51 protein-coding genes (2 of these 51 cut by a window edge) are annotated in these 56,379 nt (G+C 66.3%); 19 read left to right on the top strand and 32 right to left on the bottom strand.

What is annotated here, in order from left to right; translation table 11 throughout:
• From BDW16_RS05100 to BDW16_RS05085, 4 genes are all read right to left on the bottom strand, one after another.
• Window positions 1-622 carry the 5' portion of an RluA family pseudouridine synthase gene (locus BDW16_RS05100; protein ID WP_066578454.1) on the bottom strand. Its footprint begins 524 nt before the window's first position, so 622 of the gene's 1,146 nt are visible here — the first part of the coding sequence; it begins with the start codon at window positions 620-622; its stop codon lies beyond the left edge, outside the window.
• Window positions 619-996, bottom strand: a complete 378-nt coding sequence (gene crcB / locus BDW16_RS05095) for a fluoride efflux transporter CrcB (protein WP_066578451.1) — start codon at window positions 994-996, stop codon at window positions 619-621. The genes BDW16_RS05100 and crcB overlap by 4 nt, the downstream gene beginning before the upstream one ends.
• A gap of 198 nt (window positions 997-1,194) precedes the next feature.
• On the bottom strand, window positions 1,195-1,929 hold the full coding sequence (locus BDW16_RS05090) for a hypothetical protein (RefSeq protein WP_066578442.1): 735 nt from the start codon (window positions 1,927-1,929) through the stop codon (window positions 1,195-1,197).
• Between the two features lie 205 nt (window positions 1,930-2,134).
• Complete coding sequence (locus BDW16_RS05085; protein ID WP_241230573.1) at window positions 2,135-3,916, bottom strand: DUF885 domain-containing protein; 1,782 nt, start codon at window positions 3,914-3,916, stop codon at window positions 2,135-2,137.
• Between the two features lie 240 nt (window positions 3,917-4,156).
• Here BDW16_RS05085 and BDW16_RS05080 point away from each other — a divergent pair, with 240 nt between their 5' ends.
• Both BDW16_RS05080 and BDW16_RS05075 read left to right on the top strand, forming a co-directional pair.
• A complete protein-coding gene (locus BDW16_RS05080) occupies window positions 4,157-5,476 on the top strand; it encodes an APC family permease (protein ID WP_066578439.1) in 1,320 nt (439 codons plus the stop codon).
• Window positions 5,473-6,048, top strand: coding sequence for an SAM-dependent methyltransferase (locus tag BDW16_RS05075; RefSeq protein ID WP_066578436.1), 576 nt, complete (start codon window positions 5,473-5,475; stop codon window positions 6,046-6,048). The genes BDW16_RS05080 and BDW16_RS05075 overlap by 4 nt, the downstream gene beginning before the upstream one ends.
• Here the strand turns inward: BDW16_RS05075 and BDW16_RS05070 are convergent.
• The 3 genes from BDW16_RS05070 to BDW16_RS05060 form a co-directional block, all read right to left on the bottom strand.
• Complete coding sequence (locus tag BDW16_RS05070; protein ID WP_066578432.1) at window positions 6,045-7,136, bottom strand: M23 family metallopeptidase; 1,092 nt, start codon at window positions 7,134-7,136, stop codon at window positions 6,045-6,047. The two genes, BDW16_RS05075 and BDW16_RS05070, sit on opposite strands and share 4 nt — an antisense overlap.
• The gene (recN, locus tag BDW16_RS05065) at window positions 7,133-8,794 is read right to left on the bottom strand and encodes a DNA repair protein RecN (protein WP_066578427.1); all 1,662 of its coding nucleotides are present in this window, start codon (window positions 8,792-8,794) and stop codon (window positions 7,133-7,135) included. Before recN ends, BDW16_RS05070 begins: the two co-directional genes overlap by 4 nt.
• A gap of 149 nt (window positions 8,795-8,943) precedes the next feature.
• Complete coding sequence (locus BDW16_RS05060) at window positions 8,944-9,804, bottom strand: outer membrane protein assembly factor BamD (protein ID WP_083954305.1); 861 nt, start codon at window positions 9,802-9,804, stop codon at window positions 8,944-8,946.
• Between the two features lie 160 nt (window positions 9,805-9,964).
• On the opposite strand from BDW16_RS05060, the gene BDW16_RS05055 reads away from it, so the two are divergent.
• Both BDW16_RS05055 and BDW16_RS05050 read left to right on the top strand, forming a co-directional pair.
• On the top strand, window positions 9,965-10,789 hold the full coding sequence (locus BDW16_RS05055) for a class I mannose-6-phosphate isomerase (RefSeq protein ID WP_066578425.1): 825 nt from the start codon (window positions 9,965-9,967) through the stop codon (window positions 10,787-10,789).
• A 108-nt stretch (window positions 10,790-10,897) separates the two neighbouring features.
• Window positions 10,898-11,464: a glycine zipper 2TM domain-containing protein gene (locus tag BDW16_RS05050; protein ID WP_066578423.1), complete on the top strand. Its 567-nt coding sequence runs from the start codon at window positions 10,898-10,900 to the stop codon at window positions 11,462-11,464.
• A gap of 48 nt (window positions 11,465-11,512) precedes the next feature.
• On the opposite strand, the gene BDW16_RS05045 is transcribed toward BDW16_RS05050, so the two are convergent.
• Window positions 11,513-11,734, bottom strand: a complete 222-nt coding sequence (locus tag BDW16_RS05045) for a hypothetical protein (protein ID WP_066578420.1) — start codon at window positions 11,732-11,734, stop codon at window positions 11,513-11,515.
• 223 nt (window positions 11,735-11,957) lie between these two features.
• Between BDW16_RS05045 and BDW16_RS05040 the strand changes: the two genes are divergently transcribed.
• Entirely contained in the window at window positions 11,958-12,293 is a 336-nt protein-coding gene (locus BDW16_RS05040; RefSeq protein WP_066578418.1) for a hypothetical protein, read from the top strand.
• Between the two features lie 66 nt (window positions 12,294-12,359).
• Here the strand turns inward: BDW16_RS05040 and BDW16_RS05035 are convergent, their stop codons facing one another.
• From BDW16_RS05035 to tgt, 4 genes are all read right to left on the bottom strand, one after another.
• The gene (locus BDW16_RS05035) at window positions 12,360-13,385 is read right to left on the bottom strand and encodes a cell wall hydrolase (protein ID WP_241910304.1); all 1,026 of its coding nucleotides are present in this window, start codon (window positions 13,383-13,385) and stop codon (window positions 12,360-12,362) included.
• 164 nt (window positions 13,386-13,549) lie between these two features.
• On the bottom strand, window positions 13,550-16,384 hold the full coding sequence (locus BDW16_RS05030) for a M16 family metallopeptidase (RefSeq protein ID WP_066578412.1): 2,835 nt from the start codon (window positions 16,382-16,384) through the stop codon (window positions 13,550-13,552).
• 27 nt (window positions 16,385-16,411) lie between these two features.
• Window positions 16,412-16,621 carry a hypothetical protein gene (locus BDW16_RS05025; RefSeq protein ID WP_066578408.1) on the bottom strand — a complete coding sequence of 70 codons (210 nt, stop codon included), beginning with the start codon at window positions 16,619-16,621 and terminating at the stop codon, window positions 16,412-16,414.
• A 50-nt stretch (window positions 16,622-16,671) separates the two neighbouring features.
• Window positions 16,672-17,799 carry a tRNA guanosine(34) transglycosylase Tgt gene (gene tgt, locus BDW16_RS05020; RefSeq protein ID WP_066578403.1) on the bottom strand — a complete coding sequence of 376 codons (1,128 nt, stop codon included), beginning with the start codon at window positions 17,797-17,799 and terminating at the stop codon, window positions 16,672-16,674.
• 45 nt (window positions 17,800-17,844) lie between these two features.
• On the opposite strand from tgt, the gene BDW16_RS05015 reads away from it, so the two are divergent.
• Window positions 17,845-18,168 (top strand): cupin domain-containing protein, encoded by a 324-nt coding sequence (locus tag BDW16_RS05015; protein WP_066578402.1) that lies wholly within the window; start codon window positions 17,845-17,847, stop codon window positions 18,166-18,168.
• Here BDW16_RS05015 and BDW16_RS05010 read toward each other — a convergent pair.
• Window positions 18,148-18,807 carry an HAD hydrolase-like protein gene (locus tag BDW16_RS05010; protein WP_066578401.1) on the bottom strand — a complete coding sequence of 220 codons (660 nt, stop codon included), beginning with the start codon at window positions 18,805-18,807 and terminating at the stop codon, window positions 18,148-18,150. The two genes, BDW16_RS05015 and BDW16_RS05010, sit on opposite strands and share 21 nt — an antisense overlap.
• On the bottom strand, window positions 18,800-19,789 hold the full coding sequence (locus BDW16_RS05005; protein ID WP_066578400.1) for a cation diffusion facilitator family transporter: 990 nt from the start codon (window positions 19,787-19,789) through the stop codon (window positions 18,800-18,802). Before BDW16_RS05005 ends, BDW16_RS05010 begins: the two co-directional genes overlap by 8 nt.
• Window positions 19,790-19,970: 181 nt before the next feature.
• Here BDW16_RS05005 and BDW16_RS05000 point away from each other — a divergent pair, with 181 nt between their 5' ends.
• The gene (locus tag BDW16_RS05000) at window positions 19,971-20,723 is read left to right on the top strand and encodes a MerR family transcriptional regulator (RefSeq protein ID WP_066578398.1); all 753 of its coding nucleotides are present in this window, start codon (window positions 19,971-19,973) and stop codon (window positions 20,721-20,723) included.
• Between the two features lie 121 nt (window positions 20,724-20,844).
• On the opposite strand, the gene BDW16_RS04995 is transcribed toward BDW16_RS05000, so the two are convergent.
• From BDW16_RS04995 to BDW16_RS04970, 6 genes are all read right to left on the bottom strand, one after another.
• Entirely contained in the window at window positions 20,845-21,336 is a 492-nt protein-coding gene (locus BDW16_RS04995; protein ID WP_075151445.1) for an EF-hand domain-containing protein, read from the bottom strand.
• On the bottom strand, window positions 21,333-22,370 hold the full coding sequence (gene queA / locus BDW16_RS04990; protein ID WP_066577462.1) for a tRNA preQ1(34) S-adenosylmethionine ribosyltransferase-isomerase QueA: 1,038 nt from the start codon (window positions 22,368-22,370) through the stop codon (window positions 21,333-21,335). Before queA ends, BDW16_RS04995 begins: the two co-directional genes overlap by 4 nt.
• Window positions 22,371-22,409: 39 nt before the next feature.
• Entirely contained in the window at window positions 22,410-23,060 is a 651-nt protein-coding gene (locus BDW16_RS04985) for a peptidylprolyl isomerase (protein ID WP_066577858.1), read from the bottom strand.
• A 100-nt stretch (window positions 23,061-23,160) separates the two neighbouring features.
• Complete coding sequence (gene coaD, locus BDW16_RS04980; RefSeq protein ID WP_066577465.1) at window positions 23,161-23,667, bottom strand: pantetheine-phosphate adenylyltransferase; 507 nt, start codon at window positions 23,665-23,667, stop codon at window positions 23,161-23,163.
• A gap of 19 nt (window positions 23,668-23,686) precedes the next feature.
• The gene (locus BDW16_RS04975) at window positions 23,687-24,586 is read right to left on the bottom strand and encodes a polyprenyl synthetase family protein (RefSeq protein WP_066577466.1); all 900 of its coding nucleotides are present in this window, start codon (window positions 24,584-24,586) and stop codon (window positions 23,687-23,689) included.
• A gap of 8 nt (window positions 24,587-24,594) precedes the next feature.
• Entirely contained in the window at window positions 24,595-24,840 is a 246-nt protein-coding gene (locus BDW16_RS04970; RefSeq protein ID WP_066577469.1) for an exodeoxyribonuclease VII small subunit, read from the bottom strand.
• A gap of 100 nt (window positions 24,841-24,940) precedes the next feature.
• Between BDW16_RS04970 and BDW16_RS04965 the strand changes: the two genes are divergently transcribed.
• Window positions 24,941-26,302, top strand: a complete 1,362-nt coding sequence (locus tag BDW16_RS04965; protein ID WP_066577867.1) for an NAD-dependent succinate-semialdehyde dehydrogenase — start codon at window positions 24,941-24,943, stop codon at window positions 26,300-26,302.
• Window positions 26,303-26,391: 89 nt separating this feature from the next.
• Here BDW16_RS04965 and BDW16_RS21915 read toward each other — a convergent pair whose 3' ends face one another.
• The 7 genes from BDW16_RS21915 to BDW16_RS04930 all read right to left on the bottom strand — a co-directional run bounded on the left by BDW16_RS21915 (window position 26,392) and on the right by BDW16_RS04930 (window position 34,100).
• On the bottom strand, window positions 26,392-26,688 hold the full coding sequence (locus BDW16_RS21915) for an immunity 53 family protein (protein WP_083954279.1): 297 nt from the start codon (window positions 26,686-26,688) through the stop codon (window positions 26,392-26,394).
• A 132-nt stretch (window positions 26,689-26,820) separates the two neighbouring features.
• On the bottom strand, window positions 26,821-27,228 hold the full coding sequence (locus BDW16_RS04955; RefSeq protein ID WP_066577472.1) for a hypothetical protein: 408 nt from the start codon (window positions 27,226-27,228) through the stop codon (window positions 26,821-26,823).
• A 242-nt stretch (window positions 27,229-27,470) separates the two neighbouring features.
• A complete protein-coding gene (locus BDW16_RS04950) occupies window positions 27,471-29,186 on the bottom strand; it encodes a long-chain-fatty-acid--CoA ligase (protein ID WP_066577476.1) in 1,716 nt (571 codons plus the stop codon).
• Window positions 29,187-29,232: 46 nt separating this feature from the next.
• Window positions 29,233-29,445, bottom strand: coding sequence for a hypothetical protein (locus BDW16_RS04945; RefSeq protein ID WP_066577479.1), 213 nt, complete (start codon window positions 29,443-29,445; stop codon window positions 29,233-29,235).
• Between the two features lie 81 nt (window positions 29,446-29,526).
• Window positions 29,527-31,221 (bottom strand): sensor domain-containing diguanylate cyclase, encoded by a 1,695-nt coding sequence (locus tag BDW16_RS04940; RefSeq protein WP_066577481.1) that lies wholly within the window; start codon window positions 31,219-31,221, stop codon window positions 29,527-29,529.
• Window positions 31,222-31,445: 224 nt separating this feature from the next.
• Window positions 31,446-33,770: an ATP-dependent Clp protease ATP-binding subunit ClpA gene (gene clpA, locus BDW16_RS04935; protein WP_066577484.1), complete on the bottom strand. Its 2,325-nt coding sequence runs from the start codon at window positions 33,768-33,770 to the stop codon at window positions 31,446-31,448.
• A gap of 135 nt (window positions 33,771-33,905) precedes the next feature.
• Complete coding sequence (locus BDW16_RS04930; protein ID WP_066577486.1) at window positions 33,906-34,100, bottom strand: DUF1192 domain-containing protein; 195 nt, start codon at window positions 34,098-34,100, stop codon at window positions 33,906-33,908.
• A gap of 132 nt (window positions 34,101-34,232) precedes the next feature.
• Here BDW16_RS04930 and BDW16_RS04925 point away from each other — a divergent pair, with 132 nt between their 5' ends.
• The gene (locus tag BDW16_RS04925; protein WP_174532051.1) at window positions 34,233-35,234 is read left to right on the top strand and encodes an NAD(P)H-quinone oxidoreductase; all 1,002 of its coding nucleotides are present in this window, start codon (window positions 34,233-34,235) and stop codon (window positions 35,232-35,234) included.
• Here the strand turns inward: BDW16_RS04925 and BDW16_RS04920 are convergent.
• A complete protein-coding gene (locus BDW16_RS04920) occupies window positions 35,231-37,249 on the bottom strand; it encodes an alpha/beta hydrolase (protein WP_083954280.1) in 2,019 nt (672 codons plus the stop codon). The genes BDW16_RS04925 and BDW16_RS04920 overlap by 4 nt on opposite strands.
• 203 nt (window positions 37,250-37,452) lie before the next feature.
• On the opposite strand from BDW16_RS04920, the gene BDW16_RS04915 reads away from it, so the two are divergent.
• The 7 genes from BDW16_RS04915 to metH all read left to right on the top strand — a co-directional run bounded on the left by BDW16_RS04915 (window position 37,453) and on the right by metH (window position 45,845).
• A complete protein-coding gene (locus tag BDW16_RS04915) occupies window positions 37,453-38,064 on the top strand; it encodes a glutathione S-transferase family protein (RefSeq protein ID WP_066577494.1) in 612 nt (203 codons plus the stop codon).
• Between the two features lie 84 nt (window positions 38,065-38,148).
• Complete coding sequence (locus BDW16_RS04910; RefSeq protein WP_066577502.1) at window positions 38,149-39,036, top strand: UDP-2,3-diacylglucosamine diphosphatase; 888 nt, start codon at window positions 38,149-38,151, stop codon at window positions 39,034-39,036.
• Between the two features lie 11 nt (window positions 39,037-39,047).
• The gene (locus BDW16_RS04905; RefSeq protein WP_066577504.1) at window positions 39,048-40,070 is read left to right on the top strand and encodes a glycosyltransferase family 4 protein; all 1,023 of its coding nucleotides are present in this window, start codon (window positions 39,048-39,050) and stop codon (window positions 40,068-40,070) included.
• Window positions 40,071-40,199: 129 nt separating this feature from the next.
• Complete coding sequence (locus BDW16_RS04900; protein ID WP_066577507.1) at window positions 40,200-41,159, top strand: ArsR/SmtB family transcription factor; 960 nt, start codon at window positions 40,200-40,202, stop codon at window positions 41,157-41,159.
• The gene (gene metF, locus BDW16_RS04895) at window positions 41,156-42,073 is read left to right on the top strand and encodes a methylenetetrahydrofolate reductase (RefSeq protein WP_066577510.1); all 918 of its coding nucleotides are present in this window, start codon (window positions 41,156-41,158) and stop codon (window positions 42,071-42,073) included. Before BDW16_RS04900 ends, metF begins: the two co-directional genes overlap by 4 nt.
• Window positions 42,070-43,116, top strand: a complete 1,047-nt coding sequence (locus BDW16_RS04890) for a homocysteine S-methyltransferase family protein (protein WP_066577516.1) — start codon at window positions 42,070-42,072, stop codon at window positions 43,114-43,116. The genes metF and BDW16_RS04890 overlap by 4 nt, the downstream gene beginning before the upstream one ends.
• A 131-nt stretch (window positions 43,117-43,247) precedes the next feature.
• The gene (gene metH / locus BDW16_RS04885; protein ID WP_066577521.1) at window positions 43,248-45,845 is read left to right on the top strand and encodes a methionine synthase; all 2,598 of its coding nucleotides are present in this window, start codon (window positions 43,248-43,250) and stop codon (window positions 45,843-45,845) included.
• Window positions 45,846-45,857: 12 nt separating this feature from the next.
• Here metH and BDW16_RS04880 read toward each other — a convergent pair whose 3' ends face one another.
• Complete coding sequence (locus BDW16_RS04880) at window positions 45,858-47,057, bottom strand: cation:proton antiporter (protein ID WP_083954291.1); 1,200 nt, start codon at window positions 47,055-47,057, stop codon at window positions 45,858-45,860.
• 107 nt (window positions 47,058-47,164) lie between these two features.
• Complete coding sequence (locus tag BDW16_RS04875; protein WP_066577525.1) at window positions 47,165-48,790, bottom strand: NAD(P)/FAD-dependent oxidoreductase; 1,626 nt, start codon at window positions 48,788-48,790, stop codon at window positions 47,165-47,167.
• 104 nt (window positions 48,791-48,894) lie between these two features.
• Between BDW16_RS04875 and BDW16_RS04870 the strand changes: the two genes are divergently transcribed.
• The 3 genes from BDW16_RS04870 (at window position 48,895) to BDW16_RS04860 (ending at window position 52,110) form a co-directional block, all read left to right on the top strand.
• Window positions 48,895-50,496, top strand: a complete 1,602-nt coding sequence (locus tag BDW16_RS04870) for an MFS transporter (RefSeq protein ID WP_066577527.1) — start codon at window positions 48,895-48,897, stop codon at window positions 50,494-50,496.
• 54 nt (window positions 50,497-50,550) lie between these two features.
• Entirely contained in the window at window positions 50,551-51,585 is a 1,035-nt protein-coding gene (alr, locus tag BDW16_RS04865; RefSeq protein ID WP_066577534.1) for an alanine racemase, read from the top strand.
• Between the two features lie 114 nt (window positions 51,586-51,699).
• Window positions 51,700-52,110: a hypothetical protein gene (locus tag BDW16_RS04860; protein WP_066577537.1), complete on the top strand. Its 411-nt coding sequence runs from the start codon at window positions 51,700-51,702 to the stop codon at window positions 52,108-52,110.
• 33 nt (window positions 52,111-52,143) lie between these two features.
• Here the strand turns inward: BDW16_RS04860 and BDW16_RS04855 are convergent, their stop codons facing one another.
• Together BDW16_RS04855 and BDW16_RS04850 are read right to left on the bottom strand one after the other, a co-directional pair.
• Window positions 52,144-53,118, bottom strand: coding sequence for a 2OG-Fe(II) oxygenase (locus BDW16_RS04855; protein ID WP_066577540.1), 975 nt, complete (start codon window positions 53,116-53,118; stop codon window positions 52,144-52,146).
• Window positions 53,119-53,201: 83 nt separating this feature from the next.
• On the bottom strand, window positions 53,202-56,379 hold the 3' portion of the coding sequence (locus tag BDW16_RS04850; protein ID WP_083954281.1) for a TonB-dependent receptor domain-containing protein. Its footprint extends 104 nt past the window's final position; 3,178 of the gene's 3,282 nt are visible here — the last part of the coding sequence; the start codon falls outside the window, past its right edge; the stop codon is at window positions 53,202-53,204.

Below are 56,379 nucleotides of genomic sequence, written 5' to 3'. Positions count from 1 at the left end.
CGGTGCCCGGCTGCTTGCCGAGCGGGAGGTCGATGAAGCCGTCCTCGATGCTCGGCACGCCCATGACGATCGCCCAATAGGTTTTCCGCGCGGTGCGCCCGGAAAAGTTCTTGGAGAAATAGGCGGCGGCACGAGCGGTGCGGGCGAGGACGAGCGCGCCCGACGTATCCTTGTCGAGCCGATGGACCAGCTTGGGCCGGGTATCGAGGTCGAAATAAAGGCCGTCGAGCAGCTGATCGACATGGTCGTGGGTCTTCGTGCCGCCCTGTGTCGCGAGGCCGGGTGGCTTGTTAATGACCATCGCCTGCGCGTCGCGATGGATGACCATCGATTCGGCGAACTCCATCTGTTCGGGCGTGAGCTGGGGGCGGGCCTTTTTCGGCTTTGCCGTGGCCGCCTGCACGGGTTCGGCCGGAGGTACGCGAATCACCTGTCCGGCCTGGATGCGGTCGCCGGGTGTGGCGCGCGCGCCATCGACGCGGAGCTGGCCGGTGCGCGCCCAGCGCGAGACGATGTTGAAGCTGGCATCGGGCAGGTGCCGCTTGAACCAGCGATCGAGCCGGATGCCGTCATCGTCGATGCCGACGGTGAACTGGCGGACGTTCTGCGAAGCGTCGCTCATGCGGCCACCCGTGCGATCTGGAGCCCGGCGAACAGCGCGAGGATCGAGCCGGCCACCGAGGCGAGGATGTAGAGCAGGGCAACGCCATGGTCGCCGCGCTGGAGCATGGTCGCGGTTTCGAGGGAGAAAGCGGAGAAGGTGGTGTAGCCGCCGAGCAGGCCGACGCCGAGCAGGTAGCGCAGCGCTTCGTCCCCGCTGGCGCGTGCGGCGAGCCAGCCGGCGAGCAGGCCCATGAGCATGCCGCCGAGAAGGTTCACGACCAGCGTGCCCCAGGGAAAGCCCTGTCCCCAAAGTGCGAGCGCGGCGCGGCCGGTGAGATGCCGTGCCCCGGCGCCGATCGCGCCGCCGAGCATGACGAGAAAGAGGTGGTTCATCCCGTGCCACTAGAGCATTTTCACATCGTGTGAAAATGCTCTCGCTTCTTGAGGTCGCATTTTCCGAGTCGTCGATCGCAGACGGTCAACTTGAAAATGCTTTGGTCGGGAAACGGGGGCGGGGACTAGGGCCTGAGCCCTGGGTCACCGCCCCCGTCGGGTGGAGGGGAGCGCTGGAACGCTCCCCTCCGGGAGAAACTAGTTACCGCCGTTAGCGATCAGGTCGAGATCGGTGCCGCCGTCGCTGCGCGCCGACATCATCACGACATAGGCCGAGCCGTCGCGGCCGCGGGTCCCCCCGAGGACGTGCTGGCCATCCTTGGCCTGATGCTCTGCGGTGAAACCGCCCTTGATCGCCTTCGTATAATACCAGTCGATCATCGTCTGGAGTGGCTGCGGAGTCGAGAAGCTTACCACCCGAAGTGAGCATTGGGCATCCTGCGCACCCGCTGCCTCGCTGACGCGGGCCTGCGGGTGGAGCGGCATGCCGGCGGGCATGCGCGCGGCCCACTGCGCCGAATAGGCGAGCTTGCCCGCGCAACCCGCGGTGCGCTTGTCCTTCTGCTTCGCCGCCAGGCTGCCGAGCGTGATCGCCGATTGCTGGGAGTCGCACGCCTCGCACTTCCCGCTGGGTGCCGGGGCCTTGAGCAGTTCGCCGTCCTTGGGCATCGCAGCCTTGCCGGCGGCGACCGTTTCCGAAGGCAGCGGCGCCGAATAGGGCTGGCTGGGCGGGCGGATCGCGTCCTTGTTTGACTGCGAGGCGAGCTGCGGATCGACCATGATCTGGTCCTGCAGCGCGCCCATCAGTGCGGGGTCGGCGGTGTTGCCGGTGATCTCGTTATCGAGCGCATCGACATTCTGGTTGTTCGCACCGCCGCCGCACGCGGCAAGCGCGAGCGGCAGAAGGACGACGGCACTGGCCAGGCGGATCATCAAGGAGCTCCCCATTTCGTTCAGCGTGATGCCAGATCAGGGTTAAGGAAGCGTTCGGGATACGGGCCGCGCGCCGTCTCAAGGGCGTCGTCATTCCCGCGAAGGCGGGAATCCATCGCCTCTGCCTCCTCGGCTCTACGCGACGGGCCAGCCAGAATGGATCCCCGTCTGCGCGGAGATGACGGACCAGGGAAAGTGAGAGCGCTCACCCCTTTGCCTTCTCCGCGGCGATCCAGGTCTCGATCTGTGCGTCGAGCACGTCGAGCGGCACGGCCCCCTGGGCGAGCACGGCGTCGTGGAAGCCCTTGAGGTCGAACTTTGCCCCCAGCGCTTTCTCCGCGCGGGCGCGCAGCTCGCGGATCTTGATCTCGCCGAGCTTGTAGCCGAGCGCCTGGGCCGGCCAGCTGATGTAGCGGTTGACCTCCGCGTCGATGTTCGCCGCCGACAGCGCGGTGTTGTCGAGCATGAACTGGACGGCCTGTTCCTTTGTCCAGCCCTTCGAATGGATGCCGGTGTCGACGACGAGGCGGCAGGCACGCCACATCTCGTAGCTGAGGCGGCCCATCTGCTTCTCTGGCGTGTCGTACAGCCCCATCTCGATCCCGATCCGCTCCGAATAGAGGCCCCAGCCCTCGGTGAAGGCGGTGAAGCTGGCGAGATGACGGCGGAACGGACTCGTCTCCATTTCCTGCTGGAGCGCGATCTGGTGGTGGTGGCCGGGGACGGCCTCGTGCGCGGTGAGCGCGGGCAGCTCGTAGAGCGGGCGCTGATCAAGCTTGGAGGTGTTGACGAAATAATTGCCGGCAAGGCCGAGCTGCGGGTTGCCCGGGCCGTAGTAGGCGGTGGTGGTGCCTTCGGCAGTCTCGGCGGGAATCTGCTTCAGGCCATAGGGCAGGCGGGCCATCTTGTAGAAGAAGCCGGGCATCTTGCCGTCGATCAGCTTGGCCTGGAAGGCCGCGGCCTCCATCAGCGCTTCGGGCGTCTTGGCGTAGTATTTGGGGTTGGTGCGCAACTCCTGCACGAACGCCTCGCGGCTGGGGTATCCGGCCTTCTTCGCGACCTCGGCCATTTCCGCGCGGATGCGTGCGACCTCGTCGAGGCCGATCTTGTGGATCTGCTCGGCGCTATAGTCGGTGGTGGTGAGCTGGCGGATGCGGAAGGCGTAGTATTTGGCGCCGCCGGGCTGGGCGGAGACGCCGACCGCCCTGGCGCATTTGGGCTCGTAGCTGGTGCGATAGAACTGCGCTGCCTTGGCATAGGAGGGGTTGATCGCCGTGGTAATCACCGACTTTGCCCGGGCCTGAAGCGCCGCCCATTCCGCATCGGTCGCGTCGGCGGGCTTGGGCCGGGCGAAGGGCGAATAGAAGCGCGATTTTACGGGGTCGTTCTGGATCACGCCGGTGATCGTTTTCTCGAAGCCTGCCAGGCTGACGCAGGGCTGGACGTAGCCGCCCTTCACTGCCTGCGCGGTGATGTCGATCAGCGTGTCGTTGGTCTTCGGGAACTGTTCGAGCCGGGTCAGATAATTGGCGTAGTCGGCCTTGCGGCGGAAGGACAGGCGGTCGGCCTGTCCGGCGGCGCCCTGCCAGGGGTTGGAATAGCTGGTGAACAGCATCGTGCGCTGGCCATAGCCGTTCGATTCGACGCTTTCGGCGAGCAGGCGGCGCAGGATCGCCTTGTCCGTGCGCTCGGCGGGCGAGAGGCCGGAATCGGCAATGGCGTCGAGGCGCTTCAGGAACGCTGCTTCGGCGGCGGCGCGGCGATCTTCCGCAGCGAGGCTGACGTCGCCGACTTCGGTCGCATATTCGGCATTGCCGATCGACAGCGCGAAACCGGGATTTTCCTTCTGTACCCAGGCGAAATGCTCCGCGAGCAAGGTGCGAAGATCATCGGACGGGGTTGCGGCGGCGGGGGCTGCAACCGCCAGCAGCGCTGCACCCAAGGCGATTCGCGCCGCGTTGCGACCACGGAAACTGTCAAAGCTCACACTAAGTACCCCCTGATGTCCTCCTTCCGGCGACGCCCGCGGATCGTGGCGGGTATGCGGAAGGGGGATTGGTTCTGCATGGCCGCGAGGCAAGCAGACCAATTCGAACATTGCAACCTTCGCACAGCACCTTTCGGCGCAGGCGGGGAGGGGTTACGAAACCGGAACGGGCGCGGCCGGTTGGCTGGATACCGCCCGACGTCTGCCGGTTGAGGGAGTTCATGCGGTGCCCAGACCCCGATGACAGAGGCTGCCGTTCCACGCCGTACGATCGGTGATGCCGATGTGTTCGCGTTGACCGTGGGCATTGTGGTGGGGGCGGGCATCTTCCGCACCCCGGCGATGGTCGCGGGGTTCGCGCCCGACGCGGCGACGATGATCGCGGCCTGGGTCGCGGGCGGGCTGCTCTCGATCGTGGGGGCGCTGTGCTATGCCGAGATGGCGGCCGCTTGGCCGCATATGGGCGGCGATTATCACTTCCTCGGCCGTGCTTATGGCGAGCGGCTGGCGTTCCTCTACGCCTGGGCGCGGCTGGCGGTGATCCAGACCGGATCGCTGGCGCTGCTGGCATTCATCGTCGGCGACTATCTTCAGGTGATTGTGCCGCTGGGCCCGGCGGGGCCGGCGATCTGGGCCGGAATCGCCGTGCTGGCGGTGAGCGCGGTCAACTGGCTCGGTATCCGCTGGGGTGCGGCCGCGCAGCGCTGGCTGACATTGGCGGAGGTGGGCGGGCTGGTCGCGATCATCGTCGCGGGGTTCATGGTGGCCCCCGCGGGTGCTGCGCCGGCACCGGCGAGCGATGGTGGCGCGATCGGGCTGATGATGGTGTTCGTCCTGCTCGCCTATGGCGGGTGGAGCGAGGCGGTCTACGTCTCCGCCGAGATGAAGGCGCCGCCGCGGCGGATCGCGCCGATCATGGCGGCGGCACTGGCGCTGGTGACGCTGCTCTATGTACTGATGAACCTTGCCGCATTGCATGCGCTGGGTTTTGCCGGGCTGGCGTCGTCCGAAGCGGTGGCGGCGGAGGTGATGCGCCGTGCGCTGGGGGATGGCGGCGCGGCGGCGATCAGTGCGGCGGTGGCCGTCGCAGCGCTGACCAGCGCCAATGCGACCGCGATCACCGGCGGACGCACCGCGGCGGCGCTGGGCCGTCGCTTCAATGCTCTGCGCTGGCTCGGGCGGTGGGACATGAGGCGCGACACCCCGGGCAATGCGTTGCTGGCACAGGGCGCGGTGGCATTGGCACTGGTCGTGGCCGGTGCCTTCGCCCGCGACGGGTTCCAACTGGCGGTGGAATATACCGCGCCGGTCTTCTGGTTCTTCCTGCTGCTGGTCGGGGTCGCGCTGTTCGTGCTGCGGCAGCGTTTCCCGGAGGTCGAGCGGCCGTTCCGCGCGCCGCTCTATCCCGTTCTTCCCGCCGTCTTCTGCGCGACGACGGCGTATCTGCTATGGTCCAGCCTGGCCTATACCGGCTGGGGCGCGTTTGCGGGGGTTGCCGTACTGGGAACAGGTGCAGTCCTGCTCCTGTTCCTGAAGCCTGACGAGGAGCCATGCCCATGAAGCTCATCTTCACCGCCGCCGCCATGCTGATGGCGGGCAGTGCGATCCAGCCGCCGCCCGGTCCGGCGCCGGCCGTCACCCAGGAAAGCCGTGCCCCGGACGTGATCTATGTGCCCACACCGCCCGAGGTGGTCGAAGCAATGCTCGATATGGCGCAGGTCAAAGACGGCGATGTGCTCTACGATCTGGGATCGGGCGACGGCCGAATCCCGATTGCGGCGGTCAAGCGCGCCAGGGTCAAGGCCACCGGGATCGATATCGATCCGCAGCGTATCGCCGAGGCAAATGCCAATGCAAAGGCGCAGGGCGTGGAGGGCAAGGTGACCTTCCGCCAGGCGGACCTGTTCGCGAGCGATTTCAGCGATGCGAGCGTGGTGACGCTCTATCTGCTCGATACGCTGAACGAGAAGCTGCGGCCCAAATTGCTCGCCGAATTGAAGCCCGGCACCCGCATCGTGAGCCATGCCTTCCGCATGGGCGCGTGGGAGCCCGACAAGACGCAGGATGTGAACGGGCGGACGATCTATTTCTGGACGGTGCCCAGGAAGGGCGAGAAGCCCAAAGGGCTCTAGGGAAAGCGGATCACCACGTTCGGCGACGGCATCGCGGCGGTGAAGCGGCGCGGCGCGACGGGCTGCCAGCGTTCGCCAGAAAAGGCCCGATCGATCGTCGCCCAGTTGCCGACCTGATCGAACGCATCGAGCGCGAACGGCAGACCTTCGGCGCCAAGCGGAGAGTTGGTGTCCGCGACGTGAAAGTGAAGATGCGTGCCGCCCACCTGGCCGGTGGCGCCGACGCGGCCGAGCAGCTGGCCGCGGCGCACGCGATCGCCTTTCCTGACGGCGATGCCCTGCTTCAAATGCTCGTAAAACACGATGCGCCCGTTCCCGATGTCGATCGCGATATAGTTGCCGGTGGCGTTTTCGGGATCGCTCGGCTCGTCGGGATTGCGCTGAACCGGATCGGCAAAATCGTCCCTCGCGGCGATGACCTGGCCGTCGGCGACTGCGATCACTTCGGCACCGAAACCCGGATCGGCGGCGTAGCGGGGTTCCTTCGGGTTGCGGTCGGCATGGAAGAAGTCGATCGCGAAGCGGCCGGGAACCCGCGGCGTGCCGTTCAGCGCGTAGACGTAGCGGCGGTGGCCGAACTCCATCTCCGGTTTGTAGACCGCCGACCAGGTGCCGCCGCGCAGCGGCGGGCCGAAGGGGCGGGGCGCCGCGGCGATGGCGCGCGGGGCGCTTTCGATCGTAACCGGCGGGCGTTCGGGGATCGCGTAGGTGATCCGGTGGCGGATCGCCGCGACCGGGCGTTCGACAGGCTGGTTGATGAAGAGCAGCGCGTGCGCGCCGGGCGCGACCAGCGTGCGATCGGCATCCTCGGCGACCCATTGGCCGCCGATCAGTGCCGCCAGCTGCTCGCCTTCGTAACGGCCGAGCGTGCGGCCTTCGCCATCGATGATCTCCAGCGTGTTCAGGCGAAGCGGCGATCGGTGGAAGCTCGAGACGCGGATCTCATAGGCGATCTGCATGCCGTCGGTGCGCGCGAGATGTACGGGCTGAGCGGGGACGGTGAGTTCGAGCGAGATGGGCGGGATTTTCTGTGCGCTGACCGGGGCGGCAATCGCGAGTGCGGCGTCGACGGGGAGCGTACGGATCATGCGGTCTCCAGCAGACGATCGGCCTGAGCGCGGGCCTCGTCGGTGATTTGAGCGCCGGAGAGCATGCGGGCAATTTCTTCTCGACGAGCGTCGTTATCCAGCGCACGAACGCCCGTGCGGGTGACGAGGCCGTCATGGCTCTTGGCGATGAGCAGATGGTGCCTGCCGCGCGCCGCGACCTGTGGACTGTGGGTGACCACGAGCAATTGCGCGTCCGCGGCCAGGCGGGCCAGACGTTCGCCGATCGCGCTGGCCACCGCGCCGCCGACGCCGCGGTCGATCTCGTCGAAGATCAGCGTGCGCGCGCCGCCCTCTTCGGCGAGCGCAACCTTGAGCGCGAGGATGAAGCGGGAAAGCTCACCGCCCGAGGCGATCTTGATCAGCGGGGCGAAGGGGGCGCCGGGATTGGTCGACACCTCGAACTCCACCCGGTCGCGGCCCGAAGCGGCCCATTGGTCGCGTGGGAGCGGGTCGACCACGGTGCGGAAGCGTGCGGCGTCGAGCTTGAGCGGGGCGAGCTCGGTCGCGACTGCGCTGTCAAGGCGCGCGGCCGCGGCAGTGCGGGCGGCGGACAGGGTTTCGGCGGCCTGGGTATAGGCTGCCTCGGCCTTGGCGAGCGCGGCTTCGAGGCGGTGGATCGTGTCCTCGCCGCCCTCGATTCGGGCGAGGCGCGCGGAGAGGGTCTCGGTCAGCTCGGCGAGGTCGTCGGGCTGGACGCGATGCTTGCGCGCAAGGCCGCGCAGTTCGAACAACCGGGCTTCGTCGGCTTCGAGTGCCTGCGGATCGAAGGCGAGCGCCTCGGCCGCCTCGTCCACCTTCTCATGCGTCGTGCCGCCTTCGATCAACGCGCGATCGAGCGCGGCGAGTGATTCGGCGAGGGCCGGGTGATCGTCGGCGATGCGCTCAAGGATGCGCGCGGCCTGACGAAGCCGGGTGAGCGCGCCGTCGCTGCCGTCGAGCAGATCGGCGATCGCCTGAAGTTCGCCCGCGATCTTCTCGCCGCGTTGCATCGATGCGCGGCGCTCGGCGAGCTGTTCTTCCTCGCCGGGCTCGGGGGCGAGTGCGGTGAGTTCGGCGACGGCGTGTTCGAGCCATTCGCGGTCGCGTGCGGCATTCTCCTGCTCCTCGCGTGCGGCTGCCAACTCCTCTTCTGCCGCGCGGAAGGCGCGATGCGCGTCGGCGACGGCACCGGTGTCGAGCTTGCCGAAAATATCGAGCAGGACGCGGTGGCCCCGCGGGTTGAGCAGGCCGCGGTCATCATGCTGGCCATGGATCTCGACAAGGAAGGCGCCGAGCTCGCGGAGCAGCGCGGCGGATGCGGGCGAATCGTTGACGAAGGCGCGGCTGCCGCCATCGGCCTTGACGATGCGGCGAATGAGCAGGGGCTCGCTCGGGTCGAAATCGATGCCGTTTTCGGCGAGCAGCGTCGCAACCGGGGCGGGGTCGGCCAACTCGAAGCTCGCGGTAACGACTGCCTGTGCAGCGCCCTGGCGAACGAGGCCGCTGTCGGCGCGCATGCCGAGCGCGAGGCCCAGCGAATCGAGCAGGATCGACTTGCCCGCGCCCGTCTCGCCGGTGAGCACGCCGAGGCCCGCGCGGAAATCGAGGTCGAGCGCCTCGATCAGCACCACATCGCGGATGTTGAGGCCGGTCAGCATCGGCCGCTGTTACCCCGTTTTGTTCCGCCTTGGGAGAGGGCTTCTCGTGATAAAGCCGCACCGCCCTCCGCAGCCATTCCATCGATGCTGCGCATCGCCGGAACCTTGGGCTGACGCCGCCTCGTGCGCTCGTGCACGAGCAACGCAGACTAATTGGTTTCGTCGTCGACGGGCTTGGGCTTGGGCACGTCGTCAAGCTTGGGCGCGGTTGCAGCGGCGGACGCGGGGACGGCCACCGCCTCGCCATGCTTGCCGATCAGCTCGTAGGCGCGCGCATACCATTGCGTGCCGGGATAGTTTGCGCCGAGCACCGCCGCGGCCTTCTTCGCCTCCTCCTTCACGCCGAGCGCGAGATAGGATTCGGTGAGGCGCATCAGCGCCTCGGGCGTGTGGGTGGTGGTCTGGTAGGTATCGACTACGGTGCGGAAGCGGATGATCGCGGCGAGCCATTGGCCGCGCACCTGATAGTAGCGGCCGACTTCCATCTCCTTGCCCGCGAGGTGATCGCGGACGAGATCGACCTTGAGGCGTGCATCGGCGGCGTAGCGGGTGTTGGGGTAACGGCGGTTGAGCTCGCCCAGCGCGTCGAGCGCCTGCTGGGTGATCTTCTGGTCGCGCGTCACGTCGCTGATCTGCTCGTAATAGCTGAGCGCGATCAGATAATAGGCATAGGGCGCGTCACGGTTGCCGGGGTGGACGGCGAGGAAGCGCTGCGACGACTGGATGGCTTGGGTGTAGTTGCGGTCGAGATAGTAGGCGAAGGCTCCCATCAGCTGCGCACGGCGTGCCCAGACCGAATAGGGATGTTGGCGTTCGACTTCATCGAACAGCGCCGCCGCAAGCTTGTACTGGCCCCGGTCGAGCCGGTCCTTGGCCGCTGTGTAGAGCGTGCCCACGTCGCGCGCGACATAGGGCAGGTCGGCGCGGGTGCCGCCACCGCGGGCGCAGCCGGCAAGCGCGAGCGCCGCAACGAGAACAAGGGCGGTGGTACGGATCGGAAGCATACGCATGGCGCGGTTCTTAAAGCGTGTTTGGAAATGCGCCAAGCGGGCATTTCGGCGATCCTCATCCGCCACGGCGGGATGTTTTGTGCGGACGGCGCGGGGGGCGGGGATCGAAGGCGCACGATGGCGCGTTGCCTGCGTGTCCCGAATCCCGCATGGAGACGCTATGTCCGCGACCCTTCTGGCCCCGCACCGGGTGGAGAAACCTTGGGGACGACACAGTCTGTGGCCGGGATTCGCAGATCCTGCGCCCGATGGCGAGCCGGTGGGCGAGATCTGGTTCCAGTCGCCGGGCGACAGCGCGCCCGAGCTGCTGATCAAATATCTCTTCACCAGCGAGAAGCTGTCCGTCCAGGTGCATCCTGACGATACGCAGGCGCGTGCGCGGGGGTTGCCGCGCGGCAAGGACGAGTGCTGGGTGATCCTGGCGGCCGAGCCGGGGGCGACGATCGCATTGGGCACGCATGAACCGGTCGATGACACGACCTTGCGCGCGGCGGCGCTGGATGGATCGATCGAAACGCTGCTCGACTGGAAGCCGGTCAAGGCCGGGGACTTCATCTACGCCCCGTCACGGACCATCCATGCGATCGGCGCGGGAATCACGCTGATCGAGATCCAGCAGAACAGCGAGACGACCTACCGTCTCTACGATTATGGCCGCCCGCGCGACCTGCATCTGGAGGACGGCGTTGCGGTGGCCGATGCGGTGCCGTTCGTCGATGCGCCGATGCCGGGCGAGGTCGAGCCGGGACGGACGATCCTGGTCGAAGGTCCCAAATTCGTGGTGGAGCGCTGGCCCGGCGGCGATCGCGCGCTGCGGATGCCCGACGGGGTCACCGGCTGGCTGGTGCCGGTGCGCGGAGACGGTGAAATCGACGGAGTCGCGTGGAAGGCCGGCGAGTGCCTGACCCTGACCGGAAACGCGGTGCTCACCGCATCCCCCGACAGCGACCTGCTATTTGCCTATCCAGGCAGGAAGCGCCTGTAAACGCAGCGTTAAAATCTGGCCGTAGGATGAACGCGAGGTCGTTTTGCGTTCATGCAACCTGCCCGCGCCCCGCCCGTTGAATGGGGGTTCAAAAGGCAGGAGAGTATCATGCGTACCCCCATGATCGCCGCCATGATGGTCTCGGTGGTCCTTACCCCGATCCCCGCCATGGCCCAGCAGACGCCGCGCGAAGCGGCACGCGAATATCGCAAGGAGGTTCGCGATGCGGAACGCGACTATCGCCGCGACGTACGTCGCGCCGACAGTCCGCGCGACGTGCGCGACGCCCAGCGCGAATATCGCCGCGAAGTGCGCGATGCGCGCCGCGACTATCGCGAGGACCGGCGCGATTGGCGCCGCTATCGCGATTATGACTGGAACCGCCCGGCGCGCGGCCAGCGTTACTATTATGCCGACGACTATTATCGCGACGGCCGCTACTATCGCGAACGCCGCCTGACGCGCGCGGACCGCATCTATCGCGGCCGTGACGGACGCTATTATTGCCGCCGCAGCGACGGCACGACCGGGCTTATCGTCGGTGGCATCGCCGGCGGCCTGATCGGCAACGCTCTGTCGAATGGCCGGTCGAGCACGCTCGCGACGCTGCTAGGCGCAGCGGGCGGGGCAGCGCTCGGCTCATCGATTGACCGCGGCAACGTGCGTTGCCGCTAAGCCATGATGGCCGCGGGGTCCGGCGTGCCGGACCCCGTTCTTGTCACGTCAAAGAATGAATCCGCCGAGCCACAGCCGGACGAAGCCGACCAGCAGCACGATCAGGTTGAGGTTGCGGCCAGTGTTCGAATCCGACAGCGCGCCCAATGCCGCGCCGAGCACCGCGAGCGGGATCACCAGATAGTTGAGCCAACCCAGCAGCGGAATGAGACCGAGCAGCATCACCGGAAGGGCGATAACGCCGACGACGATAGAGACCAGATTCAGCATGACTTGAAGATGGGTCCTTTCCCGGGGTCTGACAAGGTGTTTTGTTCAAATAACACACATTCGGGCCGCAATTAAGGGTGCAGGAAAGATGAACGAAGCCCGCGCGGCTGCGACAATCGGCGACACAAAAGCACGACTTTGGTGAAACCACTGCGACAGGCGGGGCGGATACCGATGTTCGACCGCAAAGGAGCGGTCCTGTTTTTGAGTGAGGAGAGCAGAGATGAAGAAGATCGCAATGCTGATCGCCGGTCTTGGTATCGCGGCGACCACCATTCCCGCCGCGTCGGCCCAGCAGGGCTGGTGGGGCATCAACCAGCGCCAGGCGCAGCTCGATCAGCGGATCGACCGCGGCGTGCGTTCCGGCCAGCTCAACCGGCGTGAGGCTGCGCGGCTGCGGGCTGAGTTCCGCGGGATCGCCAATCTCGAATATCGCTATCGCCGCTCGGCTCCGGGTCTGACGATGGCGGAGCGCCGCGACCTCGACCGCCGCTTCGACGCGCTGGCGCGCAAGATCCGCTGGGAACGCCGCGACTGGGACCGTGGCTATCGCCGCTGAGCCGTTGAACGGGTGACACGCATGACGGCCTCCGCCCTGACGGGCGGGGGCCGTTTTCGTTGCCCTTCAGCGCAGCGGCTGGCCGCTGTCCTTCCATTTGTCGAGCACCTGCGACTCGGGCGCTGCCGAATATTCAGGGCGCACGTCGCCGCTGCGGGCATATTCCTGCTGGACGGGCACAGGCACGGGCACGGGCTGCGGCTGGGCGGCCGAAGCAGTGGTGCCGGGCATCGCGGGCATCGGTACCGTCGCGGCTGCTGCGGCGGCCGCGACCTCGGCCGCGGTGACTGCGCGCGGATGCGGGCCGGGATAGGGCTCACCACCGAGATAAGCCTGTTTGAACGCGGCACCGGTGCCCCAATAGCCCTTCCACCGGTGAAAGAAATGCGCGCCGAACACCCCGGTCATCACCAGACTGCGGTTCCACGACGGGGTGACGGCATAGGTATGATAATGGGTCGCCATGCCAACTGGCGCGAACACTTCGCCCGCGAGCGCCGAGGCGGCGACGCGCGATGCGCGCAGCCAGGCGGCGCGCGACGGGCGGCGGGCCATGGCTCCGTCGCAGGCATAGCTGAACTGGCAACCGGCCTTTTCCGACCCCTGATAGATCACGCCGCACACGGTGGCGGGGAAGGTGGGATGGCGGACACGGTTGAGGATCACCTGCGCCACCGCGCGCTGGCCGTCGTCCGGCTCGTTCGCGGCTTCGTAATAGATGGCGGTGGTGAGGCATTCGAGCGCGCGTGCCTTGTCCTGCGGCGTGCCGCGCATGACGAAGGGGGCGGCAGGGCGGAGCGTCGGATCGGGCGCGTAGTCGGCGGGTTCCGGGCCCGCGGGCAGCGCGACGGTGCCGGTCACGCCGGCGGCGGGGGCAGCGGTCTCGTCGCTGGCGAGCTGATAGTATGCGGAGCCCGGGAAATGGTCGTCGGCCTCATAGCCGGTGGGGGCGGGGCCGGGGAGGGTGACGCGCTCGTCGCCCGCGCTCAACGCCGAGAAGCCGGCATGGGCCGAAAAGCCCGCGCCGACCAGCGACACCAGCAGCGCCGCCACGATTCCCCGAAGCTGTAGTCGCGTGAATTGCCGCAGCACGATGGGTTCCCATGCGAGGCAATGGCCTCGTCAGGCGGGTCCCATAGCGCAGAACGGGTGAATTTTCTGCCCCGGATTTCGGGCCGTCCCGGGGCGAGACGATTGGTGGTTAAGGTAAGCTTTGGAAGGTCAGGCCTCTCCCTCGGGGGGGAGAGGCCAAGGGTTTACTTCAGCATCGCGCTGTCGAGGTTGAGCGAGGTCGCAGGGATCACCTCGAGATTCGGGTGGGCCTTGCGCAGCTCGTCCACGAACAACTTGGCATCGCCGACCACGATGATGCTGGCGCGGGCCGGGTCGAGCACCTTCTTCGCCGCGGCCTGGACCCTGGCGGGGTCGACGCCCTGGATCGAGGGGATGTAGGTAGACAGCGTGTCGAGCGGCACGCCCTCGGCCACATAGTCGGCGAGCGCGCCGGCGATGCCGTCGGTCCGTTCGATCCGGCGGCCGAAGCTGCCGACCAGCACCGCCTTGCGCGAATCCAGTTCGGCGGCGGGGACGGGGGTCTCGCCGAGCTTCTTCATCTCCGCGGCGATCAGCGAGACCACTTCCGGTGCCGAGGGATTCTTGGTCTGCGTGGAGGCGGTGACGATGCCCGGCGCGCGGCGCGCATCGACGCTGCTGCCCGCGCCATAGGCGAGGCCGCGCTTGATGCGGATTTCCCGGTTGAGGCGCGAGGTGAAGCCGACGCCGAGCGTGGCGTTGGCGACCTGGGCCGCGTAGAAATCCTTGTCGGCACGCGCGATGCCGGGGCGGGCGATGACGACGCCCGCCTGACCTGCACCGGGCATATCGACGACGACGACGCGCGGGGCAGCGCGGGCGCTATCCCCGTCCGGAACGCCGTCGTGAACACCGGTCTTCCAGTCGCCGAACAGCTTCTGCGCGAGAGCGGTAGCGTCCTTCTGCGCAATGTCTCCGACCACCACCAGCGCTGCCTGAGACGGAATCCAGGCGTTGCGATAGGCACTGGTGATATCGTCGCGCGTGATTTTCGGGAGCGAGGTCACCGTGCCCGAGAGCATATTGCCATAGGCCTGCTCTCCGAACACGGTGCGGCTGGCGACGATGCCCGACAGCGCGCCCGGATCCTTGAGCTGCACTGCGACCCCGTCGAGCGCCTGCTTTCGCGCGCGGTCGATCTCCGCCTGCGCGAAAACGGGGTTGCGCGCGACATCGGCGAGGATGGCGAGCGCGGGATCGATCTGATCGGCCTTGACCGTGACGGTGGCGAAAGCGGCGTCCCAGTCCGCGCCCGCACCGATCGACCCGCCGAGCGATTCGACCTGCTGTGCGATCTGCTCGGCCGAGCGAGTGGCGGTACCCTTGGTCAGCAGGTCCGCGGCGAGCGCGGCGGTGCCGGCCTTGCCGTTCGGATCGCTTCCGCCGCCTGCGGGAGCGACGACCGTGGCGGTGACGATCGGCAGGTCGCGCTTCTCGACCACGATGACGCGCAGGCCGTTGGCGAGCCTGGTTTCGATCGCCTTGGGGATGACCGGCGAGACCGGGGCGCCGGGGTTCGGGACGGCGACGCGCTGGCCTTCGGGCGCCTGGGTGTGGATGACGACGTCACTCGGCACGACGAGCGGAGCGACCTTGACCGTCGAGGCGACGGCGATGGTGTCGCCTTTAGCGCCCTTGGCCATGGCGTCGGGCAGATAGATCAGCGCAGCCGACTGGTTATCTCCCAGATATTTGCGCGCGACGCGCTGGACGTCGGCGGCGGTGACGCGGGCGACGGCGGCGAGTTGCTGATCGGCCGCCTTGGGATTTCCGCCGACGATGATCGAATTGGCGAGGGTCGATGCCTTGCCCTCGGCGGTCTCGCGGCTCTTCAACGAGGCGGTGAGAATCTCGTTCTTTGCTTCGGCGAGCTCCGCCTCACTCACCGGCGTGTCGCGCAGATCGGCGATCTCGCGGCGCATCGCCTTCTCGCCATCTTCGGCCGATTTGCCGCCGGCGAGGATCGCGTACATTGCGTAGGAACCGGTCGACTGGCGCGTGTCGAGGAAGGTGTCGGCCTGCGCCGCCAACTGATCGCGATAGACGAGGTTGCGATAGAGCCGCGAATTCTCGCCCCCCGACAGGATGCCGTCAAGCACCGCGAGCGCGGGCGTATCGGGATCATTGTCAGGCGGAAGCTGGTAGCTCAGCAGCACCGCCGGGAGCGGCGTGTTCGCCTCATAGACCGTCTGGCGCGTTGCGGTTGTGCGCGGCGGCTCGGCGACGGTGACCCGCGGGATCGGGCGGTTGGGCCTGGCGATTCCGGCGAAGTATTTGTCTACCCATTTGTCCAGCTGAGCCGGGTCGAAATTCCCTGCGACCACCAGAACGGCATTGTCCGGCCGGTAATAGGTCGCGTGGAAGGCGCGGATGTCGCCGATCGTCGCGGCGTCGAGATCCTCGATGCTGCCGATACCGGGGCGGGCATAGGGGTGAGTCGAATAGGAGATGTTCGGGAAGTAGATGTAGAAGAGCTTGCCATAGGGGGAGGCGAGGACGCGGTTGCGCAGTTCCTCCTTCACCACGTCGCGCTCGCTCGCGAACACCTTCTCGCTGACCACCAGGCTCGCCATGCGATCGGCCTCGGCGAACAGCAGGCGTTCGAGGTGGTTGGCCGGAACCACTTCGAAGTAATTGGTGTAGTCCGAGTTGGTCGAGGCGTTGTTGTACCCGCCGACATCCTCGGTCAGCCGGTCCATCTGCTCGTCGACCAGGTTCTTCGTACCCTTGAACATCAGATGCTCGAACATGTGGGCGAAGCCCGACTTGCCCGCCGGGTCATCCTTGCTGCCGACATCGTACCAGACCTGGACCGAAACATTGGCGGTCGAGGTGTCGCGGATCGCGTACACCTTGAGCCCGTTGGGCAGGGTGCGCTCGGTATAGGCGAGCGGCGCGACCTTGATCTCCTTCGCGGGTGCCGGGGCGGCGTCCTGCGCATGTGCGGCGAAGGGAAGCAGGGCGGCGCTCAGGTACAGCGCGGTGCGGGTCAGGCGCATTCGGGTCTCCGGTCTGGAGGGAGGGGGTCAGTCTTTCTTGCGGTTGCGCGCGGCGTAGATCACCGCGGCGGCGAGAGCGGCGGAACCGATGCCGATACCGATCTTGCCGAGCGGCCACTTCTTGCCTTCGCCGGGCTTGCGCGTGCCTTCTGCGCGCTCGGCGGTCTCCCGCGCTGCGCGGGCGGCGGCGGTGATTTCGTTGGCGATTTCGTCCTGGTCGTCGCGTTGGTCGGTCACTGGATACTCCTCTGTTTCACAGGAGTAAGACTCCGGAGCCAGCGGCGCAATCAGCCTTTGCCATAATAGGTAGCACGGAAATCGTTCGCGAAGGCGGTGAGCCGGCCTTGCCCGATCGCGGCGCGCAGATCGGCCATCAGCGCCTGATAGAACCACAGATTATGCTCGGTCATCAGCATCGCGCCGAGGATCTCGCCCGCGCGGACGAGGTGGTGGACATAGGCGCGCGTGAAGGTGCCGCAGGTCGGGCAGGCACAGGCCGGGTCGAGCGGCCCCTGATCCTCGGCAAACTTCGCGTTGCGGATGTTGATCGGCCCTTGCCGGGTAAAGGCCTGCCCGGTGCGGCCCGAGCGGGTGGGGAGGACGCAGTCGAACATGTCGATCCCGCGCTCGACCGCGCCGACGATGTCGTCGGGCTTGCCGACGCCCATCAGATAGCGGGGCTTGGCGGGGTCGAGCTGGCCCGGCGCATAGTCGAGACAAGCGAACATCGCTTCCTGTCCCTCACCGACTGCAAGGCCGCCCACGGCATAGCCGTCGAAGCCGATGTCGAGCAGCGCGTCGGCGCTGGCCTTGCGCAACCCCTCGTCCAATGCGCCCTGCTGGATACCGAACAGCGCGTTGTTCTGCGCATGTGCACCGCCGGCGTCGAAGCCCTGGCGCGAACGCCTGGCCCAGCGCATCGAGCGCTCCATCGCTGCGGCCTGCACCTCGCGCGTCGAGGTGGTCGGAACCAGTTCGTCGAACGCCATGACGATGTTCGAGCCGAGCAGCCGCTGGATCTCCATCGACCGCTCGGGGCTGAGCATGTGGCGCGTGCCGTCGAGATGCGACTTGAAGACGATGCCTTCCTCGCTGCGCTTGGTCAGCTCGGACAGGCTCATCACCTGATAGCCGCCGCTGTCGGTGAGGATCGGACGGTCCCAGCCCATGAAGCCGTGCAGCCCGCCGAGCCGGTCGACGCGCTCGGCGCCGGGGCGGAGCATCAAATGATAGGTGTTGCCGAGCAGGATGTCGGCGCCCGAGGCGCGGACGTCCTGCGGCTTCATCGCCTTTACGGTGGCAGCGGTGCCGACGGGCATGAAGGCGGGGGTGCGGATCTCGCCGCGCTGCATCGCGATCGTGCCGGTGCGCGCCTTGCCGTCGGTAGCGTGGATGGTGAAGTCGAAACGGGGCATCCGCTGCCCTTTGACCTTCGCCGCGAAGGACGCAACACATTCCGCATGGACCAGCCCCGTATCGCCAACCTGTTCGCGCCATTGCCGTCCACCGTGGCGGGCGAGGTATTCACCGCACTGCTCGACCGGCCGGGGGTGCGGATCGAGCGGATCGTGTCGGGCGGGCAGGCGACGCCCGAGGACCGGCCCTTCGTGCAGGATGCGGATGAATGGGTGGTGGTGCTGGCCGGAAGCGCGGCGATCCGGCTGGAGGGAGGTGACGAAGTGGCGTTGGCGCCGGGCGATCATCTGCTGATCCCGGGCGGCACGCGGCACTGGGTGACGCGAACCGATACGCCGACCGTGTGGCTAGCCGTCCACCTTGGTTGAACCGAGATGGTCGATCACCGCCCGCGGACCGGCGAAGGCGATATCGGGATCGAGATGGACGAGCGCGTCGGGGCTGGCATAGCCCCATAGCGCTGCGCCCGCCCGGACGCCGGTATCACGCGCCGCGTCGATATCGCGCGTCTCGTCGCCGATCGACAGGGCCTGATGCGGCGGGATGCCGCTGGCCTTGAGCACCTTGCGGAACTTGGGCGCCTTGCCGAACAGCGATGCGCCGCAGGCCCACCAGCTGATGCGGGCGGCATTGTCCGGGCCGAGCACGGCGCGGGCATTGGCTTCGCTGTTCGAGGTGACGACGGCAATGCGGATGCCGGCGGCCTGGATCGCCGCGAGCATTTCCGGCACGCCATCGAACAGCTGGACCTGATGCGCGTGGCGGCCGAACAGACGGCGGACATAGCGGGCGATGAAGGGCAGTTTCCAGCGCGGCACGCCGATGTGGCGGATCACCGCCTGCGTCGGCATCCGGCGCAGCGATTCGACCTCGTGCGTGCCCACGCGCCGGAAGCCGTAGCGGTCCGCAAGATGGTCGAGGATCGACAGGAACCACCCCCCGCTGTCGGACAGGGTGCCGTCGAAGTCGAAGATCACGAGCCGCGGCGGCGGACCCGGTTCAGCCATGGCTGTGGCCGTCGTGATCGTGATCGTCATGCTGGTGATTGCCGTGCCCCTGTTTGTGCCCGTGCCCGTTGTGGAGCCGGCACGGATCGCCGTCGCCAACCTCGATCTGAAGCGTGGCGTGGCCGATCCCGAAATCATGCTCGAGCCGGTGCTGGACATCGTCTAGGAATGCGTCGCCCGGGTGGCCGCCGGGGATCAGCAGATGTGCGGTGAGCGCCGATTCGGTCGTGCTCATCGGCCAGATGTGGAGATCGTGGACGCGGGTGACGCCTGGAAGCGTCGCGAGCATGTCCTCGACCTTCTCCGGATCGATTCCGGCCGGAACGGCATGGAGCGCCATCGTCACCGAATCGCGCAGCAACCCCCAGGTGCTCCACAGGATCACCGCGACGATGACGAGGCTGATCGCCGGGTCGATCCAGGACGCGTTGGTGAGCAGGATCAGACCGCCGCCCAGCACCACGCCCGCCGATACCGCGGCGTCGGCGACCATGTGGAGATAGGCGCCGCGAATGTTGATATCGCCCGCACGCCCGCGCATGAACATGAAGGCGGTCGCGCCGTTGATGAGGATGCCGATCCCGGCGACGATCATCACGGTGAGGCCGGCGACGGGCGGCGGATCCTGGAAACGCTGCACCGCCTCGAGCGCGATCGCGCCGACCGCGAACAGCAGCAGCACGGCATTGGCGAGCGCGGCGAGGATCGTCGAACTGCTGAGGCCATAGGTGAAGCGGCGCGAGGCGGGGCGCTTGGCGAGTTCGGCGCCGCCCCATGCGATCAGCAGTCCGAGAACGTCGGAGAGATTGTGCCCGGCGTCGGCGAGCAGCGCCATCGATCCGGTGACGATGCCGGCCATCCCCTCGACCAGCACGAAGGCGAGGTTGAGTGCGGTGCCGATCGCGAAGGCGCGGCCGAAATCGGCCGGGGCGTGGCTGTGTCCCGCGTGCGAATGGCCGGAATGGTTGTGCGAACCGTGCATGGGCATGACCTTAACCGCTGGGTGCCATGTGATGCTAGGACACTGAAGATGCAAATCGCGGGCAGCCGAGCCAGGGTCAAACAAGGTGAATTCAGGCCAGGTCGTCATCCAGTCGCGCGGGGCTTGACCCTGACGCTGCGTCATCCCCGATAGGGCGATTCGCGTGAAGATGAGGAACGGCATGCGAACGGTAAGGCAGGTGGCGAAGGCGGCGCGTATCAGCGTGCGCACGCTCCATCACTATGATGCGATCGGCCTGCTCAAGCCGGCGCATGTCGGGGCCAATGGCTATCGCTATTACGGCCGGACGGAATTGCTGCGGCTGCAGCAGATCCTGTTCTATCGCGAACTGGGGATGGCGCTCGGCGAGATCGGTTCGATCCTCGACGATCCCCGCTTCGATCCGCTGACGGCCCTCAAGGGGCATCGCACCGCACTGGCGGCGCGGATCGACCAGTATCGCGACCTCATCCGCACGATCGACCGCACGATCGCATCGCTCGAAAAGGATGAGACAATGGCAGACAGCGACTATTATGCAGGCATCGCGCCCGAGACCCGCGAACGCTGGGAGCGGGAGGCGAAGCATTTCTGGGGCGAGGAGGCGGTGAACGCGGCGCAGGTCAAGGCGCGAAGCTTTTCCAAGGAGAAGGTCGCGGCGATCCAGGCCGAGATGGAGGCGATCCGCAGCGATTTCCAGCGGCTGTTCGCCGAGGGGGCGGAGCCGGGATCGGATGCCGCGCAGGCGGTGACCGCGCGCCATTATGCCTGGGTCTGCCATAGCTGGATCCCGGACGCGAAGGCGTTCGCGGGGCTGGGCCGTTTCTATGTCGAGAATCCCGAGTTCCGGGGAACCTATGACGATGGCGCATTGCCGGGCACGGCGGACTTCATCGCCGAGGCAATGGCGATCTACGCCGATCGTTCGCTGTAGGCGTTGAGTGGGATTCAGCTTCGCTGAATCGCGGCACCGGCCCGCTCCCCACCCGGCCACCCATCAAGATACACTGAAATGGGTGGCCGGGTGGGGAGCGGGCCGGTGCCGCCATTGAACCCTAACGACGCTTGCGGCGGTCGTCCTTCTCACCCGGGCGGCCGCCGGGTTGCGGCACCGGGCGCGTGGTGAGCAGCTCGCTGCGGGCGATCGAGCCGTTCTTGTCGCGATCGAAGCGCGTGAAGAACAGGGTGAAGCGCGCCTGAAGCTCGCCCAGGCTGATGCGGTTGTCGCCGTCCTGATCGACCTCGAACGGGCTGGGCAGCGCGTTGCGATTGCCCAGCCAACGCTCCGACCAGTCGCCGAACTGGATATAGCCGATCGAAGCTTGCCCCTTCGCCACCGCGTCGAAGCTCCTGCGCACGCCTGTGTCGAACTCCGCGCGGGCGACGATGCCGTCGCCGTCGGCATCGAAGGCGGCGATCGCCATCGCCACCGGCTCGGCGATCATCAGCGGGATCGGTTCGGCGCCGGGCTGCGGGGGCTGGAGCGGCACGCCGGGAGCGGCGGGCTGCTGTTGTGCTGCAAGCAGGGCGGCGGCGAAGAGGATCATGCGGGTTTTCCGGGCAAAAGCAGGCTGGCGTCGCCATAGCTATAGAAGCGGTAGCCCGCCGCAATAGCATGGGCATAGGCCGCCTGCATTCGCTCCAATCCCATCAATGCCGAGACCAGCATGAACAGGGTCGAGCGCGGCAAATGGAAGTTGGTGACGAGCCCGTCGATGCCGCGGAAACGATAGCCCGGTGTGATGAAGATCGCGGTGTCGCCCTCGAACGGGCGGATGACGCCGTCGTCTCCGGTGGCGCTTTCGATCAGCCGCAGGCTGGTGGTGCCGACCGCGATGACGCGCCCGCCGGCGGCGCGGACGGCATTGAGCCTGTCCGCCGTGGCCGGATCGATGCGGCCCCATTCGGCGTGCATCCGGTGATCGTCGGTGTCCTCGGCCTTGACCGGCAGGAAGGTGCCCGCGCCGACATGGAGGGTGAGGGTGGTGTGCCCGATCCCAGCCGCTTCGAGCGCGGACATGAGGCCGGGGGTGAAGTGCAGCGCGGCGGTGGGCGCGGCGACGGCGCCCGGTTCGTTCGCGAACATCGTCTGATAATCGTCGGCGTCGCGCGCATCGGTCGGGCGCTTGGCGGCGATATAGGGCGGGAGCGGCATCCGACCGGCGCGTTCGAGCAGCAGCTCGACCGGCTCGTCGCCGGGGAAGAACAAGGTGAAGCTGCCATCGTCGTGGCGCGCCTCGGCGACGGCGGTGACGGCGTTGCCGAAATCGATCGTCTCGCCGGTGCGCAGGCGCTTGGCGTTGCGGATGAAGGCGATCCAGTGGCGCGGCCCCTCGCGCTTGTGCAGCGTGGCGCCGATCTTCGCCTCTCCCCGCATGCCCTCGAGCTGGGCGGGGATGACGCGGGTGTCGTTGAAGACGAGCAGGTCGCCGGGCGCGAGCAGCGCGGGGAGATCGCCGACGCTGCGATCCCCGGTCAGCGCACCGTCGAGCAGCAGCAGCCGCGCCGAATCGCGCGGGCTCGCCGGGCGCAGCGCAATGCGCTCGGGCGGCAACTCGAAATCGAACAGATCGACGTTCATGCGGAACTCAAATCCCCCCCGTGCCGGGGAGGGTCAAGCTCACTTCTTGCCGGGGCCGGGCGGGAGCGCCGCGGGCTCTTGCACCGGCGCGGGCGGCGGCGGCGGGGCGTAGGCCGGGGGATTGTCGGCGGCGATATAGGCGTGGAGCACCTTGGCCGGTTCCGCGGGCGGTTCGCCGCGCGGGATCGCATCGACATACTGCATTCCGTCGAGCACGCGGCCGAACACCGTATATTTCTGATCGAGGCCGAGCCGCGGCGTGAACATGATGAAGAACTGGCTGTTGGCGCTGTCCTCGCTTTCGGCGCGGGCGGCCGAAACGGCGCCGCGGACGTGCGGAAGATAGTTGAATTCCTTGGGGAGGTCGGGTTGGTCGGAGCCGCCGGTGCCGTCGCCCTTGGGATCGCCGCCCTGCGCCATGAAGCCTTCGATCACGCGGTGGAAGGGCAGGCCGTCGTAGAATTTCCTGCGAGTGAGTTCCTTGACCCGCTGAACCATCTTCGGCGCGACGTCAGGACGCAGCCAGATCGTGACGCGGCCGCCGGTCGACAGGTCGAGCAGCCAGAGATTTTCCTTGTCGGTCGTGGCGGGCGGCGTGGGGCGGCCGGCGGGACCGGGCACATATTGCGCGCTTGCCGGAACGGCGAAGAGCGAGGCCGCGAAGGCGAGAATCAGGGCAACAGAACGCATCGACATCCTCACGGGACTAGGAGTTGCAGCGGCTTAGAGCAATTCGCACGCTGCGGCAAAATGATTGAGCCGGGTGGCGGAATTGCGGCGCGATGGGGTGCTACGATCCCTTGCGGCCGATCACCTCGACCCGCGCGGCGACTTCGTTGCGGACCGCGGGCGTGACGAACTTGGCGATCTCGCCGCCGAACATCGCGATCTCCTTGACCAGGCGGCTGGCGATCGGCTGGAGCGAGACGTCGGCCATCAGGAAGACGGTCTCGATCCGGCTGTTCAGCTGCTGGTTCATGCCGGCCATCTGATACTCGTATTCGAAGTCGGCGACGGCACGCAGGCCGCGGATGATGACGCTCGCCCCTTCGCGCTCGGCAAAGTCCATGAGCAGCGAATCGAAGCTGACGACATGGATCTCGCCCGCGATTCCCGCGACCTCGCGCTTCACCATCTCCATCCGCTCCTCGACGGTGAACATCGGGTTCTTCGACGGGTTGGTGGTGACGCCGATGACGAGCCGATCGACCAGCTTCGCGCCGCGGCGGATGATGTCCATATGGCCGAGCGTGATCGGATCGAAGGTGCCGGGGTAGACGCCGGTGCGGATGGTCATGGTCAGGCTCCCAGGAGAGTCAGCGGTCGCGCTCGAGCACGTAGCGGGCGATGTCGCGGAGCAGGTCGGCCTCGGCTCCGAAGGCGTGGAGATGCGCGATCGCCTGATCGACCAGCAGGCCCGCCTGCGCGCGTGCTCGCTCGGGGCCGAGCAGGGTGAGGAAGGTCTCCTTGCCGGCGTCGGCGTCCTTGCGCAGCTTCTTGCCTGCGGCCTCCTCGTCCCCCTCGGCATCGAGCAGGTCGTCGGCGATCTGGAAGGCGAGACCGATGTCGCGCGCATAGCCGCGAAGTCCGGTACGTCCTTCGGGCGGAACGCGCCCGAGAATCGCGCCCGCCTCGACCGCCCAGGAAATCAGCGCACCCGTCTTGAGCGCCTGGCAGCGGGTGACGGTGGCCAGGTCGAAGCTCGATTGCTCCGCTATCAGGTCCATCATCTGCCCGCCGGCCATGCCGACGGGGCCGGCGGCGCGAGCGAGCTCGGTGACCAGCTCGACGCGGACGAAGGGGTCGGCATGGGTGGCGGGATCGGCCAGCACCTCGAAGGCAAGCGCATGGAGACAGTCGCCGGCGAGGATCGCCGTGGCCTCGTCAAAGGCGCGGTGGACGGTCGGCTTGCCGCGGCGCAGATCGTCATTGTCCATCGCGGGCAGATCGTCATGGATCAGCGAATAGACATGGATGCACTCGACCGCGATCGCGGCGCGTGAAGCGCAGGCGGGATCGACCGCGAACAGGCTCGCGCTGGCGAAGGTGAGGAGCGGGCGGAGCCGCTTGCCGCCGCCGATCGCGGCATGGCGCATCGCCGCATAGAGGCGCGCGCGGGGATCGGCGGGGACGGGCAGCAGCAGATCGAACTGACGGTCGATCTCTTCCGCCACGTCGCGCATCGCCGATTCGAGCGCGAGGCTGCCCTGCGCCATGGCCTGTGTCATCCGGCCGCGAAGGGCGTGGTGCCGGCGACGCGGCCGTCGGCATCGGCCCGGATCGCCTCGATCCGGGCCTGCGCCGCATCGAGCCGGGCGGCGCATTGCCCGCGCAGCGCGTCGCCGCGTTCGTAAAGGGCGATCGCCTCGTCGAGCAGCGCGTCACCGCTTTCGAGACGGGAAACGATTCGTTCGAGTTCCTTCAGCGCATCCTCGAACGAAAGCGCGGCGATGTCGGTCTCCTCGGTCATGACGTCGCTATGCGCTGCGGGTCGAACCAATTCAACCTCCCGCAACGCGATCGGCGTCCCTACATTGCCCCGGCCTATCTTGCCCATGAAGGAGACGCGCATGTTCACCAGCATCAACCCGGCGACCGGCGAAGCAGGCGCGACCTTCGCGGCGCTGGACGACGACGCGATCGAGGCCGCTCTGACACGGGCGGAGGCGGCGTTCCGGTCGTGGCGGGCGAGCGATATCGCACAGCGGACCGCGCTGCTCACCGCGATCGCCGACCGGTTCGAGGCGAACAAGCGCCACCTCGCCGAGACCGCGACGAAGGAAATGGGCAAGACGCTCGCCTCCGCGATCGCCGAGGTGGAGAAATGCATCGCGGGCTTCCGCCACTATGCCGATAAGGGGCCGGGCTATCTGGCGCCGATCGAGACGAAGACGGCGAGCGGGCGTGCGGTGGGGCATTGGCTGCCGCTGGGCCCGATCCTCGCGGTGATGCCGTGGAACTTCCCCTATTGGCAGGTGGTGCGCTGGCTCGCGCCGACGATCCTGGCGGGCAATGTCGGGCTGCTCAAGCACGCCTCGCTGACCCAGGGCTGCGCGGCGCTGATCCAGCAGATGGTCAGCGCCGCGGGCGCGCCCGACGGACTGTTCCAGAACCTTCCGATCAAGTCGGACAAGGTCTCGCGCATCATCGCGGACACGCGCGTCGCCGCGGTGACGCTGACCGGGAGCGAGGGCGCGGGTGCCAAGGTCGCGGAAGCCGCGGGCCGAGCGCTCAAGAAGGTTGTGCTCGAACTGGGCGGATCGGACCCGTTCATCGTCATGCCGTCGGCCGATCTCGACAAGGCGGTGGCGACGGCGGTGAAGGCTCGGGTGCAGAATGCGGGGCAAAGCTGCATCTGCGCCAAGCGGATGATCGTGCACGCCGATGTCTATGACGCGTTCCTCGACAAGTTCACCGCCGCGATGCTGGCGGTGAAGATCGGCGATCCGATGGAGGACGGCGTCGAGATGGGCCCGCTGTCGAGCGTCGAGCAGCGCGATACGGTGCTTGAGCAGGTCGAGCGTGCGGTGGCGGACGGCGCGACGCTGGCGGGCGGCGCGAAGATCGAGCGCGACGGGGCTTGGATGGAGGCGGGCGTGCTCACTCATGTCCATCCCGACGCCGATTTCGCGCAGGAAGAGATTTTCGGGCCGGTGGCGATGGTGTTCCGCGCGGACGATATCGACGCGGCGATCGCGCTGGCCAACGACGTGCCGTTCGGGCTCGGGTCGAGCGTGTGGACCAGCGATCAGGCGGAGATCGATCGCTTCGTCCGCGACATCGAAAGCGGGATGACCGCGGTGAACCAGCTGCTCGCCTCGACGCCCGAAGCGCCGTTCGGCGGGGTCAAGCTGTCGGGCCATGGCCGAGAGCTCGGGCCATGGGGGCTGCATGAGTTCATGAATTTGAAGGCCGTGATGCTGGCGGATTAGGGTAAGCGGGTGGGGTGCGGTTTTGAGAGTCGTGTTACCGCCGATTTCCGGCATCTTCGCTTTGAAGCCGACATTCCCGATCCGACCCCTTAGCAGACGTTAGTTGCCCATCCTCGGAAAGCCTCCAAAAGGGATCGAAGGTGAAGAGGGCCGCCGGCGCCGTGGAACACGTTGCCTTCTGTCCAGCATGTCCACCAGTCGGTTTCGTGCTTATAGTTATGCGTTGTTCGTTCGAGGACGCGACCATCGCAATCTGTGCCTGCTAGGTCGATTTTGATTGACCATCCCGGATTGTCGATCGTGCTGATCGCAGGACCGAAGCCGTGCTCCCAATCCCCGTCGCATTGCGCTTCGTACCAATGAGCCAGCCAATCTAGAACGTCCATCAGGCAACGGTATCGAACAAGCGGACGCATTGGAAGAATGGCCGTTCTCGACCCCAAGGCAGTCGTTCAGCAGTGGCCGGGAATTGTCTGAAAGCTGTCATCTATTCAGCGCCGTTGCCGGTCATTTCCAGCTCAATGTGCGATCGATACGAGGAAGTGTTTCGAAAAGATCCAGCCAAGCCCAAACACTAGGCAAGCGATCATTGTCTTATAAACCCGCGGCAACCTCCTCTTCGCCCGATATAGCACGTGTTTCTTGATTTCGTTGAGGTGAAGCGAGGCCAGGGTGAATGCATCATCATGGTCGGAAGGTTCCACCCCAATCGACCGCAGAACCTCCATGAGAGGCGCGGACCGAAATTGTTCATCAAGCTTGGGATATTCCGCCACTGAGAGCGATACGCTATATTCCGCCTCGCCCTTGATGCAGAAAAAACTAAGTCGCACCCCAGCCTTTTCGATCTGAGCCTCTGCGACATAAGCTCCAATTCGCGACGATGTAACGAGAGACCACTGGGCGTCCTCGACCAGATCAGCCATTCTCGGCGATATGTCTCGCAAAGGCTGCGGAACCAACTCCATCTGCAATCAACCGAGTAAGGGGAAGGGAAGTTCGAGATGCGCTTCTCGCGGGTTTAGCCTTCTGAACAGTGAACGGCAGCTATCATGCCTTGGGCTCCCAGTAGCTGCCCGACCGCTGACCACCCCGTTCCGGTCATTCGTTAACCCGCCGGCGATGCCCGAAAGCCGAGGCGTCGCGGGATAACCATCAGCGGCGGCGCCTAGACGCTGGCTTCCGCCGCGATCTCGATCAGCAAATCCTTGCGGCTGAGCTTGCCGATCATCGTCTTGGGCAGCTTGTCGCGGATGACCACCGCATCGACCCGCTCATGCTTGCCGAGCTGGGGGTTGAGCCAGTCGCGCAACGCGTTGCCCGTCACCGGATCGGCATCGTCGTTGAGCGCGACATAGGCGCGCGGGGTCTCGCCGCGATAGGAATCGGGCATGCCGACCACGAGCGCCTCCTTCACCGCGGGATGGCGGTAGAGCACGTCCTCGATATGCTTGGGGAAGACCTTGAACCCGCCGACGGCGATCATATCCTTGAGGCGATCGACGATCTTGATGAACCCGTCTTCGTCGATCTGGCCGACATCGCCGGTGCGCAGCCATTTCTGGCCGGTAGCGTCGGTGCAGAAGGTGCTGTCGTCGGTCTCGGGCCGGTCCCAATAGCCGCCCATGATCTGCGGTCCGGCGACGACGATCTCGCCCGGCTCGCCCTCGGGCGCCGGCTTCGACGGATCCTCCTTGTCCACCAGCCGGACGCGCGTGGCGATGATCGGCTGGCCGATCGTGCCCGACTTGCCCTCGGCGACATAGGGATTGGCGGAGACCACGCCCGAGCTTTCGGACAGGCCATAGCCTTCGATCAGCTTGGCGCCGGTCGCGGCCTCGAACCGGGTCTTGAGCTCGGCCGGAAGCGGCGCACCGCCCGAGATGCAGTATTTGAGGCTCGACCAGTCGGTCGAGGCCGAATTGGGGTGATCGAGCAGCGCCTGGAACATCGTCGGCACGCCGGGCAGCGCGAGCGGGCGGGTGCGGGTGATCGCGGCGAGCGCCTGCGCCGCGTCGAAGCGCGGGAGCATCACGATCTCGCCGCCGGTGATGACGGTGCGGTTAAGGACGCAGGTGTTGGCGAAGACGTGGAAGAAGGGCAGCACGCCCAGCACCTTGTCCTTGGTCGTGCCGAGTTCCGGATCGAGCCTCGCCACCTGCCGCGCATTGGCGGTTAGGTTCTGGTGGGTGAGCATCGCGCCCTTGGGCACGCCGGTGGTGCCGCCGGTATATTGGATCAGCGCGAGATGCGTTTCGGGGTCGATCGCCGCGGTCGTGCACGCGCCGTCATTGGCGATCAGCTTCGAGAAGGCGATGATGCGGGGATCGTCGGGCTTTTCCGCGACCTCCTTCGCCTTGAACCAGCGGTAGAGCAGCGACTTGGCGGCGGGCAGCGCGCCCGCGACCGAACCGACGACGAGCCGTTCGAGGCTGCTCGCCTCCAGAACCTTGAGCGCGGTGGGGAGCAGTGCGGTGGCGCTGATCGTGAACAGCAGGCGCGTGCCCGAATCCGCGACCTGGGCCTCCAGCTCCTCGACCGAATAGAGCGGCGAGAAATTGACCACCGTCGCGCCGAGCTTGAGGATGCCGTAATAGGCCGCGACATAATGGGGGACGTTGGGCAGGAACAGGCCGATCCGGTCGCCCGGTCCGTAGCCCAGCGCCCTGAGGCCGCAGGCGACGCGGTTGGCGCCGTCGAGCGTCTCGGCATAGCTGTAATGCCGGCCCATGAAATCGAGCAGCGGGGCATTGCCCATGCGCTGCGCCGAATCGTCGAACGCGGCGGCCATCGACAGCGGCGGCAAGGGCTGATCCCAGGGACCGGGGTGACGATAGGCGGTACGCCAGACCTGCTCGGGCCAAACCTGCTCTGGAACGCTCATTTACAGGAATGTAAGCAACTCGCAGGGCGAGTCAACGCGGCAGAATTCAGCGGCTCGCGCGCCTTGCCGTCCAGGTATAGAGCACCGAAACGGCCATGACGCCGAAATCGACCGCTGCCTGGAATCTGCGCGGCGCGGTGTCGGTCACGTCGTGTGTGATGATGCGGATATTTGCCGTTTGCGGAGACATTGCGGTCAGCGCCAGCAATGCCGCGCCGCCGCCGGCGAGTGCGATCCTGCGCTTGCTGAAACTGTCCATCGTCCGCGGCCTCCCTACGCCGCGGGTCATTACGCACGCGACGGCTGAACGGCAACTGAATTGGGGTAGGATCGCGCCCGCTCAGGCCGCCTTGCTTGCGGAGCGGGCGCGATCGCGGCCGGCAGACTTGGCTGCGAACAAGGCGGTGTCCGCGGCGCGATAGAGCGCCTTCCAGTCCGGCTCGGCATTCAGCGGGCCGGTCGCGCTGCCGATGCTGGCGGTGACGCGCAGGTCGAACGGCATCCGCGTGGCGCGCAGGCGGGCGAGGATGACATTGGGATCGATCGGCTCGGCCATCTCGGTGACGAGCGCGAATTCCTCGCCACCGAAGCGGGCGATCAGCGCGTTGGCCGGGGCAACGGTGCGCAGGGTGCGCGCGACCACGCGCAGCACCTCGTCCCCGCCGTCATGGCCGAGCGTGTCGTTGACCTGCTTGAAATGGTCGAGGTCGAGGATCAGCAGCGTCTGCGCGCCGGGGCGGCCGATCGCCTGCGACAGGAACGAACGGCGGTTGAGCAGACCGGTGAGCGGATCGGTATCGGCAAGGCGGCGCGCGACCGTTTCGGCGGCAACCGCGGCGTCGCGCTCGCGGCTGAGCAGGCGGATGCGATAGGCGATCGCGACCGAGGAGATCAGCGCCTCCGCCGCCATCGACAGGATCGTCGAATTGTCGAGCCAGAAGTTCCAGCGGATCAGCCCGAGATTGGCGAGGGTGCGCAGGCTGGCGGCGAAGATCGGCAGCGCCCAGGCGAGCGCGAACACCCAGAGGAAATTGGATCGGCCGCGCCACGCGCTCCACAGCGTCGCGGAGACACAGATCAGCACGCCGAGAAAGACCCAGCTGTAGACCCGATCGACGAACTGGATACCGAGGGGGGCGAACAGTACGAAGAGGAAGCCGGTGCCGGTCAGCACCGCGACGGTGATCCGGATCGTCAGCCGCAATCGCGGGCCGAACACATGCTCCTCGAAGAAGGCACGCGCGAACAGCAGCGCGGAGGAGCAGGCGAGGGTGAGCAGCAGATAGTTGAGACGCAGCCGGTCGTTATTGGCGATATCGGGCACCAGCCAGGCCATCGCGCCGGACGAGGTGAAGGCATAGGCCATCAGCGCCGCAACCATCAGGCAATAGGCAAGCTGGAACCGGTGCCGGAGCGAGGCCCAGAGCGCGAAATTATAGACGAGCAGCGCCAGCGCGAGGCCGCCAAAGCCGCTGTAGATCGCCGCCATGACCAGGTTGGATCGATCGCTCTGCGCCTTGTCCGCAAGGCGCGGGCCGACGACGATCCCGCGCAGATTGCCCGCGCCCTCGACCTTCCACATCAGGCGCTGGATTGCGCTGTGCGTATGGGGAAGGGGGTATTCGACGATCGCGCCGAGCTGGATGCGCCTGGTGATGCCGCGATTGTCGTCCGCCATTGTCGTGAGGCTGCCGTCGGCATGGAGGACGTGGAGTGCCAGCCGCTTTTGCCACACGCTGCCCAGCCGGGCGACGAGCGGGTTGTCGAAGGAGGAATATTCGCCGATCGGGTTCGAGATCACCCAATAGTCGCCCGGGCCGAAATCGGTCTGCTTGGTCGTGCAGTCGAAGCGTTGCGGCTGGCGAATCACCCGGGCGGGGTCGTCGCCCGGCTGGGCGCGCAGGACGCAGACGCTGAGCGGGCGGCCGACCTGGCCGGCGCCGAGATTCGCGATCTGGGCATGCGCGGGCGGAGCCGCGAGCAGCATCAGCGCCGCGAGCAGCGTTCCGAGGAGGGCGGCAAAGCCACGAACCATGCCGGGGGTCTACGCGCAGGAGCCGAACAACTGGTAAAGATAATGAGGCATTAGGACCGTTTCTTATGATCTGCGGGCCGCCCCGGCCGGGATCGGCGCAGGCTGGGTGTTCGGCTATGATCCCGCAGCAGCGCTCGATGCGGCCGCAACCTTTCCGTCGAAGCGATCGCCGCCTGTGCCGGACCCGATGAAGAGAGGGGCGGGAGTGACCCCGCCCCTTTGGGTTACTTGGCCTTGGCGGCGACGGTCTTCTTGCCGCCGCCCTTCTTGGGCCGCTTGGGTGCAGCGGGGGTGATCGCGAAGGTCAGCGCGCCGTCCTTCAGCTTCACCTCGACCTCACCGCCATGGACGAGCTTGCCGAACAGCAGCTCCTCGGCCAGCGGCTGCTTGATCTTCTCCTGGATCAGGCGGCCCATCGGGCGGGCGCCATAGAGCTTGTCATAGCCGCGCTCGGTGAGCCATGCCTTCGCCTCGTCGTCGAGGGCGATGTGCACGCCGCGATCGGCAAGCTGGAGTTCGAGCTGGAGGATGAACTTCTCCACCACCCGCTCGACCACCTTGGGCGGCAGATAGTCGAACGGCACGATCGCATCGAGGCGGTTGCGGAATTCGGGGGTGAAGAGCTTCTTCACCGCGTCTTCCTGAACGTCGTCGCGGCTGATCTCGCCGAAGCCGATGCTCTCGCGCGCCATGTCCGACGCGCCCGCATTGGTCGTCATCACCAGGATGACGTTGCGGAAATCGACGGTCTTGCCGTGATGATCGGTCAGCTTGCCGTTGTCCATCACCTGCAACAGGATGTTGAACAGGTCGGGATGCGCCTTTTCGACCTCGTCCAGCAGCAGCACGCAATGCGGCTGCTGGTCGATCGCGTCGGTGAGCAGGCCGCCCTGGTCATAGCCGACATAGCCCGGAGGCGCGCCGATCAGGCGGCTGACGCTGTGGCGCTCCATATATTCGGACATGTCGAAGCGCTGCAGCGGGATGCCGAGCAGTTCGGCGAGCTGCTTGGTAACCTCGGTCTTGCCGACGCCGGTCGGGCCGGTGAACAGATAGTTGCCGATCGGCTTTTCGGGATCGCGCAGGCCGGCGCGGCTGAGCTTGATCGCCGAGGCCAGCACCTCGATCGCCTTGTCCTGCCCGAACACGACGCGTTTCAGGTCGGTCTCGAGGTTGGCGAGCGTCTTGGTGTCGTCGGTCGAGACCGATTTCGGCGGGATGCGCGCCATCGTCGCGATCACCGCCTCGATCTCCTTGGCAGTGATCGTCTTCTTGCGCTTCGAGGGCGGCACCAGCATCTGCATCGCGCCGACTTCGTCGATCACGTCGATCGCCTTGTCGGGCAGCTTGCGGTCGTTGATGTACCGGCTCGACAGTTCGACGGCGGACTTGATCGCCTCGGGCGTGTACTTGACCTTGTGATGATCCTCGAACGCGGTGCGCAGGCCCGCGAGGATCTTGATCGTATCCTCGACCGTCGGCTCGTTGACGTCGATCTTCTGAAACCGGCGCAGCAGCGCGCGGTCCTTCTCGAAGTGATTGCGGAATTCCTTGTAGGTCGTCGATCCGATGCAGCGGATCGATCCGCCCGACAGCGCCGGCTTGAGCAGGTTCGACGCATCCATCGCGCCGCCGCTGGTCGCGCCCGCACCGATCACCGTATGAATCTCGTCGATAAAGAGGACGGCATGGGGGAGCTTCTCCAGCTCCGATACGACCTGTTTCAGCCGCTCCTCGAAATCACCGCGATAACGCGTGCCGGCAAGCAGCGCGCCCATGTCGAGCGAGTAGATCACGGCTTCCTTGAGCACGTCGGGGACGTCGCCCTCGACGATCTTGCGCGCGAGGCCTTCGGCGATGGCGGTCTTGCCGACGCCGGGATCGCCTACATAGAGCGGGTTGTTCTTGCTGCGGCGGCACAGGATCTGGACGGTGCGGTCGACCTCCGGCCCGCGACCGATCAGCGGATCGACCTTGCCTGCCTTCGCCTTCTCGTTGAGATCGACGGTGAACTGCTTGAGCGCGCTTTCGCCCTTCTTGCCGCCCTCGTTCTTCGCCGGCTTCTCTTCTTCGACCGCGCCCTTGGGCGGCGCGGTGTCGGCCGGGGTCGCACCCTTGCCGACGCCATGGCTGATGAAGCTCACCGCATCGAGGCGGCTCATGTCCTGCTGCTGCAGGAAATAGACGGCATAGCTCTCGCGCTCGCTGAACAGCGCGACGAGCACATTGGCGCCGGTCACCTCGTCGCGGCCCGAGGACTGGACGTGAAGGATCGCGCGCTGGACGACGCGCTGGAAGCCGCTGGTGGGCGAGGGATCGGTCGCCTGATCGACGCGCAGCGCCTGAAGTTCGGTGTCGAGATAATGCGCGACCGTGGTCTTGAGCTCGTCGAGGTCCACGCCGCACGCGCTCATCACCTTCGAGGCGTGCTCATCATCGACCAGCGCCAGCAGCAGATGCTCGAGCGTCGCATATTCGTGGCGGCGCGAGCTCGCGGCTTCCAGAGCGCGGTGAAGGGTCGATTCCAGGGCGGAGGCGAAACTAGGCATTCGGATACAACTCCAGTCGGGCCATCAGGACATGCGGCCCGTCTTTTCCAATGTTGGAAGTGCGGCCCTTTGCATCAAGCACTGCAAGCCTCGCACCGGAGTTCATGGCGTTGCGCCCGATCTCCGGTCCTACGCTCATCGCTTGAATAGGGCGTCTGCGCTTGCGCGATGGTTAACGGCGCGTTCCATCTTCTGCCGGCAGCGCGCGATCTCCGCTTCGAGAAGCTGGATGCGCTCGGTGAGTTCCTCGACCGAGAAGGGGTCGAGGTCTTGCCGGGCGAGCTGCGCGGCGGGGTCGTCCTTGCGACGGGGAAGATCGGCCTCGTCCATTGCAGTGCAGCGTCGGATGCCGTCCGGGCAATGTCAAGCGGCCCCGGCAGTATAAACTGGCGATAGATTAGGCGGTTGAAGCCTTGACGTCGCGCCTTCGGCACCCGATTCATGGCGGCAGGGGGAAGCAGCATGACGCGCGTGCCACAGCTTATGACGGCAATCGATCCGGAGGTGCCGGGCGGGCCGGAGGTGCTTGTTCCCGTCGAGCGGCCGGTGCCGCAGCCGGGCGCGGGCGAGGTGCTGATCCGCGTCGCCGCGGCGGGGGTGAGCCGTCCCGATGTCGTCCAGCGGCTGGGCGCCTATCCGCCGCCGCCGGGCGTGACGACGATTCCGGGCCTTGAAGTCGCGGGTGAAGTGGTGGCGATGGGGGCCGGCGTCCCGCCCGAGATGATGCACCAGCGCGTTTGCGCGCTGGTCGCCGGCGGCGGCTATGCCGAATATGCCGTCGCGCCCGCCGGCCAGTGCCTGACCGTGCCGGACGCACTGACCCTGGTCGAGGCCGCGGCGATGCCCGAGACCTTGTTCACCGTGTGGACCAACCTGTTCGAGCGCGGCTATGCGACCGAAGGTGAGACCGTGCTGGTGCATGGCGGCACCAGCGGGATCGGCACGATGGCGATTTCGCTGTGCAAGCTGTTCGGACTGAAGGTGATCGTGACAGCGGGCAGCGACGACAAGGTCGCGGCGTGCCTGGCACATGGGGCCGATCATGCGATCAACTACAGGACCGAGGATTTCGTCGCCCGGGTCAAGGACGTGACCGAGGGGCGCGGCGTCCACGTCGTGCTCGACATGGTCGGTGGCGACTATGTGGCGCGGAACATCCGCTGCATGGCCGATGACGGCCGCCACGTCTCGATCGCGGCGCAGGGCGGGATGCAGGCGACCGTGCCGGTGTTCGAGATCATGCGCCGCCGCCTGACGCTGACCGGATCGACGCTGCGCGCGCGCGACGTGGCGTTCAAGGCGCTGGTCGCGGACGAACTGGAACGCAACGTCTGGCCGCACGTCGCGGCCGGGAAGCTGAGGCCGGTGATCGACCGGACCTTCCCGCTTGCCGAAGCGGCCGGGGCGCACCGCCATATGGAAAGCGGCGCGCATATGGGGAAGATCGTGCTGGTGACGGCCTAGTCGGTTCCGGCGAGCGCGGCGTAGCGGGCATCGATCTGCTTCGCCATGTCGAGCAGGTGCGCGCGGGCCTGGGCGAGGTTCGCCGGGCGCGGCGCCCAGTCGGGGTCGGGGAACTGTTCGATCGCGCGCTCGAGGTTCGCTTCGTCGACGAACCCGGTATCGGGCGTCGCGGCGCGCAGATCCCTGAACGGCGCGAGGAAGATATAGCCGTCGAACAGGTCCGCGAGGGTGAAGTCGCGGTCGCAGATCCCGTAATAGCTGTAATCGCGGATCGATCCCATCGGTGCGCCGCGCAGGTCGAACCCGGCGGGCCGGTTGCCGTTCAGGCGGATGATCCGCTCGACCGCGCCGTCGCCCGGCTGCTCGAAGACAGCGCGGCGGCCGGGAAGCGCGGGCAGTGACTGGTGGAGCATCACATTGGTGATGCGGTTGCCATAGGCGGCATGCAGACGGTTGCCGAGCGCGTTGGCGGTGCGCTGGCAGAAGCCGTCGCCGTCGCTCTGCGTCTGTCCCGCCGCAAAGCGGGTGAAGGCGTGGAGCGTGCCGGTCAGCACCAGCGCCTTCTGGTCCTTGTCCAGCACCTCGCGGGCGATCCGCTCGGCACGGAACTGATCGACCATGCCGCGCGGGAAGACCTGGCGCAGCGTCTCGGGCGTACGGGTGCCGGAAAAGCCGCTCCAGTCGAAGACGTAGCTCATGTTGACGATGCGGAACGGCGGCCTGCCCCGGGGCAGCGTCCGGTTGAACGCCCAGACCGCGCGGTAGAGGTCGCGATAGTCCTGCCAGCTCCACATGACGTTGTAGTTGAACATGAGCTGGCGGGCGGCCGCGGCGTCATAGGCCGGCGCGGTCACCAGCCGGTCGAGCGCTGCCTGATCCTCCTCGGCACCGAATTCCATGACGAGGTTGGTGACGCCCGCGGCGTAGAGCTTAGGGATTGCGTTGGCGACGAAGGCGATGCTCTGCTTGACGGCGTGATCCTCGCCCAGCAGCACGATATCGGCGCTGCGGAATTTCGCGAGCAGATAGTCGTCGGGCGCCTGCGCGGCGCGGAGCTGGGCGAGCCGGGCGGCTTCGGTCTGCGCCTCCGCGCCGTCGCCGGGCGCGAGCAGGAAGGTCAGCGGATCGGCGAGCCGCGCGGACCATGATTTTTCACTATGATCGGTGCCGGGATAGATACGGCTGGTGAAGCTGTCGCCCCAGCCGGCACGGCGCATGAACGTCTCGAACGGCGCGGTGTAGGGCGTGTAGCGCGCGTCGAGCGTCTCGGTCCCGCGATCGACGTAGATGCGATGGCGGTTCGGCGAGAGATGGGCGAGCGCGATCCAGGTCTCGAACGCGCGCAGCACCTGCCGGGTGTAGAGCGGTGGCTCGGGCAGCGGCGCGCCCGAATTGCCGAGCAGCCAGTGCATCGACAGCGAGGCGCTGCCGCCGAATACCTCCGGATACTGGACCTGCGCGTAGAGCGAGATCAGGCCGCCCATCGACGAGCCCATGACGAAGGTCGATGCCCGGTCCGTCCGGGTGCGGTATTGTTTGTCGATAAAGGGCTTTAGCTCGCGGACGAGGAAGTTGAGATAGGCGTCCGATTGCGGCGCGCCGCCCCAGCCGTCCCGGATCATCGTGCGGCTGGCTTCGGGCAGCAGGTCGTAGATGCGCTGGGGCAGGTAGTCGCGGCCGCGCGTCGCCGAATTGTCGATGCCGACGATGATGACGGGCGGGATCTTCCCCTCGCGGATCAGGCGCGCGGCGGTCTCGCCGACGCCCCAGCTCTGCCCGCCGAACGCACGCGAGCCTTCGTGCAGATTCTGTCCGTCCTGCATGTAGATCACGGGCAGCGGCGGGCCGTCCGCGCGATAGCCGTCGGGCAGCCAGACGGTGACGTCGCGGGGGCTGACCTCAGCGGACTGGAAGGCCGCGTGGCGAATGAGGCGTGGCGCGGCCTGCGCCGGGACGGCAGCGCTCGCCGCGACCATCAGCAGGGCCAGTGCCCAAAGCCATCGCAGTCCCGCCATCCTCTCGTCTCCCTCTGGACCACCGGTCTTCGCCGCCGGATATCCGCGCGATAGAAATGGTGCCGGCGCGGGTAAAGCGGCCAGCGGCTGAATACGTATGTCGATATGCGATGGCGGTGCGTCGATCGCGGTTTGCGGGGGAAGGGGGTTTCACTAGGGCGGCCGCAGGCGCATTTCGCGCAGGGATCGACCACGGGGGTGTCATGCTGATTCTTCACGAATATGCGGCGTCGGGTAACTGCTACAAGATCCGGCTCGCCGCCGCGCTGTCGGGCACACCGATCGAGCGTCGCGACTATGATATCCTGAAGGGCGAGACGCGGACCGAGGCATTCCTGGCCAACGTCAACGCCAATGGCCGCATCCCGGTGCTGCAGGATGGCGGCCGCTTTCTGCCCGAAAGCAACGCTGCCGCCTTCTACATCGCCGAGGGTACGGGGCTGATCCCGGCCGATCCGTTCGACCGGGCCGACATGCTGCGCTGGATGTTCTGGGAACAGTATAACCACGAGCCCAACATCGCGACGGTGCGCTTCTGGATGGGCTGGGTCGGCGAGGAGAATCTGAGCGACCTCCAGCGTGCGATGCTGCCCGGCAAGCGCGCCGGCGGCGATGCGGCGCTCAAGCTGATGGACGAGCATCTGGCGAATCGCGACTGGTTCGTCGGCAATGGACCGAGCGTCGCCGACATCTGCCTCTATGCCTATACGCATGTCGCGGAAGAGGGCGGGTTCGAACTCGCGCCCTGGCAGGCGGTGCGGGCATGGATTGCGCGGGTCGAAGGGCTGAAGGGTTACATTCCCATCACTGCGTGACACGGCGATGACTCGGCAACGCGCCCAGCTGTAACATTCGCGATTCATAGGCTCCCGCGGGCAAGGACTTGTTGCGGGGCGTTTATGGCCACGATCACTCGGCTTCCGTTCGACGGCCACGTCGCCGATCTCGCGGATTTCACGGCTTCCAACCCGACGATCCCCGAACGGGTGATCGGCGGGCGAAAGCAATTCCGCACGATCTGGATTTCCGACATCCATCTCGGCACGCGCGGCTGCAACGCAGAGATGCTGATCGACTTCCTCGATCACGTCGACAGCGACACGATCTACCTGGTCGGCGACATCATCGACGGCTGGCAGCTGAAGAAGAAATTCTACTGGCCTGCGGCCCACAACGACATCGTCTGGCGCATCCTCAAGCGCGCCAAGCGCGGAACCCGGGTGATCTACGTTCCCGGCAACCATGACGAGATCTTCCGCCAGTTCACCGGCCTCAGCTTCGGCGGGGTCGAGATCAAGCGTCAGGCGATCCACCAGACCGCCGATGGACGCCGTCTGCTGGTGCTGCACGGCGACGAGTTCGATGCGATCACCCTGTCGCACCGCTGGCTCGCGCATCTGGGCGACGCTGCCTACACGGCGGTGATGGCGCTCAACCGCTGGTGCAACAAATACCGGCGCTGGCGCGGGCTGCCCTATTGGTCGCTGAGCAAGCACGCCAAGCAGAGGGTCAAGAACGCGGTCGAGTTCATCTCCAACTTCGAGGAAATCGTCGCGAAGGAGGCGGGGGCGCGGGGCGTGGACGGCGTGATCGCCGGGCATATCCACACAGCCGAGATGCGCGAGATCGACGGGATCGAATATTATAACGACGGCGATTGGGTGGAGGGTTGCACCGCGCTGGTCGAGCATTACGATGGCCGGATGGAAATTCTCCACTGGGCCGACGAGATCGCAGCACGCGAGCCCCTCGACCCGCAACGGGTCGAGGCGCTGGCGGCAGCTTGATCGAAGAAGAGATGCGGATCGCGATCGTGACCGACGCCTGGGAGCCCCAGGTGAACGGTGTCGTCCGCACACTGCAGTCGGTGCGCCGGGTGCTCGAGGCGCAGGGGCACAAGGTGCTCGTGATCTCGCCCGATCTTTTCTATTCGGTGCCCTGCCCGACCTACCCCGAGATCCGCCTCGCGATGGTGCGCAGCCGGACGATCGGCGATCTGCTCGATGAGTTTTCGCCGCATGCGGTGCACCTTGCGACCGAAGGGCCGGTGTGCGTCGCGGCGCGGCGCTGGTGCCTCAAGCATGATTTCCCGTTCACCACCGCCTATCACACGCAGTTCCCGGACTATGTCGAGGCGCGCTCGGGCGTACCGGCCGAGTGGGTCTGGCGCTATATCCGCTGGTTCCATGCCCCGGCGCAGTCGATCCTCGCCTCCACCCCCTCGATCCGGCAGGCGCTGGTCGATCACGGGCTGACGCAGGTGCGGCACTGGGGGCGCGGGGTCGACCTCGCCAATTTCCGGCCGGGGCTTGAGCCGCATCCGGCGATGGCCGGGCTCGAGGGGCCGGTGCAGCTCTATGTCGGCCGCGTCGCGGTCGAGAAGAATCTGGAAGCGTTCCTCGCGTCGAAGCATCCGGGGACCAAGGTGGTGGTCGGCGATGGCCCCGCGAGGACGGCGCTGGCCGCCAAATATCCGCAGGCGCGTTTCCTGGGGTCGATGTTCGGGGGAGAACTGGCAAGCGCCTATGCCGCCGCCGACGTGTTCGTCTTCCCCAGCAAGACCGATACGTTCGGGCTGGTGATGATCGAGGCGCTGGCGTGCGGCACGCCGGTCGCGGCCTATCCGGTGACCGGGCCGGTCGACATCCTGACGCCCGAAACGGGGGCGATGGACGAGGATCTCGACGCCGCGATCGCCGCAGCGCTGACGAAGGACCGTGCCGCCTGTGCCGAATATGGCAGGGGCTTTACCTGGGAAGCGAGCGCTCACCAGTTCCTGATGGCGCTGGTGCCGATCGTCGAGGAAGCGCGCGCCGCCTGAGCGCCGTCATCAAGTTACGGTATCGCCGGGCAAAGCGATCGGTTGTTGCGCGGTGACCCGCTGTGCGCCTATCGCGGGGACATGCCCGTCATTGACCTGATATAAAGATATCTTTATATCTCTAATCCCATGAAGATCGCTCTCGAAATCTTCCGCGCGCTCGCGGATTCGACGCGGCTGCGCATCCTGGCGCTGCTGCGCTCCATGGAGCTGAGCGTGGGCGAGCTGGCGCAGGTGCTGGGGCAAAGCCAGCCGCGCGTCTCCCGGCACGTGAAGATCCTGTGCGATGCCGGGCTCGCCGAGCGGCGCAAGGAAGGCAGCTGGGTGTTCGTCGCTCTGGGCGATGATCGCAACGTTCGGCCGGTGCTGGCCGCGCTCGATGCCTGGTCGGTGGACGACGCCGATCATTGGGCGGTAGCGGACAGCGCGCGCCTGGCGGCGGTCCGCGCAGATCGCGCCGCGGCCGCCGAAGAGTGGTTCGAGACCCATGCCGGCGATTGGGACGCGATCCGGTCGCTCCACGTCGCAGAGGAGCAGGTCGAGGCGGCGATGTCGGCTGCGCTGGGCGATACGGCGATCGAGCGGCTGATCGATATCGGCACCGGCACCGGCCGGATGCTGGAGCTGTTCGCGCCCAAGGCGAAGAGCGCGCTTGGCATCGATCGCAGCTCCGAGATGCTGCGGCTCGCGCGCGCCAAGCTGTCGGGGCAGGGCCTGGCCAATGCCGAGCTGCGCCAGGCGGACCTCTACGCGCTGCCGATGGCGGATGATGAGGCGGACGCGGCGATCCTGCATCATGTGCTCCACTTCGCACAGCAACCGGGGGCGGCGATCCGCGAGGCGGCGCGCGTTCTGGGGACGAACGGGCGGCTGTTGATCGCTGACTTCGCGCCGCACGACCGGGAGGAACTGCGCCAGCGCGAAGGGCATGTCCGCCTGGGCTTTTCGGACGAGCAGATGCGCGGCTGGTTCGAGGCCGCGGATCTGGCGCCGGTGAAGACCGAGACGCTTGAGGGCGGTGAACTGACGGTGAAATTGTGGCTGGCGCGAAAGGTTGGCCAGCCTCTTGGGAAAGTGAAAGCAGCATGAGTTTGGTTCTGGACCCCGGTGCCCCGCTGTTCGCGGACGTGGCCGGCGATATCGACGTCAGTTTCGAATTCTTCCCGCCCAAGACGGAGAAGATGGAAGAGACGCTTTGGGAATCGATCCAGACGCTGTCGCCGCTGGGCCCGCGCTTCGTGTCCGTCACCTACGGCGCGGGCGGATCGACGCGTGAGCGCACGCACAACACCGTCGCGCGTATCGCGCGCGAGACGCCGATCGCCGCTGCCGCGCACCTCACCTGTGTCGAGGCGACGCGCGAGGAGATCGATGCGGTCGCCGAGGAATATTGGGCGGCGGGCGTGCGCCACATCGTCGCGCTGCGCGGCGATCCGCCGACGGCAGGGGCGAAGTTCGTGTCCCCGCAGGGCGGCTATGAGAATGCGGCGGCGCTGGTCGCGGGGCTGCGCAAGCTGCATCCGTTCGAGATTTCGGTGGCGGCCTATCCCGAATGTCATCCGGATTCGCCCGACGCGGCGCATGACCTGGACAACCTCAAGCGCAAGATCGACGCCGGCGCGAACCGGGCGATCACGCAGTTCTTCTTCGAGCCGGAGACCTTCCTGCGTTTCCGCGACGCCGTGGCTGCGGCGGGGATCAATGCCGAGATCGTTCCGGGCATCATGCCGGTGATGAGCTTTGCCGCCGTGCAGAAGATGTCGGCGATGTGCGGCACTGCGGTCCCGGGCTGGATGGCGCGCTTGTTCGACGGGCTGGACGATCATCCGTCGGCACGGCAGCTGGTCTCGGCGACGCTGGCGGCCGAGCTGTGCCGCAAGCTCTATGCGGGCGGGGTGCGCCAGTTCCATTTCTACACGCTCAACCGCGCGGAGCTGTCCTATGCGATCTGCCATCTGCTGGGTGTGCGGCCGACTGATCTGAGCGGGGAGAAGGCAGCATGACTGCGCGCGAGAAGCTGATGGCGGAAGCCGCCAAGCGCATCCTGATCACCGACGGCGCGTTCGGCACCGAGATTCAGAACTGGAAGCTCGACGAGGCGGCCTATGCGGGCGATCTGGGTTTGAGCCACGACCAGAAGGGCAACAACGACATCCTCGCGCTGACCAAGCCCGAGGTGCCGGCGAGCATCCACCGCGCCTATTTCGAAGCGGGGGCGGACATCGCGGAGACCAACACCTTCTCGGCCAACCGCATCAGCCAGGCCGATTATGGCGCCGAGCATCTGGTCCATGCGATCAATTGCGAGAGCGCGAAGATGGCACGTGCCATCGCCGACGAGTTCGAGGCCAAGGATGGTCGTCCGCGCTTCGTCGCCGGCGCGCTCGGCCCGACCAACAAGACGCTGTCGCTGTCGCCCGACGTCAACGATCCCGGCTATCGCGAGATCGACTTCGATCACCTGAAGGACGTGTATCGCGAACAGATCGACGCGCTGGTCGAGGGCGGGATCGACTTCGTCCTGATCGAGACGGTGTTCGACACGCTCAATGCCAAGGCCGGAATCATGGCCGCGATCGAGGCGGGGCAGGCGCTGGGCCGCGACCTGCCGATCATGCTGTCGATGACGCTGACCGACCTGTCGGGCCGCAACCTGTCGGGCCATACGGTCGAGGCGTTCTGGCACGCGGTGCGGCATGCCAAGCCGGTGACGATCGGGCTCAACTGCTCGTTCGGTGCGGAGCAGTTGCGTCCGCATGTGAAGACGCTGTCGGGTCTGTGCGACACGCTGATCATGGTCTATCCGAACGCGGGCCTGCCCAATGAGTTGGGTGCCTATGACGAGGCGCCGGAGACGACGGCGGGCCTTGTCGGCGAGTGGGCGGAGCAGGCGCAGGTCAATGTGCTGGGCGGCTGCTGCGGATCGACCCCGGCGCATATCAAGGCGATCGCCGATGCGGTGGCCGGGCTGCCGCCGCGCGCGATTCCGGTGCCCGAGGTGCGGACGCGGCTCGCGGGCCTCGAGCCGTTCACGATGGCGGCGTGATTTTTCTCCCCTCCCGCTTGCGGGAGGGGCTCGGGGGTGGGCGGTCGTCCTCCTCCAGCGATGCAGCCCGTGGATAGCGGGCGCCCACCCCTAACCCCTCCCGCAAGCGGGAGGGGAACGAGTTTGAACCCATGACCACCTCCTCCACCGCCTTCGTCAACATCGGCGAGCGTACCAACGTCACCGGATCGGCGCGCTTCAAGAAGCTGATCATGGCGGGCGACTATACCGCCGCGATCGAGGTCGCGTTGCAGCAGGTGGAGAGCGGTGCGCAGGTGCTCGACGTCAACATGGACGAAGGGCTGCTCGACGCGCACGAGGCGATGACGACTTTCCTGAAGCTCATTCAGGCCGAGCCCGACATTGCGCGCATCCCGGTGATGGTCGACAGCTCGAAATGGGACGTGATCGAGGCGGGGCTGAAGTGCGTTTCCGGCAAGCCGATCGTCAATTCGATCAGCATGAAGGAAGGCGTCGACCAGTTCCTGGAGCATGCGCGCAAATGCATGGCCTATGGCGCCGCGGTGGTGGTGATGGCGTTCGATGAGGTCGGGCAGGCGGATACCAAGGATCGCAAGGTCGAGATCTGCGAGCGCGCCTACAAGCTGCTGGTGGGCATCGGCTTCCCGCCCGAGGACATCATCTTCGACCCCAATGTGTTCGCGGTGGCGACGGGGATCGAGGAGCACAACAACTACGGCGTGGATTTCATCGAGGCTTGCCGCGAGATCAAGGCGCGCTGCCCGCACGTCCATATCTCGGGCGGCCTGTCGAACCTCTCCTTCTCGTTCCGCGGCAACGAGCCGGTGCGGAAAGCAATGCACTCGGTGTTTCTCTATCACGCCATTCCCGCGGGCATGGACATGGCGATCGTCAACGCCGGCCAGCTCGACGTCTATGACCAGATCGAGCCGGAACTGCGCACCGCATGCGAGGACGTCATCCTCAATCGCGATCCCGAGGCGGGCGAGCGGCTGGTGGCGCTGGCCGAGAAGTTCCGCGGCACCGACGCGGTCGCCGAGAAGCAGGCGGCCGAATGGCGCGGCTGGGCGGTCGAGAAGCGCCTGGAGCATGCGCTGGTCAAGGGCATCGACCAATATGTGGTCGAGGATACCGAGGAGTGCCGCCAGAAGGCCGATCGCCCGATCGAGGTGATTGAGGGCCCGCTGATGGACGGGATGAACGTCGTCGGCGACCTGTTCGGCAGCGGCAAGATGTTCCTGCCGCAGGTGGTCAAGTCCGCGCGCGTGATGAAAAAGGCGGTGGCGCACCTGCTGCCCTATATCGAGGCGGCGAAGGAGCCGGGCGCCAAGGGCAAGGGCAAGGTCGTGATGGCGACCGTCAAGGGCGACGTCCACGATATCGGCAAGAACATCGTAGGCGTGGTGCTGCAGTGCAACGGCTTCGAAGTCGTCGATCTGGGCGTGATGGTGCCCTGGTCGAAGATCCTGGAGGCGGCGAACGAGAATGACGCCGACATGATCGGCCTTTCCGGCCTGATCACCCCGTCGCTCGACGAGATGGTGACGGTCGCCGAGGAGATGAAGCGCGCGCGGATGACGATGCCGCTGCTGATCGGCGGCGCGACGACGAGCAAGGTGCACACCGCGCTCAAGATCGCCCCGGCCTATGATGGGCCTGTGGTCCATGTGCTGGACGCGAGCCGCGCGGTGGGCGTTGCGACCACGCTCGTCTCCGACACGATCCGCGACGACTATGTGGCGAAGGTCGCCGGGGAATATGAGGCGGTCCGGATCGCGCGCGCCAACAAGGGGCAGAGCGAGCTGGTGCCGATCGCGGTCGCGCGCGACAATGCGTTCGAGGCCGACATGAGCCTGAAGCCCGGCAAGCCGCGGATGCCCGGCGTTCACAGCTTCCCCGACTGGGATCTCGCCGACCTTCGCCAGTATATCGACTGGACGCCGTTCTTCCGCGCGTGGGAGCTGGCGGGCAACTATCCTGCGATCCTGACCGACAAGGTGGTGGGCGAGAGCGCGACCAGCCTGTTCGCCGACGCGCAGAAGATGCTCGACAAGATCGTCGAGGAGAAGTGGCTGACCGCGCGCGGCGTGGCGGGCCTGTGGCCGTGCCGCCGCGAGGGCGACGACATCATCGTCCATGTCGAGGACGAGAAGCACGTCACGCTGCCGATGCTGCGTCAGCAGATCCAGAAGCGCGAGGGCAGGGCGAACATGTGTCTTGCCGACTTCATCGATCGTCAGGGCGACTGGATCGGCGGCTTCGCAGTGGGCATCCACGGGATCGAGCCGCACCTGGCGCGCTTCAAGAACGCGATCGACGATTATTCCGACATCCTGCTCAAGGCGCTGGCCGACCGCCTGGCGGAAGCCTTCGCCGAGCGGCTGCACCATTATGTGCGGACCGCCCTGTGGGGCTATGCCGAGGGCGAGCAGCTGACCAACGAGGCGCTGATCAAGGAAGAATATCGCGGCATCCGCCCGGCGCCGGGCTATCCGGCGTGCCCCGAGCACAGCCTGAAACCGATCCTGTTCGACATGCTCGATGCGCACAAGCGCACTGGCATCAGCCTGACCGAGAGCTTTGCGATGCTGCCGACCGCGGCGGTCAGCGGCTTCTATTTCGGACACCCGCAGGCCGAGTATTTCGGTGTAGCCCGCGTCGGCCGCGACCAGCTGGAGGAATATGCCACCCGCCGCGGGGTGAGCATCGAACAGGCGGAGCGCTGGCTGCGGCCGAACCTGGACTGAAGCGGCGCGGTTCTAGCCCGTCTTCCGCGCCAGCCCGGCCATCGCCTTCAGGCGCGGCGCGACGACCGGCACGGTCAGCATCGTGCTGCCCACTGCCATCAGCAGCAGCGCGGTGAAGGTCTCGTTCGTGATGATCCCCCGATCGAGCAGGATGTTGGCGAAGATGATCATGATCAGCGCCTTGGTCTGGAGCAGCCAGCCGATGATCCCCGCCTCGCCCGGCTGCCAGCGAAGCACTCGCCCGGCGAGGTGAACTCCGGCGAGCTTGCCGGCGACGGAGACGACCAGCAACAATCCGGCTACTGCGAACACGGCCACGCCCCCAACATCCCATTGCGTGCGCAGGCCGGTCGAAAGGAAGAACACAGGCATCATCGCGAACAGCACGTGATCGCGGAACAGGTCCATGCGCTTCTGATCGAACCAGTGATGATCGAGCACGGCGCCGGCGAGGAAGGCGCCGACCATGAAGTGGATCCCCGCCCAGTCCGCCGCGAACCCGCAGGCTGCGAGCCAGATCAGGCTGGCATACCAGCGATCCGGCTCGCCGATCCGGGCCATGATGCGGCGGACCGCCCAGGCGGCCGCCGCGAAAACGAGCAGGAACGCCGCCTGGCGTCCGACACGTTCCCAGTCGAGCAGGATGATCGCCAGTACGCCCCAGATCGCGATATCGTCGAGGCTGGCATAGCGCAGGATGCGCTGGCCGATCGGCTCGCGCAGGATCGCCATCTTCTCCATCAGCAGCACGAGGATGGGCAGGGCGGTGACGGCGCACGACATGCCGATGCCCAGCACGACCTGCCAGCTCTCGCCCCGCGACCCGGCCCAGCCGGGCCATTGCAGGATGGCGAGCGCCGCCAGCGCGCCCAATGTGAGCGGCACGAACAGTGCGAGTCCCGCGGTAATGCCGGTCTCGCGCCGCTTCGTCCACGCCTGTGACAGATCCAGCTCCAGACCGGCGATGAATACGAAGATCATCACCGCCCACCATGCCACGCCGTTGAGCGCGACGATCACCTGCGGGTTGAAGACGAAGCGGTAATAGTCCGGGAACGCCGCGCCGAGCACGCCGGGACCGAGCAGGATCCCGCCGATGATCTGGACGACGACGAGCGGCGCCCAGTAATCGGTGCGAAACAGGCGCCATATCAGCCACGGCACGCTGAAGATGAGCAGCATCGCGATGAGATAGATCTCGGTCGTCGTCATCGCGTGGCTCATCGAAATCCCCCGAAACGCGCTTTAGGCGAATCGTTTCGGTTATGGCTAGATCGTTAAATTGGTTATGACAACCGAGCCAATAAAGCGTGCTGAGGTCATTTATTGGTACTTATACTTGCCGCCACCGCCTCGGCGATCTTGATGCCGTCGATCGCGGCCGACAGGATGCCGCCGGCATAGCCAGCGCCTTCGCCGGCAGGGAAGAGGCGCTCGACATTGAGGCTCTGGAAGTCCTTGCCGCGGGTGATGCGGACGGGCGAGGAGGTGCGCGTCTCGACCCCGGTCATCACCGCGTCGGGATGGTCATAGCGGGCAATCTGGCGGCCGAACACCGGCAGCGCCTCCCGGATCGCATCGACCGCGAAACCAGGCAGGCAGCGCGACAGATCGGTCATCGTCACGCCGGGCTTGTAGCTCGGTGTGACTTCGCCGAGTTCGGTCGAGGCGCGCGCGGCGAGGAAGTCGCCGACGCGCTGGCCGGGCGCATGGTAGTTGCCGCCGCCGGCCTCGAAAGCGAGGCTCTCCCAATGCCGCTGCAGTTCGATCCCGGCGAGCGGGCCGTCGGGATAGTCGCGCGCGGGATCGATGCCGACGACGAGGCCCGAATTTGCGTTGAACTCGGCGCGCGAATACTGGCTCATGCCGTTGGTGACGACGCGGCCTTCCTCGCTGGTCGCCGCGACGACGCGCCCGCCCGGGCACATGCAGAAGCTGTAGACGGTCCGCCCGTTCGAGGCGTGGTGGGCGAGGCTGTAGGCGGCGGCGCCAAGGTCTGGATGGCCCGCGCACTTGCCGTAGCGCGCCTGATCGACCCAGCTTTGCGGATGCTCGATCCGCACGCCGATCGAGAAGGGCTTGGCTTCGAGATGCACGCCGCGGCGGTGGAGCATCTCGAAAGTCGGGCGAGCGCTGTGACCGACCGCCATCACGACCTGATCGGCCTCGAGGATGCTGCCGTCGTGCAGGTGCAGGCCGCGCAGCCGCTGATTGCCGTCGGGGAGGCGTTCCAGCTCAAGATCATCGACGCGGGTTTCCCAGCGATATTCGCCGCCCAGCGCCTCGATCGTGGCGCGCATGCTTTCGACCATGGTGACGAGGCGGAAGGTGCCGATATGCGGATGCGCCTCCCACAAGATGTCGTCGGGCGCGCCCGCCTTCACGAACTCTTCAAGCACCTTGCGGCCGAGGAAGCGCGGGTCCTTGACCCGGCAATAGAGCTTGCCGTCGGAGAAGGTGCCCGCGCCCCCCTCGCCGAACTGGACGTTGCTGTCGGGGTTGAGCTTGGCCTGGCGCCAGAGGCCCCAGGTATCCTTGGTGCGCTGGCGGACGACCTTGCCGCGGTCGAGGATGATCGGCCTGAACCCCATCTGGGCAAGGATCAGGCCCGCGAACAGGCCGCACGGCCCCGCGCCGATTACCACCGGCCGCTTGCCCGACCAGCCCTCCGGCGCGGTGACGGGCGGGCGATAGACCATGTCGGGCGTGGGGCGGACGTCCTTGTCGCCTGCAAGGCGCTCAAGCACTTCCGTCTCGTTCCTGAGCGCGATGTCGAGCGTGTAGACGAGCTGGATCGCGTTGCGGCGGCGCGCATCGTTGCCGCGCTTGAACAACGTCCAGGAAAGCAGGTCGCCGGCTTCGATCCCGAGCCGCTGGCAGATCGCGGGCGCAATCGCGTCGGAAGGGTGATCGAGGGGAAGGGAGAGGCCGGAGAGACGGAGCATTGCCTCCCCCTACCGGCTAAGCGCGCGGGCCGGAAGGGGTGGCCTCTTGCCGGGTCGCGCCAACCCGCTAAACCCTTACCCGAAACGGGGTTGGGGGATAATGAATGGCGACGACGGTGGAGGATATCCGGCCGGAGCATGAGCCGAGCAAGAGCGAGATGCGGCAGGTCGTGACCGCTTCGTCGCTCGGCACGGTGTTCGAATGGTATGATTTCTTCATCTACGGCACGCTCGCCGCGTCGGGAGTCATCGGCCGAACCTTCTTCGCCACCGGCAATCCGGTGCTCGAGACGCTGTACGCCTGGGCCGGGTTTGCCGTAGGGTTCGGTTTCCGGCCCTTGGGGGCGGTGCTGTTCGGCTATCTGGGTGACAAGCTCGGGCGCAAATATACCTTCCTCGTCACCATCACGCTGATGGGCGTCGCCACCGCCGGGGTCGGCTTCGTACCCTCCTACGCCTCGATCGGGGCTGCGGCGCCCGCGATCGTCATCGGGCTGCGCATCCTTCAGGGGCTGGCGCTGGGCGGCGAATATGGCGGCGCGGCGATCTATGTCTCCGAGCATTCGCCCACGGGGCAAGCCGGCTATCATACCAGCTTCATCCAGGCGAGCGTGTCGGCGGGCTTCATCCTCAGCCTTGCTGTGGTGCTGATCACCCGCTTCACCATGCCGCAGGCAAGCTTCGACGACTGGGGCTGGCGCCTGCCCTTCATCTTCTCAATCGCGCTGCTCGCCATCTCGTTGTGGATGCGCGTGAAGCTCAGCGAGAGCCCGGTGTTCAAGGCGATGAAGGAAGCGGGCGAGGTCGCGCGCAATCCGCTCAAGGAGAGCTTCACCTATCCCGGGAACCTGAGGCGGCTGTTCGTCGCGCTGTTCGGCATTGCTGCGGGCCTGACAGTGATCTGGTACACTGCGACCTTCTCGGTCCTGTCGTTCCTGCAGGGGACGATGCGGGTCGAACCGGTGGCGGCACAGTTGCTCGCGGCCGGAGGTGCTGCGGCCGGGCTGTTCTGGTTCATCCTGTTCGGCAAGCTTTCCGACCGGATCGGGCGCAAGAAGCCGATCGTCATCGGCTATGGCTTCACGCTGCTGCTGCTGTTCCCGATCTTCTGGGCGATGGGACATGCCGCCAACCCGGCGCTGTCGGACGCGGCGCGCAACGCGCCAGTGATCGTCTCCGGCCCGCAGTGCGCCTATGATCCCTTTGCGGGCAAGCAGGCCGATACTTGCGGGCAATTGCTCGACTATCTGTCGAAGAAGGGCGTGCCCTATACCAAGGAAGTGACCCCATCGGCCGCGGTGTCGGTGAACGGTGTGCCGGTGATCTCGACCGAGACCGCGGATATCGACAAGGCGCTGACGGAGGCCGGCTACAATCTCGACCGGGTGGTGCCGAGCACGGGCAATATCGTGCTGATCCTGATCGCCATCGTTGCGCTCGCGGCGCTGTCCGGGGCGACCTATGGCCCGGTCGCGGCGTTGCTGACCGAATTGTTCCCGCCGCGCATCCGCTACAGCTCGATGTCGATCCCCTATCATATCGGCACCGGCTATTTCGGCGGATTCCTGCCGCTGATCAGCCAGTATATGGTTGCGAAGAGCGGCAATGCCTATTCGGGGCTGTGGTACACATGGATCGTCGTCGCGATGGCGCTGCTGGTGACTTTGTTCTTCCTGAGGGAAGACGATCTGTACAAGGAAGGCTAGAGCGAACGCGCGCTGGCCGTTGCGACGGCAAGCGCGGACGCCTAACCGGGCGGCATGATCATTTCGCCCCTCCGCCTGCGCCTAGACGGCGACGCCCTGGTCTCCAACTGGCGGACGCTCGCCGCGATGAGCGGTGGCGCAGCGTGCGGTGCAGCGGTCAAGGCCAATGGCTATGGTCTCGGCGCGCGCGAGGTCGTGCAGCGACTCGCCGGGGCGGGGTGTCGCGATTTCTTCGTGGCGACCTGGGGCGAGGCGGCCGGGCTGGCCGATCTGGGCGTATCGGTATCGGTGCTCCATGGACTGCGCGAGGAGGATCTCCCCGTGGCCGTGGGCGCCGCGACGATCCGGCCGGTGCTCAACACGGTGCAGCAGGTGCAGCGCTGGCGCGATGCCGGGGGCAGGGCGTGCGACGTGATGGTCGATACCGGCATGAACCGGCTTGGCATCGCTCCGGAGGATGTGAGTACCGGACTGCTCGACGGGCTCGAGGTCGAAACGCTGATGAGCCACCTCGCCAGCGCGGATGAGGATGTTCCGCTCAACCGGCTTCAGCGCGATCGCTTTGCGGCGCTCGCCGGGAAATCGGGCGCGCGGCGGATGAGCCTGGCCAACTCGGCCGGGATCGGACTGGGCCAGGGCTATGCGTTCGATCTGACCCGGCCGGGGATCGCGCTCTACGGCGGGATTCCGGCCCGGGCCTTTGCCGGGCGCATCCGCCAGGTGGTGACGCCCGAGGTGCAGGTGCTGCAGCGGCGGCGCGTGGCCGCGGGGCAGAGCGTCGGCTATAACGCGACCTGGACCGCCGCCGCCGATACCGAGGTGGCGATCCTCAACCTTGGCTATGCCGACGGCTATCTGCGCTGCTTTTCGGACAAGGGAAGCGCGATCGCGAGCGGCATCCGGATGCCGGTAATCGGGCGGGTCTCGATGGATCTCACCGCGATCGATGCCAGCGCCGTGCCCGACCTTGCCGAGGGGGATTGGGTCGCGATCGACTATGCGCTGCCTGAAGCCGCAGTGCTTTCAGGCATGTCGCAATATGAGCTGCTGACGGCACTTGGTGCACGCTACGATCGCATGTGGTATTGATCTGTATCGGTTCATCGCAACGAAAGCTTCGGTTCAGCGCAGCGAAAGCTGTGAACGCGTAAAGAAGTTAGCGCTAGCAAGTAACCTGATACAGATATCGATTGGAGAAACCCGATGCGTAAGTTGTTTGCAGCCGCTGCGTTGGCGCTGTTTGCGCTGCCTGGCGCCGCAATGGCGGACGACAAGGTCAATGCCAAGGGTGAAGCGGAGCTGGCCAAGATGCTCGAAGGCCGTGTGGCCGGCAAGCCGGTCAAGTGCCTGCCGACGCATGCTATGGACAACAGCACCATCGTCGATGGTACGGCGATCGTCTATCGCAGCGGATCGAAGCTCTATGTGAACCGCCCGCGTTCGGGTGCCGATCAACTGGACGACGACGATATCCTGCTGACCAAGCTCTATGGCAGTCAGCTGTGCAACGTCGACAAGGTCGATCTGATCGACCGCAGCTCACGGATGTGGAGCGGCTTCGTGCTGCTGGGCGATTTCGTGCCCTATCAGCGCGTGAAGACCAGCGCGCGATAGCCGTACACGGCTGGGGTAGCTCGTGGCGTGCCGCTAGTGCGCGGACAGCGACCAAGGGTCGATCGGAGCGGTCCGGATCCATCGGGTTGCTAGCCACTTGACACCCTCTATCACCGGTGTGCCTGCGTGCTGCGCGCGCGGGTTCGGCACCCCGTCGGGAAGCAGCGTATCGAACATCAACGCGTCGCCGCCACGTGGGATCACAGTTAGGTTCAGGAGCGGAAAGCTGGTCTCGCCGCCTCGGAACCCGCCATTCAAGTAAATGAGGACGGTGCGTATTCGCTGGTTCGCTGCCCCGGCAATCGTATCGAGATGGGGACGATACTCCTGTCCGGGCTGGTAGCGAAGGATGGTCAGCGGTTCGCCCTGCGTAACATCGGTTCCGCTTGCGGCTGCTATGCGGAGATTGATTGCCCGAACTACCAGATCCTCACGTGCTGGACCGATCGCAGCATTGTCCGAGGTGCGTATGGAATGACGCGCCCACCGGCCGGTCGCAGGGTCGATTACGCGGGCCGGCTCGAGCAGTTGGCCGCCTACCATCGCGATATGCGCGCATTCGTCAGGCGTGAGGAAGTCTGGCAAATAAACCACGCGCGGGTCGGCATGTAGCAAGCGGGATTCGACAACCGTCGCTGGACTTCCGTCGGGTTCCAGCGCCATGCGGTCAAGAAGCGTTTTATGTGCCGCGGCGACATAGTCATTCGCAGCAGCTTCAGCGAGCAAGCGACGTGCCTCCGGCCAGTCGGCCTCATTGCCCGTGCCGTTGGCGGTGAGGGCGATTTCCATCATCGCACCATCGACATGACCGATGGAAACTGCGCGTCTGAGCAGCGCGCGTGCGCGTTGATGATCTTGCGGCACAAGGTGCCCGGTCAGCGACCACACGGCCAATTGCATCAATGCATCGACATTTCCGTGCTCCGCAGCGGCTTCCAGCATCGCCAGCGCCTGATCGGTCCGGCCCGCTTCGGCGTAGTTGAGGGCATCGGCTATGTTGAACGTCATGCAACTGGGATAGCTGAAACGGTGCGCAAGAAAAAGGGGCCGGAGATTACTCTCCGGCCCCAGATCGTTCGATCGCGAAGCGATCAGAACTTGGCGGTGGCGCCCACGTAGAAGAAGCGGCCGCGGTTGTCGTAGATGCCCGAGCCGGCGCCGACACCGGTCAGACCGTACGGCGGGTTCTTGTCGGTGACGTTATTGACGCCGAAGTTCGCTTCGAACTTGTCGTTTACTTCCACGCCGAGACGCAGATCGTGATAGGCGACCACCGGGTACTGAACCAGCGTCGCATAATCCGGGTTCTGCGGGGGTTCGCCGTTGACGCCGTTATAGTCCTCGAACGTGTTCAGGTACATCTTGTCGATCCAGCGGATCGAGTGGCCGAAGGTGACCTTGCCGATCTTGATGTCGGTCGAGATGTTGAACTGATCCGAAGGATCGCCAAGCTCGCCCGTCAGGACGTTCTTGAAGTTCGGACGCGCCGGATCGGTGAAGTTGTCGCGCTGAATGACGTGGGTCCAGACCCCCTTCATGCTCAGCAGACCCCAGTCGAAGCGCTTATTGTACGCGATCTGCGTATCGATGCCACGGGCCTTGAACCGGGCATAGTTACGCGGAGCGTCTTGGTAGCTGCCTTCCAAGATGCGGAACTCCTGCTCGCCACGCGGGCCGCCACCAGCACCGGCACGCTTGAACAGTGCGCAGAACTGGTTGTTCAGATCCGGCGCATCGTAGCAGGCGTTGAGTGCCGACTGAACCGTCGGCGAGGTGATCACGTCGTCAACGGTGATGCTGTAGTAGTCGACCGACACCGAGAGACCCGGCACGAACGACGGCTGGAACACACCACCCAGGGTCAGTGACTTCGACTTCTCAGCCTTCAGGTCGAGGTTGCCGCCACTGACGATTTCCAGCGACGAGGTGTAGACGAAGTCATAACCCGCCGGACGGCCAGCGGCCGCACAGTTGGCCGCACGCGTCGCCGAGCCGGTGTTGATGTTGCGAGCCGAGCACGGATCGGCTGGAGCCGGCGTGAAGTTCTGGCCCGGCAGCGAGTAGACGTCGCCCAGGTACGGCGCGCGAACCGAGCGCGAGTACGAACCACGCAGCAGCAGGTCGTTGACCGGACGCCAGCTGGCCGAGCCGCTGTACGCGTAGACCGTGCCAGCGCCGCCCTTATAGTCTGCGACGCGGCCCGAGGCGTTCAGGGTCAGTTCCTTGAGCAGGAACACGTCCTTGACCAGCGGGATCGAGATTTCCGCGAAGGCTTCCTTCACTTCGAACGCCGGCGACGTGAACGACGGAATGGCGTTGTAGAACGCGTAGCCCGCCTGGGTCTTCTCGTCGAGGTCGTAGGACAGCGTCTCACGGCGATATTCACCACCGATCGAGAAGCCGATCGGGCCGCCCGGCAGCGAGAACAGCGAGCCGAGGTTGCCCGAGAGGAAGCCGCTGACGACGAACTGGGTCGCCTTGCCTTCCGCGAGGGTCGGCATCGTCAGATAGGCCTTGGCCGCATCGCTGATGTTGCCTTCGCCGAACGGGTTGAGCGGAACGCAGGCTGCGACGTCTGCGGCCAGCTGTGCCGGATTGCCGCCACGGTCCGAACCGGCATAGGCCGCGTCCAGCTGCGAGCGGCAGACGATCTGCCCTGCGCCGTTGGTGGTCGTGTCCATCGCCAGCAGGAAGCGCTGCCGATTGATGTTGCCGGTGATGACGTTGTTTTCTTTGTGCTCGCCATAGTTGGCCGAGATTTCATAGTTGAAATCGCTGCCGATATCGCCGCGAACACCGAGAACTGCACGGAAGGTCTCGCGCGTGATGCGCTCATCGCGAGCACCCAGGTCGAGATAGTTGCGACGCAGCGAGAAGCGGTAGGTACCGGCCGCGACCTGAGCGAGCGAACGCGCCTGGTTGGCCTGACCTGCTGCAACGACCGCCGCATACTGCGCGTCGGTCTGCGACGCGGTCCGAGCGGGAACGTACAGGGTGCCGGTGTTCGGGTTGACGCCGGAGTTGATCGCCGCGTTCAACTGCGCGGTGATCGTGGAGCGTGCCGCAGCCGACAGATACGGGTTGTCGAGGCGGATCGCTTCGCGATTGACCACGCCGCCCGAGGCGCCGCCGGTGCCCGAGGCATAGGAGCGATCGTTGAGGCCAGCGACCAGGATGCCGTCCGCAAGGGTCTGACCCTGCGAGAAGAACGGGCCGCTCTGCGAACCGAATGCTTCGGTGCGGGCATACTTGGCTTCGATGAACGGGACGAAGCTCGGGGTAACTTCGAAGTGGCCGAGCACGTTGACGACATAGCGTTTCACGTCCGGCGAGAGCGCCACCAGCTGGCCTTCACGGCTGCTGGTGCCGTTGCCGCCGACGAAGTTGCCGTTCGGACCCAGGCCGACGCGGAGGCCGGTCTGGTTGGTCAGGCTGCCGTTCGGCTGGAACAGGAACGCGCAGGTGAAGGCCGAGCCGACGGCATCGACGCCGCAAGGCGCGCCTGGCGTGTTGTTGTAGCGGAAGCCGAGCTGGCCGCCGAGCGAGATGGTCGCGCTGCGGACGTCCTGATAGTAGACGCGGTCCTTGACGTCGTCGAAGCTGGCGCCGGAGTCGGTGTCGACGACGATGAACGTGTCGTTCTGGCGCAGGTTCCGGCGGCCGGAAGCGTAATAGTCGCTCTGGTGCGCGAACTCGGCGTTGATCGAGATGTTGCCGCGCCCGTCAGCGAAGTTCTTGCCCGCGACGAGCGAGACATACTGGTTGCCCGCGTCGCCATAATCGCTGATGCCGGTCTGGCCGTGCAGCTCGAGGCCTTCGTAATTGTCCTTCAGGATGAAGTTCACGACGCCCGCGATCGCGTCCGAACCGTAGATCGACGAGTTACCGCCGGTCACGATGTCGATACGTTCGATCAGGTCGGTCGGCATCGTGTTGATGTCGACGGCGTTGCCGTTGTTGATGATGTCAGCCGACACCTGGCGGCGGCCGTTGACCAGCACCAGCGTTCGCGCACGGCCGAGGCCACGCAGGTCGAGGAAGTTGACGCCGCGCGTACCGAGGCCCGAGGTCGAATTCTGCGAACCCAACGAGCTGCGCAGCTGAGGCAGATCGTTCAGCACGTCGCCGACCGAGATACGGCCCGACTGGAAGATCTCTTCGTTGCTGACGGTGGTTACCGGAAGCGGCGATACGTCGTTTGGGCGACGGATACGCGAGCCGGTGACGATGACGTCGGAGTCGGTCTCAGCCTCGGCGGAAGCGGTTTCG

The sequence above is a fragment of the Sphingomonas koreensis genome (assembly GCF_002797435.1).
Classification (GTDB): Bacteria; Pseudomonadota; Alphaproteobacteria; order Sphingomonadales; family Sphingomonadaceae; genus Sphingomonas; species Sphingomonas koreensis.
This window is presented reverse-complemented; position numbering and strand designations above follow the sequence as displayed.

Bases quoted from the DNA above. Each gene is read 5' to 3' on its own strand.
- BDW16_RS05010 (WP_066578401.1), bottom strand. From the start codon at position 18,807: ATGGCTGAACCGGGTCCGCCGCCGCGGCTCGTGATCTTCGACTTCGAC.
- BDW16_RS05070 (WP_066578432.1), bottom strand. From the start codon at position 7,136: ATGATCCGTACGCTCCCCGTCGACGCCGCACTCGCGATTGCCGCCCCG.
- BDW16_RS04950 (WP_066577476.1), bottom strand. From the start codon at position 29,186: ATGAGCGTTCCAGAGCAGGTTTGGCCCGAGCAGGTCTGGCGTACCGCC.
- recN (WP_066578427.1), bottom strand. From the start codon at position 8,794: ATGCTGACCGGCCTCAACATCCGCGATGTGGTGCTGATCGAGGCGCTC.
- BDW16_RS04910 (WP_066577502.1), top strand. From the start codon at position 38,149: ATGGCCACGATCACTCGGCTTCCGTTCGACGGCCACGTCGCCGATCTC.
- BDW16_RS05005 (WP_066578400.1), bottom strand. From the start codon at position 19,789: ATGCACGGTTCGCACAACCATTCCGGCCATTCGCACGCGGGACACAGC.
- BDW16_RS04915 (WP_066577494.1), top strand. From the start codon at position 37,453: ATGCTGATTCTTCACGAATATGCGGCGTCGGGTAACTGCTACAAGATC.
- BDW16_RS04945 (WP_066577479.1), bottom strand. From the start codon at position 29,445: ATGGACAGTTTCAGCAAGCGCAGGATCGCACTCGCCGGCGGCGGCGCG.
- clpA (WP_066577484.1), bottom strand. From the start codon at position 33,770: ATGCCTAGTTTCGCCTCCGCCCTGGAATCGACCCTTCACCGCGCTCTG.
- BDW16_RS05080 (WP_066578439.1), top strand. From the start codon at position 4,157: ATGACAGAGGCTGCCGTTCCACGCCGTACGATCGGTGATGCCGATGTG.
- BDW16_RS04955 (WP_066577472.1), bottom strand. From the start codon at position 27,228: ATGGCTGATCTGGTCGAGGACGCCCAGTGGTCTCTCGTTACATCGTCG.
- BDW16_RS04855 (WP_066577540.1), bottom strand. From the start codon at position 53,118: ATGACGTTCAACATAGCCGATGCCCTCAACTACGCCGAAGCGGGCCGG.
- metH (WP_066577521.1), top strand. From the start codon at position 43,248: ATGACCACCTCCTCCACCGCCTTCGTCAACATCGGCGAGCGTACCAAC.
- BDW16_RS04920 (WP_083954280.1), bottom strand. From the start codon at position 37,249: ATGGCGGGACTGCGATGGCTTTGGGCACTGGCCCTGCTGATGGTCGCG.
- BDW16_RS05060 (WP_083954305.1), bottom strand. From the start codon at position 9,804: ATGCGTATGCTTCCGATCCGTACCACCGCCCTTGTTCTCGTTGCGGCG.
- BDW16_RS04870 (WP_066577527.1), top strand. From the start codon at position 48,895: ATGGCGACGACGGTGGAGGATATCCGGCCGGAGCATGAGCCGAGCAAG.
- BDW16_RS04860 (WP_066577537.1), top strand. From the start codon at position 51,700: ATGCGTAAGTTGTTTGCAGCCGCTGCGTTGGCGCTGTTTGCGCTGCCT.
- BDW16_RS04900 (WP_066577507.1), top strand. From the start codon at position 40,200: ATGAAGATCGCTCTCGAAATCTTCCGCGCGCTCGCGGATTCGACGCGG.
- queA (WP_066577462.1), bottom strand. From the start codon at position 22,370: ATGAACGTCGATCTGTTCGATTTCGAGTTGCCGCCCGAGCGCATTGCG.
- tgt (WP_066578403.1), bottom strand. From the start codon at position 17,799: ATGCCCCGTTTCGACTTCACCATCCACGCTACCGACGGCAAGGCGCGC.
- BDW16_RS05030 (WP_066578412.1), bottom strand. From the start codon at position 16,384: ATGCGCCTGACCCGCACCGCGCTGTACCTGAGCGCCGCCCTGCTTCCC.
- BDW16_RS04985 (WP_066577858.1), bottom strand. From the start codon at position 23,060: ATGCGTTCTGTTGCCCTGATTCTCGCCTTCGCGGCCTCGCTCTTCGCC.
- BDW16_RS05000 (WP_066578398.1), top strand. From the start codon at position 19,971: ATGCGAACGGTAAGGCAGGTGGCGAAGGCGGCGCGTATCAGCGTGCGC.
- BDW16_RS05055 (WP_066578425.1), top strand. From the start codon at position 9,965: ATGTCCGCGACCCTTCTGGCCCCGCACCGGGTGGAGAAACCTTGGGGA.
- BDW16_RS04905 (WP_066577504.1), top strand. From the start codon at position 39,048: ATGCGGATCGCGATCGTGACCGACGCCTGGGAGCCCCAGGTGAACGGT.
- BDW16_RS04925 (WP_174532051.1), top strand. From the start codon at position 34,233: ATGACGCGCGTGCCACAGCTTATGACGGCAATCGATCCGGAGGTGCCG.
- BDW16_RS04995 (WP_075151445.1), bottom strand. From the start codon at position 21,336: ATGATCCTCTTCGCCGCCGCCCTGCTTGCAGCACAACAGCAGCCCGCC.
- BDW16_RS05045 (WP_066578420.1), bottom strand. From the start codon at position 11,734: ATGCTGAATCTGGTCTCTATCGTCGTCGGCGTTATCGCCCTTCCGGTG.
- BDW16_RS04965 (WP_066577867.1), top strand. From the start codon at position 24,941: ATGTTCACCAGCATCAACCCGGCGACCGGCGAAGCAGGCGCGACCTTC.
- BDW16_RS21915 (WP_083954279.1), bottom strand. From the start codon at position 26,688: ATGGACGTTCTAGATTGGCTGGCTCATTGGTACGAAGCGCAATGCGAC.
- BDW16_RS04880 (WP_083954291.1), bottom strand. From the start codon at position 47,057: ATGACGACGACCGAGATCTATCTCATCGCGATGCTGCTCATCTTCAGC.
- metF (WP_066577510.1), top strand. From the start codon at position 41,156: ATGAGTTTGGTTCTGGACCCCGGTGCCCCGCTGTTCGCGGACGTGGCC.
- BDW16_RS04875 (WP_066577525.1), bottom strand. From the start codon at position 48,790: ATGCTCCGTCTCTCCGGCCTCTCCCTTCCCCTCGATCACCCTTCCGAC.
- BDW16_RS05050 (WP_066578423.1), top strand. From the start codon at position 10,898: ATGCGTACCCCCATGATCGCCGCCATGATGGTCTCGGTGGTCCTTACC.
- BDW16_RS04930 (WP_066577486.1), bottom strand. From the start codon at position 34,100: ATGGACGAGGCCGATCTTCCCCGTCGCAAGGACGACCCCGCCGCGCAG.
- BDW16_RS05040 (WP_066578418.1), top strand. From the start codon at position 11,958: ATGAAGAAGATCGCAATGCTGATCGCCGGTCTTGGTATCGCGGCGACC.
- BDW16_RS05075 (WP_066578436.1), top strand. From the start codon at position 5,473: ATGAAGCTCATCTTCACCGCCGCCGCCATGCTGATGGCGGGCAGTGCG.
- BDW16_RS05090 (WP_066578442.1), bottom strand. From the start codon at position 1,929: ATGATCCGCCTGGCCAGTGCCGTCGTCCTTCTGCCGCTCGCGCTTGCC.
- BDW16_RS05015 (WP_066578402.1), top strand. From the start codon at position 17,845: ATGGACCAGCCCCGTATCGCCAACCTGTTCGCGCCATTGCCGTCCACC.
- crcB (WP_066578451.1), bottom strand. From the start codon at position 996: ATGAACCACCTCTTTCTCGTCATGCTCGGCGGCGCGATCGGCGCCGGG.
- BDW16_RS04890 (WP_066577516.1), top strand. From the start codon at position 42,070: ATGACTGCGCGCGAGAAGCTGATGGCGGAAGCCGCCAAGCGCATCCTG.
- BDW16_RS04940 (WP_066577481.1), bottom strand. From the start codon at position 31,221: ATGGTTCGTGGCTTTGCCGCCCTCCTCGGAACGCTGCTCGCGGCGCTG.
- BDW16_RS04975 (WP_066577466.1), bottom strand. From the start codon at position 24,586: ATGGCGCAGGGCAGCCTCGCGCTCGAATCGGCGATGCGCGACGTGGCG.
- alr (WP_066577534.1), top strand. From the start codon at position 50,551: ATGATCATTTCGCCCCTCCGCCTGCGCCTAGACGGCGACGCCCTGGTC.
- coaD (WP_066577465.1), bottom strand. From the start codon at position 23,667: ATGACCATCCGCACCGGCGTCTACCCCGGCACCTTCGATCCGATCACG.
- BDW16_RS04970 (WP_066577469.1), bottom strand. From the start codon at position 24,840: ATGACCGAGGAGACCGACATCGCCGCGCTTTCGTTCGAGGATGCGCTG.